The 57,671-nt window shown below is 41.9% G+C and carries 68 protein-coding genes and 1 other annotated feature (2 of these 69 only partly in view); of the genes, 60 read left to right on the top strand and 8 right to left on the bottom strand.

Annotated features, from left to right (window positions below; translation table 11 throughout):
- The 5 genes from FC83_RS01710 to FC83_RS01690 form a co-directional block, all read left to right on the top strand.
- Positions 1–84, top strand: partial view of an acetylornithine transaminase gene (locus tag FC83_RS01710; RefSeq protein WP_057002303.1) — the end only. The gene continues 1,077 nt to the left of window position 1, outside the view; 84 of the gene's 1,161 nt are visible here — the last part of the coding sequence; its start codon lies beyond the left edge, outside the window; it ends in the stop codon at positions 82–84.
- The gene (gene argF / locus FC83_RS01705) at positions 65–1,066 is read left to right on the top strand and encodes an ornithine carbamoyltransferase (RefSeq protein ID WP_057002302.1); all 1,002 of its coding nucleotides are present in this window, start codon (positions 65–67) and stop codon (positions 1,064–1,066) included. Before FC83_RS01710 ends, argF begins: the two co-directional genes overlap by 20 nt.
- 129 nt (positions 1,067–1,195) lie before the next feature.
- Positions 1,196–1,774: an LOG family protein gene (locus FC83_RS01700; protein ID WP_035455467.1), complete on the top strand. Its 579-nt coding sequence runs from the start codon at positions 1,196–1,198 to the stop codon at positions 1,772–1,774.
- Between the two features lie 112 nt (positions 1,775–1,886).
- Entirely contained in the window at positions 1,887–2,762 is an 876-nt protein-coding gene (locus FC83_RS01695; RefSeq protein WP_035455469.1) for a VOC family protein, read from the top strand.
- A 10-nt stretch (positions 2,763–2,772) separates the two neighbouring features.
- The gene (locus tag FC83_RS01690) at positions 2,773–3,786 is read left to right on the top strand and encodes a serine hydrolase domain-containing protein (RefSeq protein ID WP_236700801.1); all 1,014 of its coding nucleotides are present in this window, start codon (positions 2,773–2,775) and stop codon (positions 3,784–3,786) included.
- Positions 3,787–4,183: 397 nt separating this feature from the next.
- On the opposite strand, the gene FC83_RS01685 is transcribed toward FC83_RS01690, so the two are convergent.
- Positions 4,184–4,501, bottom strand: coding sequence for a helix-turn-helix domain-containing protein (locus tag FC83_RS01685; protein WP_052005013.1), 318 nt, complete (start codon positions 4,499–4,501; stop codon positions 4,184–4,186).
- 144 nt (positions 4,502–4,645) lie between these two features.
- Between FC83_RS01685 and FC83_RS01680 the strand changes: the two genes are divergently transcribed.
- The 14 genes from FC83_RS01680 (at position 4,646) to FC83_RS01615 (ending at position 13,973) form a co-directional block, all read left to right on the top strand.
- The gene (locus FC83_RS01680) at positions 4,646–4,891 is read left to right on the top strand and encodes a helix-turn-helix domain-containing protein (protein WP_035455470.1); all 246 of its coding nucleotides are present in this window, start codon (positions 4,646–4,648) and stop codon (positions 4,889–4,891) included.
- An 85-nt stretch (positions 4,892–4,976) separates the two neighbouring features.
- Positions 4,977–5,306 (top strand): hypothetical protein, encoded by a 330-nt coding sequence (locus tag FC83_RS01675; protein WP_152537794.1) that lies wholly within the window; start codon positions 4,977–4,979, stop codon positions 5,304–5,306.
- A 22-nt stretch (positions 5,307–5,328) separates the two neighbouring features.
- Positions 5,329–6,156, top strand: coding sequence for a zinc ribbon domain-containing protein (locus FC83_RS01670; RefSeq protein WP_268744897.1), 828 nt, complete (start codon positions 5,329–5,331; stop codon positions 6,154–6,156).
- A gap of 25 nt (positions 6,157–6,181) precedes the next feature.
- Complete coding sequence (locus FC83_RS01665; RefSeq protein WP_057002301.1) at positions 6,182–7,003, top strand: zinc ribbon domain-containing protein; 822 nt, start codon at positions 6,182–6,184, stop codon at positions 7,001–7,003.
- Between the two features lie 21 nt (positions 7,004–7,024).
- Positions 7,025–7,774 (top strand): zinc ribbon domain-containing protein, encoded by a 750-nt coding sequence (locus FC83_RS01660; protein WP_052005016.1) that lies wholly within the window; start codon positions 7,025–7,027, stop codon positions 7,772–7,774.
- A 48-nt stretch (positions 7,775–7,822) separates the two neighbouring features.
- Positions 7,823–8,446, top strand: coding sequence for a hypothetical protein (locus tag FC83_RS01655; protein WP_035455479.1), 624 nt, complete (start codon positions 7,823–7,825; stop codon positions 8,444–8,446).
- 42 nt (positions 8,447–8,488) lie between these two features.
- Positions 8,489–9,133: a DUF805 domain-containing protein gene (locus tag FC83_RS01650; RefSeq protein WP_035455481.1), complete on the top strand. Its 645-nt coding sequence runs from the start codon at positions 8,489–8,491 to the stop codon at positions 9,131–9,133.
- Between the two features lie 21 nt (positions 9,134–9,154).
- The gene (locus tag FC83_RS01645) at positions 9,155–9,658 is read left to right on the top strand and encodes a zinc-ribbon domain-containing protein (protein ID WP_035455483.1); all 504 of its coding nucleotides are present in this window, start codon (positions 9,155–9,157) and stop codon (positions 9,656–9,658) included.
- Positions 9,659–9,675: 17 nt separating this feature from the next.
- Positions 9,676–10,638, top strand: a complete 963-nt coding sequence (locus tag FC83_RS01640) for a hypothetical protein (protein WP_052005018.1) — start codon at positions 9,676–9,678, stop codon at positions 10,636–10,638.
- 17 nt (positions 10,639–10,655) lie between these two features.
- The gene (locus tag FC83_RS01635; RefSeq protein ID WP_052005020.1) at positions 10,656–11,636 is read left to right on the top strand and encodes a hypothetical protein; all 981 of its coding nucleotides are present in this window, start codon (positions 10,656–10,658) and stop codon (positions 11,634–11,636) included.
- Positions 11,637–11,713: 77 nt separating this feature from the next.
- Positions 11,714–12,607, top strand: a complete 894-nt coding sequence (locus tag FC83_RS01630) for a hypothetical protein (RefSeq protein WP_035455486.1) — start codon at positions 11,714–11,716, stop codon at positions 12,605–12,607.
- Positions 12,608–12,719: 112 nt separating this feature from the next.
- A complete protein-coding gene (locus tag FC83_RS01625) occupies positions 12,720–13,175 on the top strand; it encodes a MarR family winged helix-turn-helix transcriptional regulator (protein ID WP_035455489.1) in 456 nt (151 codons plus the stop codon).
- On the top strand, positions 13,168–13,749 hold the full coding sequence (locus tag FC83_RS01620; RefSeq protein WP_057002300.1) for a hypothetical protein: 582 nt from the start codon (positions 13,168–13,170) through the stop codon (positions 13,747–13,749). Before FC83_RS01625 ends, FC83_RS01620 begins: the two co-directional genes overlap by 8 nt.
- A 14-nt stretch (positions 13,750–13,763) precedes the next feature.
- A complete protein-coding gene (locus tag FC83_RS01615; RefSeq protein ID WP_035455491.1) occupies positions 13,764–13,973 on the top strand; it encodes a hypothetical protein in 210 nt (69 codons plus the stop codon).
- A gap of 171 nt (positions 13,974–14,144) precedes the next feature.
- On the opposite strand, the gene nagB is transcribed toward FC83_RS01615, so the two are convergent.
- Positions 14,145–14,882, bottom strand: a complete 738-nt coding sequence (gene nagB, locus FC83_RS01610) for a glucosamine-6-phosphate deaminase (RefSeq protein WP_057002299.1) — start codon at positions 14,880–14,882, stop codon at positions 14,145–14,147.
- A 219-nt stretch (positions 14,883–15,101) separates the two neighbouring features.
- On the opposite strand from nagB, the gene FC83_RS01605 reads away from it, so the two are divergent.
- From FC83_RS01605 to FC83_RS01590, 4 genes are read left to right on the top strand one after another with little or no spacing between them, the layout of a single operon-like run.
- Positions 15,102–16,910: a PTS mannitol transporter subunit IIBC gene (locus FC83_RS01605; protein WP_057002298.1), complete on the top strand. Its 1,809-nt coding sequence runs from the start codon at positions 15,102–15,104 to the stop codon at positions 16,908–16,910.
- Positions 16,911–16,934: 24 nt separating this feature from the next.
- Positions 16,935–19,001: a BglG family transcription antiterminator gene (locus tag FC83_RS01600; RefSeq protein ID WP_052004766.1), complete on the top strand. Its 2,067-nt coding sequence runs from the start codon at positions 16,935–16,937 to the stop codon at positions 18,999–19,001.
- Between the two features lie 11 nt (positions 19,002–19,012).
- On the top strand, positions 19,013–19,456 hold the full coding sequence (locus FC83_RS01595) for a PTS mannitol transporter subunit IIA (RefSeq protein WP_035453655.1): 444 nt from the start codon (positions 19,013–19,015) through the stop codon (positions 19,454–19,456).
- 1 nt (position 19,457) lies between these two features.
- Positions 19,458–20,615, top strand: a complete 1,158-nt coding sequence (locus FC83_RS01590; protein WP_035453656.1) for a mannitol-1-phosphate 5-dehydrogenase — start codon at positions 19,458–19,460, stop codon at positions 20,613–20,615.
- Positions 20,616–20,690: 75 nt separating this feature from the next.
- Here FC83_RS01590 and FC83_RS01585 read toward each other — a convergent pair whose 3' ends face one another.
- On the bottom strand, positions 20,691–22,037 hold the full coding sequence (locus FC83_RS01585; RefSeq protein WP_057002297.1) for a Mur ligase family protein: 1,347 nt from the start codon (positions 22,035–22,037) through the stop codon (positions 20,691–20,693).
- 155 nt (positions 22,038–22,192) lie between these two features.
- Here FC83_RS01585 and FC83_RS01580 point away from each other — a divergent pair, with 155 nt between their 5' ends.
- The 32 genes from FC83_RS01580 (at position 22,193) to FC83_RS01425 (ending at position 48,746) form a co-directional block, all read left to right on the top strand.
- On the top strand, positions 22,193–22,786 hold the full coding sequence (locus tag FC83_RS01580) for a thymidine kinase (protein ID WP_035453660.1): 594 nt from the start codon (positions 22,193–22,195) through the stop codon (positions 22,784–22,786).
- Between the two features lie 29 nt (positions 22,787–22,815).
- A complete protein-coding gene (gene prfA, locus FC83_RS01575; protein WP_035453663.1) occupies positions 22,816–23,913 on the top strand; it encodes a peptide chain release factor 1 in 1,098 nt (365 codons plus the stop codon).
- Positions 23,891–24,751 carry a peptide chain release factor N(5)-glutamine methyltransferase gene (gene prmC, locus FC83_RS01570; protein ID WP_057002296.1) on the top strand — a complete coding sequence of 287 codons (861 nt, stop codon included), beginning with the start codon at positions 23,891–23,893 and terminating at the stop codon, positions 24,749–24,751. The genes prfA and prmC overlap by 23 nt, the downstream gene beginning before the upstream one ends.
- A 1-nt stretch (position 24,752) precedes the next feature.
- Positions 24,753–25,769 (top strand): L-threonylcarbamoyladenylate synthase, encoded by a 1,017-nt coding sequence (locus FC83_RS01565; protein ID WP_081763111.1) that lies wholly within the window; start codon positions 24,753–24,755, stop codon positions 25,767–25,769.
- Positions 25,770–25,891: 122 nt separating this feature from the next.
- The gene (locus FC83_RS01560) at positions 25,892–26,395 is read left to right on the top strand and encodes a DoxX family membrane protein (RefSeq protein WP_035453669.1); all 504 of its coding nucleotides are present in this window, start codon (positions 25,892–25,894) and stop codon (positions 26,393–26,395) included.
- A gap of 45 nt (positions 26,396–26,440) precedes the next feature.
- On the top strand, positions 26,441–27,151 hold the full coding sequence (locus FC83_RS01555; RefSeq protein WP_035453672.1) for a demethylmenaquinone methyltransferase: 711 nt from the start codon (positions 26,441–26,443) through the stop codon (positions 27,149–27,151).
- A gap of 162 nt (positions 27,152–27,313) precedes the next feature.
- Positions 27,314–28,552 (top strand): serine hydroxymethyltransferase, encoded by a 1,239-nt coding sequence (gene glyA / locus FC83_RS01550; RefSeq protein ID WP_035453677.1) that lies wholly within the window; start codon positions 27,314–27,316, stop codon positions 28,550–28,552.
- 75 nt (positions 28,553–28,627) lie between these two features.
- A complete protein-coding gene (gene upp, locus FC83_RS01545; RefSeq protein ID WP_035453678.1) occupies positions 28,628–29,257 on the top strand; it encodes a uracil phosphoribosyltransferase in 630 nt (209 codons plus the stop codon).
- 325 nt (positions 29,258–29,582) lie between these two features.
- Positions 29,583–30,293, top strand: coding sequence for a F0F1 ATP synthase subunit A (gene atpB / locus FC83_RS01540; protein ID WP_035453680.1), 711 nt, complete (start codon positions 29,583–29,585; stop codon positions 30,291–30,293).
- A 40-nt stretch (positions 30,294–30,333) separates the two neighbouring features.
- A complete protein-coding gene (atpE, locus tag FC83_RS01535) occupies positions 30,334–30,549 on the top strand; it encodes a F0F1 ATP synthase subunit C (protein WP_035453684.1) in 216 nt (71 codons plus the stop codon).
- Positions 30,550–30,596: 47 nt separating this feature from the next.
- Positions 30,597–31,112 (top strand): F0F1 ATP synthase subunit B, encoded by a 516-nt coding sequence (atpF, locus tag FC83_RS01530; RefSeq protein ID WP_035453691.1) that lies wholly within the window; start codon positions 30,597–30,599, stop codon positions 31,110–31,112.
- Complete coding sequence (gene atpH / locus FC83_RS01525) at positions 31,099–31,644, top strand: ATP synthase F1 subunit delta (protein ID WP_035453692.1); 546 nt, start codon at positions 31,099–31,101, stop codon at positions 31,642–31,644. Before atpF ends, atpH begins: the two co-directional genes overlap by 14 nt.
- A gap of 22 nt (positions 31,645–31,666) precedes the next feature.
- Positions 31,667–33,229 (top strand): F0F1 ATP synthase subunit alpha, encoded by a 1,563-nt coding sequence (atpA, locus tag FC83_RS01520; RefSeq protein WP_052004771.1) that lies wholly within the window; start codon positions 31,667–31,669, stop codon positions 33,227–33,229.
- 27 nt (positions 33,230–33,256) lie between these two features.
- Positions 33,257–34,171, top strand: coding sequence for a F0F1 ATP synthase subunit gamma (locus FC83_RS01515; protein WP_035453693.1), 915 nt, complete (start codon positions 33,257–33,259; stop codon positions 34,169–34,171).
- A 23-nt stretch (positions 34,172–34,194) separates the two neighbouring features.
- Complete coding sequence (gene atpD / locus FC83_RS01510) at positions 34,195–35,658, top strand: F0F1 ATP synthase subunit beta (protein WP_035453696.1); 1,464 nt, start codon at positions 34,195–34,197, stop codon at positions 35,656–35,658.
- Positions 35,659–35,672: 14 nt separating this feature from the next.
- On the top strand, positions 35,673–36,113 hold the full coding sequence (locus FC83_RS01505; RefSeq protein WP_035453699.1) for a F0F1 ATP synthase subunit epsilon: 441 nt from the start codon (positions 35,673–35,675) through the stop codon (positions 36,111–36,113).
- 111 nt (positions 36,114–36,224) lie between these two features.
- Entirely contained in the window at positions 36,225–36,449 is a 225-nt protein-coding gene (locus FC83_RS01500; protein ID WP_152537756.1) for a DUF1146 family protein, read from the top strand.
- A 135-nt stretch (positions 36,450–36,584) separates the two neighbouring features.
- Positions 36,585–37,577, top strand: coding sequence for a rod shape-determining protein (gene mreB, locus FC83_RS01495; protein WP_035453705.1), 993 nt, complete (start codon positions 36,585–36,587; stop codon positions 37,575–37,577).
- A 14-nt stretch (positions 37,578–37,591) separates the two neighbouring features.
- A complete protein-coding gene (locus tag FC83_RS01490; protein ID WP_052004773.1) occupies positions 37,592–37,813 on the top strand; it encodes a DNA-directed RNA polymerase subunit beta in 222 nt (73 codons plus the stop codon).
- Between the two features lie 18 nt (positions 37,814–37,831).
- A complete protein-coding gene (gene yidD / locus FC83_RS01485; RefSeq protein ID WP_035453707.1) occupies positions 37,832–38,122 on the top strand; it encodes a membrane protein insertion efficiency factor YidD in 291 nt (96 codons plus the stop codon).
- 9 nt (positions 38,123–38,131) lie between these two features.
- Positions 38,132–38,356, top strand: a complete 225-nt coding sequence (locus FC83_RS01480) for a DUF2969 domain-containing protein (protein WP_035453709.1) — start codon at positions 38,132–38,134, stop codon at positions 38,354–38,356.
- A 20-nt stretch (positions 38,357–38,376) separates the two neighbouring features.
- Positions 38,377–39,567: an FtsW/RodA/SpoVE family cell cycle protein gene (locus FC83_RS01475; RefSeq protein ID WP_035453712.1), complete on the top strand. Its 1,191-nt coding sequence runs from the start codon at positions 38,377–38,379 to the stop codon at positions 39,565–39,567.
- Positions 39,568–39,579: 12 nt separating this feature from the next.
- On the top strand, positions 39,580–39,885 hold the full coding sequence (locus FC83_RS01470; protein WP_035453715.1) for a glycine cleavage system H family protein: 306 nt from the start codon (positions 39,580–39,582) through the stop codon (positions 39,883–39,885).
- Positions 39,886–39,940: 55 nt separating this feature from the next.
- Positions 39,941–40,168: a binding site (T-box leader), on the top strand.
- 46 nt (positions 40,169–40,214) lie between these two features.
- Positions 40,215–41,249 (top strand): methionine ABC transporter ATP-binding protein, encoded by a 1,035-nt coding sequence (locus tag FC83_RS01465; RefSeq protein ID WP_035453719.1) that lies wholly within the window; start codon positions 40,215–40,217, stop codon positions 41,247–41,249.
- A complete protein-coding gene (locus FC83_RS01460) occupies positions 41,242–41,940 on the top strand; it encodes a methionine ABC transporter permease (RefSeq protein WP_035453721.1) in 699 nt (232 codons plus the stop codon). Before FC83_RS01465 ends, FC83_RS01460 begins: the two co-directional genes overlap by 8 nt.
- Before the next feature lie 29 nt (positions 41,941–41,969).
- The gene (locus FC83_RS01455) at positions 41,970–42,791 is read left to right on the top strand and encodes a MetQ/NlpA family ABC transporter substrate-binding protein (protein ID WP_035453724.1); all 822 of its coding nucleotides are present in this window, start codon (positions 41,970–41,972) and stop codon (positions 42,789–42,791) included.
- Positions 42,792–42,973: 182 nt separating this feature from the next.
- Complete coding sequence (gene sufC / locus FC83_RS01450) at positions 42,974–43,792, top strand: Fe-S cluster assembly ATPase SufC (RefSeq protein WP_035453726.1); 819 nt, start codon at positions 42,974–42,976, stop codon at positions 43,790–43,792.
- A gap of 2 nt (positions 43,793–43,794) precedes the next feature.
- A complete protein-coding gene (gene sufD, locus FC83_RS01445; protein ID WP_035453731.1) occupies positions 43,795–45,108 on the top strand; it encodes a Fe-S cluster assembly protein SufD in 1,314 nt (437 codons plus the stop codon).
- Entirely contained in the window at positions 45,083–46,321 is a 1,239-nt protein-coding gene (locus FC83_RS01440; RefSeq protein WP_057002295.1) for a cysteine desulfurase, read from the top strand. The genes sufD and FC83_RS01440 overlap by 26 nt, the downstream gene beginning before the upstream one ends.
- Positions 46,308–46,811, top strand: coding sequence for a Fe-S cluster assembly sulfur transfer protein SufU (sufU, locus tag FC83_RS01435; RefSeq protein ID WP_035453734.1), 504 nt, complete (start codon positions 46,308–46,310; stop codon positions 46,809–46,811). Before FC83_RS01440 ends, sufU begins: the two co-directional genes overlap by 14 nt.
- Positions 46,798–48,231, top strand: coding sequence for a Fe-S cluster assembly protein SufB (gene sufB / locus FC83_RS01430; RefSeq protein WP_035453737.1), 1,434 nt, complete (start codon positions 46,798–46,800; stop codon positions 48,229–48,231). The genes sufU and sufB overlap by 14 nt, the downstream gene beginning before the upstream one ends.
- A gap of 104 nt (positions 48,232–48,335) precedes the next feature.
- Positions 48,336–48,746 (top strand): HIRAN domain-containing protein, encoded by a 411-nt coding sequence (locus tag FC83_RS01425; RefSeq protein ID WP_035453740.1) that lies wholly within the window; start codon positions 48,336–48,338, stop codon positions 48,744–48,746.
- 15 nt (positions 48,747–48,761) lie between these two features.
- Here FC83_RS01425 and FC83_RS17540 read toward each other — a convergent pair whose 3' ends face one another.
- Both FC83_RS17540 and FC83_RS17535 read right to left on the bottom strand, forming a co-directional pair.
- Positions 48,762–49,214: an HAD-IIB family hydrolase gene (locus tag FC83_RS17540; protein ID WP_081763113.1), complete on the bottom strand. Its 453-nt coding sequence runs from the start codon at positions 49,212–49,214 to the stop codon at positions 48,762–48,764.
- On the bottom strand, positions 49,154–49,600 hold the full coding sequence (locus FC83_RS17535; protein ID WP_052004776.1) for an HAD family hydrolase: 447 nt from the start codon (positions 49,598–49,600) through the stop codon (positions 49,154–49,156). The genes FC83_RS17540 and FC83_RS17535 overlap by 61 nt, the downstream gene beginning before the upstream one ends.
- 109 nt (positions 49,601–49,709) lie before the next feature.
- Here FC83_RS17535 and FC83_RS01410 point away from each other — a divergent pair, with 109 nt between their 5' ends.
- The 3 genes from FC83_RS01410 (at position 49,710) to FC83_RS01400 (ending at position 52,464) form a co-directional block, all read left to right on the top strand.
- Positions 49,710–50,150 (top strand): flavodoxin, encoded by a 441-nt coding sequence (locus FC83_RS01410; RefSeq protein ID WP_035453743.1) that lies wholly within the window; start codon positions 49,710–49,712, stop codon positions 50,148–50,150.
- Between the two features lie 25 nt (positions 50,151–50,175).
- Entirely contained in the window at positions 50,176–51,156 is a 981-nt protein-coding gene (locus FC83_RS01405; RefSeq protein WP_057002294.1) for a DUF2785 domain-containing protein, read from the top strand.
- A gap of 465 nt (positions 51,157–51,621) precedes the next feature.
- Positions 51,622–52,464 carry a helix-turn-helix domain-containing protein gene (locus tag FC83_RS01400; RefSeq protein ID WP_035453746.1) on the top strand — a complete coding sequence of 281 codons (843 nt, stop codon included), beginning with the start codon at positions 51,622–51,624 and terminating at the stop codon, positions 52,462–52,464.
- A 60-nt stretch (positions 52,465–52,524) separates the two neighbouring features.
- Here the strand turns inward: FC83_RS01400 and FC83_RS01395 are convergent, their stop codons facing one another.
- The 3 genes from FC83_RS01395 to FC83_RS01385 form a co-directional block, all read right to left on the bottom strand.
- Entirely contained in the window at positions 52,525–53,031 is a 507-nt protein-coding gene (locus tag FC83_RS01395; protein WP_035453749.1) for a universal stress protein, read from the bottom strand.
- 76 nt (positions 53,032–53,107) lie between these two features.
- On the bottom strand, positions 53,108–53,389 hold the full coding sequence (locus tag FC83_RS01390; RefSeq protein WP_035453752.1) for a hypothetical protein: 282 nt from the start codon (positions 53,387–53,389) through the stop codon (positions 53,108–53,110).
- A gap of 360 nt (positions 53,390–53,749) precedes the next feature.
- Positions 53,750–55,030 (bottom strand): replication-associated recombination protein A, encoded by a 1,281-nt coding sequence (locus FC83_RS01385; protein WP_035453755.1) that lies wholly within the window; start codon positions 55,028–55,030, stop codon positions 53,750–53,752.
- 64 nt (positions 55,031–55,094) lie between these two features.
- Between FC83_RS01385 and FC83_RS01380 the strand changes: the two genes are divergently transcribed.
- Entirely contained in the window at positions 55,095–57,302 is a 2,208-nt protein-coding gene (locus FC83_RS01380) for a hypothetical protein (protein WP_057002293.1), read from the top strand.
- On the top strand, positions 57,295–57,671 hold the 5' portion of the coding sequence (locus FC83_RS01375; protein ID WP_057002292.1) for a DUF1054 family protein. It continues 226 nt past the right edge of the window; the window shows 377 of its 603 coding nt (coding positions 1–377); its start codon is at positions 57,295–57,297; its stop codon lies beyond the right edge, outside the window. The genes FC83_RS01380 and FC83_RS01375 overlap by 8 nt, the downstream gene beginning before the upstream one ends.

Below are 57,671 nucleotides of genomic sequence, written 5' to 3'. Positions count from 1 at the left end.
ACTACAACAGCAGCATTGCACCAAGGTATTAGCCTAATTAAACAAGTTTTGCAGGAGGTCCCATATGAATCCATTTCAAGGTAAAAGTTTTTTAAAAGAGTTAGACTTCACTGGAGAACAATTAGAGTTTTTGATTGATTTTGCCAGTCACTTAGATGATCTCAAAGCCAATCATATTCCCCATGAATATTTAAAGGGTCAAAATATCGCGTTGCTGTTCGAGAAGACTTCAACCCGGACCCGCTCAGCGTTTACAGTTGCTGCTAATGACTTGGGGGCCCACCCAGAATTTCTAGGGGTCAACGATATCCAATTGGGCAATAAGGAGTCCGTGGCCGATACCGCCAAAGTATTAGGTGGCATGTACGATGGCATCGAGTACCGGGGCTTTGCCCAAGAGACAGTGGAGACTTTGGCCAAAGAAAGTGGCGTGCCCGTTTGGAATGGTTTGACCGATGAATGGCATCCTACCCAGATGATTGCGGACTTCATGACCTTAAAGGCTCACTTTAAAACCTTGAAACAGCTCACCTTGACTTATTTAGGGGATGCCAAAAATAACGTGGCCCATTCTTTGTTGATCACCGGCGCTTTATTAGGGGTGAACATACATATTGGGGCCCCTAAGTCACGGCAACCGGAAGAAGAAATTGTCCAAAAAGCTCAAGCCATCGCTAAAACTACTGGCAGTCAATTGTTGATCACCGATGACGCCAAGGCCGCCGTGGCCGGGGCAGATGCCTTGTATACTGATGTGTGGGTATCCATGGGTGAAGATGTGGATTATGGTGAACGGATCAAATTGCTGTTGCCTTATCAGATCAATGCTGATTTGGTGGCGGCTACCGGCAAAAAAGAAACAATCATCATGCACTGTTTGCCGGCTTTCCATGATTTGAAGACCACCACTGGGAAGAAATTTGGCGAAAAATATCATTTGGATGCTTTAGAAATTACCGATGAGGTATTCTTGTCACCAGCGTCTGTGGTCTTTGAAGAAGCCCATAACCGGATGCCAGCCATTAAAGCGATCATGGCAGCTACCAGTGGTCATTTATTCTTTTAATATTTAAAGTGAACCTGTCAGCACACTTGCCGGCAGGTTTTTTAGACCCAAGAGAACTTTAATTGGCATACCCGCGTATTTCGGGGTAAAATAAAATCCAATAACTATATTTAAGTCAGGTGAACGTATATGAAGAAAATTGCAGTATATTGCGGGGCTGCTAGTGGTGATAGTCCTATTTATGAACAAAGTGCCCAAACATTAGGCAACTGGCTGGTACGGCATCAATTAGACCTGGTTTATGGCGGGGGCCGCTTTGGCTTAATGGGTGTCTTGGCCAATACCGTCTTGCAACAAGGGGGAACAGTTTATGGCGTGATTCCCCAAGAATTATTGGATCGCCAGGCGGCTTTAAAGCAAGTCACCCATTTAGAAGTTGTGGCCAATATGTCCATTCGTAAGGAACGCATGCTGGCTTTATCTGATGGCTGTATTGCGCTGCCCGGTGGGGTGGGTACTTTAGAAGAAATTATCGAAGCTATTTCTTGGGCCCGCTTAGGGGATAACGAAAACCCTTGTGTTTTTTACAACGTGCACGGGTATTATGATCCATTGCAAACCATGCTAGATCAAATGACCCAAAAAGCTTTTTTGTCCTCTGAAGACCGGGAGAAGATCCTATTTTCGGATGACTTAGACCATATCATGACGTTTATGGCCAACTATGAACCCCCAAAGATTCGGACATATAAAAAGAACGTGGGCTAGTCTTGATTCCAAACACCATCAGACACTGTAATTTTGATTAGTGGTAAGATAGAGATAGTAATGTAGTCGGTTACAAAGCTACGCTAATTCAAAATTTAAGGATGATGTTTAAATGAAAGACTTTCATATTGCACCGGAAACCCGCATTGGGTTCATTGCGTTAAAAGTTGCCGATTTGCAATCTATGAGTGATTTTTATACCAAGATAGTTGGTTTTGATATTTTGAAACAAACAGAAGACACCACTTATTTGGGCGTGCGGATCAACCAACAGGTGTTATTAACACTGCGGCATGTTCCGGCCAAGGCCACGGATACGCTTAAAACTGGTTTGGAGCACTTTGCAATTTTGCTTCCCCACAGTAGTCAATTGGGGTTGATGTTAGAGCATGTACAAAGTAATGATATTAAATTGACCGGTCTGTACGAAAATGGGTATAGCCAGGCTTTTGATATTATTGATCCAGAAGGTAATGGCGTGGAATTTGCTGTGGATAAATCCATTGAATTGTGGCAATCCATGGATAAATTTGATTGGGAAAACGAAGTCACCCGGACCATTAAAGCAGCGGATATTTTGCAACATAAATCTGGGCACCTGTCTGGCTTACCTAGTGGGACGACCATTGGCCATGTACAGTTGCGGGTCAAAAATATGGCGGCCACCGCTGATTTTTACACCAAGAGCCTGGGCTTTAATTTGAAGAAAACTGGGGATACTAAGGAACGCTTTTTATCCGCCGGTGATTATCATCATCACATTGGGGTCAATTTAGCCGGTGAAGATCGTGATCAATTGCAATTGATTGGCGATAATGATTTAGGCTTAGATTTTGTGAATATCGTGCTCCCAGGTGTGAGTGAAATGGATTTATTATTACAAAACTTAGAAGACAATGGCGTCAAAGGCTACGATTATTCGGCAGCTAATCACTATTTGATGTTGCAAGATCCAAACAATATTCGCCTTTGGTTCTCCATTGCTTAGGAGCCTTATTTTGACCAATTTTTCAAAAACACAAACTTTAATCGAACAGATGGTAAGCCAACATGTTGTACCGGGGGTCAGTTTTGCATTTATCACCGATTCTCAGGCCCAACTGCATTATCAAGGGCAAAGCCAATGGGTCCCCACAGAAAAACCGTTAAAGCCAGACCAATACTATGACATGGCCTCCTTAACCAAAGTGATGACCACCACGTTAATGATTTTAAAACTGATTAACGCAAAACAGCTAAGTTTACAGACGCCCATTCAGCAATTTTTACCTGAGTTTCAAGATGATCGGGTGACCGTCCAGCATTTATTGACCCATACCTCAGGCATTGCCGGTTATATTCCCCATCGCAATGAACTGCCAGCACCCCAATTAAAGGCGGCTTTATTGCAATTGCCAGTGGGGCCGGGGTTTGAGCGAGAGGTGAAGTATACAGATATTGGCTTGATTTTTTTAGGGTTTATCATCGAGGCCATCTATCAACAACCTGTCCAACAAGTGTTGACCGACCAGGTTTTGAAGCCTTTAGGTTTGGCTCAAAGTACCTTTACGCCAGACAAGGCCCAGACGATCCCCACGGTTTATGATCCGAAAACGGGATTGCTCCAAGGCGTTGTCCATGATCCTAAGGCGCGTATTTTAGGGATACACTGCGCTTCGGCGGGTTTGTTTAGCACCTTGCCGGATACGGTGAAGTTTGCCCGGTATATGTTAGGCCAATACGTGCCCGAAACAGCGCCAGTTGACCAGCATGTTTTAGCCGATTTGTATCAAAACTACTCGAACTTGCCAGACCAACCGCGATCCTTGGGCTGGGATCTACGCCAGGGGTTTGGGGACCAACATTGGTTGTTGTACCACACGGGCTACACGGGGACTTTTATGGCCTTAGATCGGCAAAATCAAAATGCCATGATCGTGTTGACCAATCGGATTCATCCCACCGGGCACAACGAAACTTTCTTGCAGCGGCGTGATGAGATTGTGGCGGCTTTTGCCCAGGAATCGATTTAAACTTCACTAGCATTTAGAATATAATAAAAAGACTAGCTGGTCAGTATTGGCAAGAGATTGCCAAGCTGGGGGCTAGTCTTTTTTAGGGCATACTAAATAAAGTGTTTGACAGAAAATAACAACAAGGGGTATATTTAATGCGTACTTAAAAAAGATTACACATCAGGAGACTAAATAAGATTAATCATTAACTACTCATTTGATGCCTAATCTTAGCGTATTGAGACGGGGTTATGTTCGATCAGCAGATGGCTTGTTTTGGCGACAATACCTTAAGGACATTGTACCAGTTTAACTTTATGGTTGCTTTTGAAAGAAGAATATGGAGATTGGGTAAATCGGATCGTTAAAAAAGCCATCCAAGTTAGTTGGATGGCTACGCCGTTCTAAACGAGGATCAAGGCTGTTTTTCTTGGCCTTTTAGTTTCTTGCTGGCATATTTAAAAACAGCTTGCTGATTTTCCTTCGTTAATTGCTTGAAGATTTCTAAGATATCCGCTTGGCGTTCTCTAGGGACATTCAGGCCCATGAGCCAACTTTCGCTGACACCAAGTTCCCGGGCAATTAAATAAAGATTATCCTGCTTGGGTTTGTATTTGGCGGTCACATAATCGTGGATTGAATTGCGGCCGATTCCGGTGGCGTTGGCCAAATCGGATTGGGTATAGTTGCGCAGTTTAAGCGCTTCTCTGAGTCGTTCACTGAAACTAGTCATTTCAGCACCTCCAATATTGTTATTATACTTGATTCAAAACTTTGAATAAACGGCAAGATAGCGATTGACGGAAGGTTAGAAAACCATTAAAATTATATCGTACAGTTACATGTACAACTACATGTAACGGATTGGGGGCAGATTATGGCCAAATTTGTGGGCAATTTTAACTATACTAAGCTGAAGCAACGCATGGCGGATACCCACTTAAGCTTTGCAGAAATTGCACAAGAATCTGAAATTGACGTCAATATTTTACAACGCATCTTGGACAATGAAGCTGAGTTTGACCAAGGTCAAATTATCAGATTGGCCCACCTATTGGGAATCGAGGATGGGGCAATATCACAGTACTTTTTCGACCTGAAAGTTCGGAAAAATGAACAATAATTTTTTACAATAAATGCACATAAATTATTATCTTTTGAATTTTTGGGATAATCTTGATGTGCAATTTAAGAGTGGGGCTGGGGAAATGGATCATTACGAAGATAATACACAACACACGTCAACACAAGATGCGCAGCAACAAGCGCAGGTTGGAGAACAAGAAAGGGGTCAGGTTGATGCTGAAGCGCAAGAACGCGCCCAGACTGTGGCAGCTAAGCAAGATAAGGACGCTAAAACATATTGGATAGTTGTGACCGGTATTAATCTGTATTTATATTATTTAGGATTAAATCAAGTAGTGTTCTGTATACTCAGCGGGCTATTAGCGGACCATTTACATTTATTTAAATGGCGATATATTTTTCTTTCGCTCTTTTTTCAATTTATCGTGTTAACTTTTTGGAACGTCTTTTAAAACGTCATAAATCACATTTCTTTTGGAGGAGGAAGGTGTCATAACAATTCAAAAAACAATCCAAGTCTGTCCCATTTGTGGGGGCACTAATCCAATGCAGGCCAAGTTTTGTAGTCGCTGTGGCCATGCATTTCGCCATAATGCTACAACGCCACCGGCACAAGGCATAACAGCTGCACAACTAGAAGTAGTTTGTCCTCACTGTGGCACACCAAGAACAGCTAAGGCTAAGTTCTGCCATAAATGTGGTTATCAGTTTCAAAAACCTTTGTCAAAAGCCAAACAGCAACGGTTAGATCGTGCCAAGGCTAACACAGCGCAGTTAAATATCATGAGCACCAGAGGTATGAAGTTAATGTTGCTCAATGTTGGGGTGATCATCGGCATTGTTTTACTGGTTATTGGCGTCGCCCATCACTATCAAAAATCAGCCAGCACCAGTGTGGCAAATCCACAAAGTACTACTGAGACCAGCAGTTATAGTCGCTTTTCAAGAAACGATTCAAAAAATGCGGATGCAGTTATTGCTGATATTGATGCCGATCGTAGTTTAGCTGCTGCTTTGGGGGATACAGATAGTAAGGATACATATAATTACCATGTCACTTATGGGGATGAGGGGTTAATGATTAGATTTGGGGCGAATTCTGATCTAATGTCTGAAATTATTGACTCGGATTATGGCGCCCATTGGGATAAGCTGGTCCGTATTTTAAAACAGGATTCTGCCGCCATTCGGGAAGTTGGGGGACATTCAGTCATCAAGGTTGAAAATCCCAGAAATAGCGACAAGATATTGCTAGAAGTTAACGACGGATCAGTCAGCTATAATGTCGCAACAGATAACTGAAGTATGTTGAAATTGGGAGGAAAAAATGGCAAATAGTGATGGAACTACCAAAATCTGTCCCAAATGTGGCAGTGTGAATCAAGTCAGTGCTAAATTCTGTGGAAAGTGTGGTTATGCTTTTAGCAAAGCTTCCTTAACACCAACGAAGGCGACACCACAATCGGAAACCATTTGCCCTAAATGCGGGACTAAACGCATAGCCGGTTCTAAGTTTTGTCAAAAATGCGGTTATCAATTTAAAGACCCGCTGCCGGCTCAACCACCGCGCAAGCAACAGCAAGTCGACCACAATCAGGGGCCAAAGACCAAAGCAGACGACGTGAATACTACGGGGATTAAAATCGTATTCGGTATTATTGGGGTAATTGTTGTACTGCTATTTATCGTAGCTGGGGTTTACCATAACCAGCAAAGTCAGGCAACAGACACGACGACAACTCAAAATAGCACGAACGATGACAGTAGCAGTGACAGTGATAATCGTTTCTATAAAAGTGCTAAGAAAAATGCCGACGTGGTGATTGACGATATTGATGATGTTGATGGTTTAGCTGATGCGATGGCTGATCCGGATAGTAGTGATACCCATGCTTATCATGTTATTTATGATGACGAGGGACTAACTGTTAAATTCAGCGGTGAGTCAGATATGTTTTCGGAAGTCGTCGGTAGAAATTATGAAGACCACTGGAATGAATTAGTGGATATTTTAAAACAGGATTCAGCTGAGATTGAAGACGCTGGTGGAGCTTCACATATCTTGATAAAAAACCCTAATAATTCTGATAGACGTCTTCTAGAAATAAATGCGGGCAAAATTGAATATAATGTTGCCACAGATAATTAATTAAGTTGGGTCGGGAAGTAAATGGGAGATACAGCAGCAACAAAAGTCTGTCCGATTTGTGGCAGTGTCAGTCAAATCAGTGCGAAATTTTGTACCAAATGTGGTTATGCCTTTAGCCAAGCGTCATTAAAACCGCAGCCAAATGTTGCAACACCTAAACCAGAAACAGTTTGCCCTAAGTGTGGGACGATTCGGCCAGCAGGGGCAAAGTTTTGTGTCACCTGTGGTTACCAATTTAAACAGCCATTACCGGCTGCCAATCAACAAGGGACACCAACCACGAATAGTAATGTTCAAGGCGCCACGCAAGCACCGCCGCAACCGATCATGTCCAAAGCTGAAGATATGAAGGATATTAAGCGGTTGTTTATTTTGATTGGCGCGATAATAGCTATATTTATTGTAGTCGTTGTTGGGACAAACGCTCAAGATAATGAAGGGCTGCATACGGCGGATGAAGTAATGCATTATATCAATGGATCAGAAAAGGCCAAGTCTGAAATGACGCGATTAGCCACAGATGATTTGGATGATGATGATCCGGAGAACATATTTGTGGTTAAGAATAAAAAGACTGGTAATTATGTATTTGAATATGAGGGTCGTAAGGTGTATCTAGTTCAGATTGTTACAAAATTCTATGACGATACTTACCGCTATGTTAATTTGGCAGTGGGTATTGATAAAGATAATGGCAACTATTATGTCGTAGAACCGTCAGATTCTTATGATGATAGGGATGCAGAAGTTGCTGGAAAATATGTTATTTAGAAGGCGGAGAATAGCAATAATGAAAAATATTATTTTGGAGGGGTTACTGTGAAACATAAACGACTAGCACTTTTTTTAACAGGATTAGTATTAACTGGGGCTGTTGGACTTAACACATCTGATGTTGCTGAAGCAAAATTAACAACAGAAGAAACATTATACTCCCAGAACAACCATATTGATAACCCAGACTTAGAGACCGAGAATCCTGGCATTGTCCGGGCATGGGAATTTCCGCAAGTAGATACATATTATGCGTTAGCTTCAAATGTAACAGTCACCGGACCCTTTGGCGGTAATTTATTCAATGGTAATGACAATAACAAAACTTATAATCGGGTCCTACCAAAGGGCTCTGTGTGGCAGGCTTTTGGGGTCACGCATCGGGGGGATGGCTATTACTACGATCTTGGTGGGAATCAGTGGCTAGAAGCTAAGCAAGCTAAACTAGCTGTTGTGACTTTAAATGATGCTTATTTGAACGTTATCATTTCTCAAAATCTTGCCAATGCCCATGTTCATTTATTAGCGTTAAATGGGGGGTGGATTTGGAATGGTTATTGGGGCAACCAGTATGTTGAAATTGGACAATATCATACGTATGGATTTGGCATCCGGGAGACTTTTTACGTGGTCTATCCAGATGGCAGTACGTATAACATCGGTCAATAAGTAATTAATCAATAAAAATAAGTTATTTTGGGAGATCATAAAATGAAATTTTGTCAAAATTGTGGGAAACAAGTGTTGGATATGGCCAAATTCTGTCCTTATTGTGGGGCTAAAATTGCTGAGGCGACTTCTAACGCTAACATGTCAAACCGGGTGTCACCAGATTCTCGAATTTCTGGTAATAATATTAGCCAGCAAAATTCGACAACAAATCAAGCTGATTATAACAGACAACAACAAAATTTTTCACAGCAGGATACAAGTCGTGAAGCTAATCAAGGTATGTATTCCAATACTTATATGCAACCAGAGATGCGAATAACTGATCCAAATCAGCCACAACTTGGTTTTTTGAAAAGTGTCGGCTATGTTTTTAAACACACTTTTGAATTTGGAAACGGACCTGCAGAAAGTCGGAAATCTATTTATTGGTGGTTCACATTAGCTGTCTCGCTTATTCAATTTTTTAGTTTTCTAGTCTACTGCGTGGACGAAATAACTGGTGGTATATTTTTTTTGTTACTGGCCGTTGTCGTCTTTTTACCTAATATAAGTGCAATGATGAGACGATTAAAATTTTTAGGGCACAGTCCATACTTGGCTTGGCTAGCTATTATACCTGTTGGTAATATTGTTATGTTAATATTTATGTTGCAGAGTAATCCTCGCCCTATTAGGTATAATTAATACGTGTGAGGAGATATCAAAATGAATTTTTGTCAGAATTGCGGTAAACAAATCGTTGCAACTGCCACATATTGTCCTTATTGTGGTGTTAAGATTAAAACAGCATTGCTAGAAGACTCTGATCAAGAACCAATACAAGGGCGAGCGTCAAATGAGACGAATGTAAGAAACGAACCACAAGTTCTTGGCAATCAGAATGTACAACCGCAGTTGAATATTTATAACAGTCTAGTTTATGTATTCAAACACACCTTTGAATTTGCCGATGGGCCAGCAGAAAGCAGACGATCTGTTTATTGGTGGTTTGTGCTAGCTGTTTCAATTCTCTTTAAAATTTGCTACCGAATTTCACCTGTTTTGGGAGGAGCATTGGGTTTGATCGTATTCCTGCCAAATGTAAGTGCCATTATGCGGCGATTAAAATATTTAAATATTGAGCCATATTTGGCTTGGTTGACTTATGTTCCAATTATTAATTTAATTGTTTTGGTTTGGATGATCCGAACTAAACCTGAAGTGGCTTAATAAATTAGGAGGATAGGATGAAAAAATATTGGGGGTTACTTGCTGTTAGTTTAGCATTGTCGCTGACGGCTTGTGGCAATAAGAATAATAGTTCTAGCACCACTGCATCTAGTAAATCTACTGTTTCTAGTACCATCAAAACGGTGGCTTATTCAGACCTATCCAAGAAGCAACAAGAGAAAATTTTCTTTCAATTTAAAGCTTTGCAGGATATTGCTAGCGGCGACGGCAACCATAACATGCCAGCACCTTTCATGGTGGACATGACGGTAAAAAATAACAGTAAGCAAAGCGTGACCTTTGATCAATCTAAGTTTTTGATGTTTGATGAAAATGGGGATGCACCCACGGTTAAATCTTCAAAGTCGGGGATGTTGACCTTAAAGCCGGGGGCACAGCAAAAAATACATTCAATTTTTAAAAATGTTCAAAGCCAGACGTTGGTCGGTCGCGGGGCATTCTACTACATAAATACTGATTTCAAATTGGCGTATTATCTAAATGCCAATAAGGGTGTAGATTCTAATAATCTGAAATCCGGAGAAGCTAAGGATTTAAATGATACACCAGCACATCCCCAACAAAGTGTTGCTAGTTCTAGTGAAGCTTCCCAAGCAGAAGCACAGGACAATACCAAAGTCGCTCAAAATGGTTCGAATGATTATGATGAAGACACAAATGATGACGGTAATTCTGATGGATCTATTTCGCCTACTTTAAAAGTTACACCTGGGGCACAATACAGTTCCTTTAGCATCAAAAATATGACGGATAAACCAATTACACTTCAAGGTGATATGTGGATGCCAATGGCAGACTATCATTTTATTGATCTGCCAGCAACAATTGCTGGGGAATCTGTCACGATTCAACCGGGACAAGTTCATGTTTACCCAAATTTTTTTGAGGGGCATACAAATGCGGAACATTTTACATTGTCTTATGGTAATGGTGGCAACATGCTGTGGACCTCAAAATAAAACTATGGGAGAGTAAAATGAAAAAACTAGTCAGCTTTCTGGTTGTTTGCTTAGTTTTACCTTTAACAGCGTGCCAACAAAACAATAAATCTAACCCGGCCAGTTCAACAGCAACCAGTAAATCAATGCGTACCAGTTCGGCAGCAACTATGGCCTATTCAGATTTATCAGCAGCACAACGGGATAAAGTTTCCTTCACATTTAAGCCGATTTATGATATTGCCAGTGGGGATGGCTCCGGTAATACACCGGCGCCATTTATCATTGACGTGACCATTAAAAATAATGCCAAGCAGATTGTTACGTTTGATAAGGCCAAGTTTTTGATGTTTGATGAGCTTGGGAAAAATCCGACGGTTAAATCTGCACAATCGGGTCTGCTTAAATTAAAACCTGGTGAAACTAAAAAGATTCATTCCCTTTATCAGAATGTTGGGAGCCAAGTATTTTTGGGTACCGGTGCATTTTATTATTTGAATACAGACTACAAGTTGGCCTATTTTTATAACGCGCCAAAAGATAAAAAAGGTGTGACCTCAGACAATCTAAAAACTGGAGAAGCTAAAGATTTCAATGAACAACAGGCCAGTAGTGCTAAGCAGGTACAAAGCAGTTCAGCTACACCGGATAACGACCAAGCAACTACTAAATCTTCTGACACCGCAACTGATGATCAGCGGCAAGTAACAGCAGATGGATCAAAAGTTGATGTCAGCAATCTAACCACGCAACAGGTAAAGGACTGGGTATTTCTCCATGTATTACCAAGTTATACGACATTTCATGTAACTGAGTCTGACTTTTTCTTTGAAACATACTTTGATGATGAAGGCCTTTTAAATATCGATGTCCGTGAAAATCACAATAGTCCCACTATGAGAGCTCAAGGTGCTGATCCTAAAGTAACCCCGCGGATGGCTGCTTTTAAAATAACCCAGGATGGTCAGTTATATGACACGATTCGCAATCAAGTAGTGGCTACTTCATACGGCCAATAGACTAGCTAGACTCGAATTTGAGAACTATTAAATCAAGAAAGTGACGGTGTACAGTGAAGAAGCTATTGTGTCTAATAATGATTGGATTAGTGCTACCTTTAACCGCTTGTCAGCAAACTAATAAGGCTAGTAATACACCTACAACCACCAGCAAGTCGGCCACTTCCCAATCGGTCGAACCAGTGGCTTATTCAGATTTAACCAAGGCGCAACAGGCAAAGGTGTTTTTTAAGTTTAAGGCCCTGTCTGATATTGCCAGTGGAGATGGTGATCATAACATGCCAGCTCCCTTAGTGGTGGATATGACTGTGAAAAACAATGGTAAACAGAACGTGAGCTTTAACCTAGCAAAGTTTTTGATGTTTGATGCCAAGGGTAACGCACCAACAGTCAAATCCGCTAAGACTGGGACTTTGAAGTTAAAGCCCGGTGAGACACAAAAAATCCATTCAATTTTTGAGAATGTTTCCAGCCAAGCCTTGTTAGGGACTGGGGCATTTTATTATATGAATGTTGATTTTAAATTGGCCTATTATCTCAACGCTGCCAATGCTAAAGGTGTGGATTCTAATAATCTAAAGTCTGGGAAAGCAAAGAATCTAAACGAAAAAGCCCAGGAGAAAATTGCTAGTACTAGTGAAAGTAGTTCCAGTCGAACAGATAATAATGAAACTGTACAGCAAAACAGTGCATCTTCCCAAGACCAGCCGGAAGTACAAGCAGCACAAACTCAACAAGCGCAAGGAATAACTGCACAAGAAGCAGTTAACATTGTCAGAAGGATTCATCCTATCGATGATACAACTGAAAATATTGGCGTAAATCCCGAGCCGACAACTAGTCATTCTGGCAGACTTGCTTGGTGGGTCACCATACGGCAAAAAGGCGGTATGGCTGCAGGGTTTCATTATACAGTGTACTTAGACGATGGCTCTGTAGCTGAAGGGCAACCATTTCAACCGGGGAATTAATGATTTAAACAACACTCCTTAGGGGTGTTTATTTTTCAAAGTATAAATGCTTGCGCATGCAAATAAATAGCCGTATAATATCCCTGTCATCCAAAAAAGGAAGTGTCTTAATATGTTTGATCCAGCCGAAGTAGACAGCGCCATCGCGAATATCAACACGCTGGCCCATCGTTTACAGCTACAATTAGATGAAATCTTACGGCCTTTAAATTTAAACGCCAGTAACTATTATTTTATCCTAAAGATCGATCAAGCAGGGATGTTGACCCAAGATCAATTGTTTAAGAAAATATTTTTGAATCAAAGCAACGTGACCCGCCGATTGAAGCAATTGATTGACCAGGACTTGGTGGTGAAAGTGCGCTCTAAAACAGATGGACGGGCTTGGGAAATTAAACTTACTGCTAAAGGTCAGGCGTTGGTGGCTAAAGTTACAACCGCGATTCAGGCGGTCAATGATTTGGCTTTCCAGCAAATGAACCCAGCGGAAATACAACATCTGATGGAATTATTGGCAAAAATTGAATTGAATCTCATGACAAAGAATGGGGCTAATATAAATGAGTAAGTATGTTGTGGTGCAAGGTAAACCGATTACTGATCTAGAAATTCCGGATAATTTTGTACAGGTAGCTGATGATTGGCGTCCCCGTAACAAAGAACAGGTTCGCGTCGTGCGCTATGCGTTACCCAAAGATACAGCATTGAACCATCCCCATGTTACCGTAATTTACGGGCAAGATCAGCGGTTGATCAGCTATAATAATTTTGCTGTTGACAGCGCCACACCTGTTCCAAACACAAAAGCAGCCATTGCAATCGCCCAGGAACTGTTTGCCAAATTAGATACGGCTTATACCCGAAATCTCAGCTATATCAGAGTAGATAAACTTAGCCGCCAATTTCTTGCTGGTACGAAAACAGTGGCGACTCCCATCGACTGGGTCAAGTTTGCTCATCGCAATGGTACCTATAATTGGGTATCTGTAGGGCCTGGTGGCCAAGTGATCGAACTGGAGCGGGAATCGCAATGGGATTACTTTGGCAACCGGCGGGCCACGGAAGAGTGGAATTATGACAACTGGGTCCTCGCCCGTCGTGGGGAGGGGCCACAACTTGCAGCTCCGGAAGCGCTAGCTTAAAGGGAGGTAATAATTTGGATGATGCCAAATTTGACCGCTTAATTGTCCGACTGGGACAACTCAATGAACAATTACGTCAGTTAGAAGATGTGGATTATATCACGGCTAGTTACAAGGGCTTTAGTGCCAGTGGAGCGACCTTAGCTGACGTTCAAGCTGATATTGCCACAACCCAGCAAAAAATCATGCTGATTCAAGAACAGTTAGCCCATTATGATAGTTAAGCTTTGACGTAACCACAAAAAAGCGCATCTATGACCCCTGGTAAATGGGGGATAGATACGCTTTTTATATTTATAATTATAATTATCTAAATTTATTTAAATCTTTAATATTATAATAAAATACTAAATATAATGTTATAAATATCTTAGAATTAAATTAATATAGACCAATTATTTGACGTGTTCTGCCTGTTTCAAAGTGGCATCACTTAATTTGCTGGCAGCAGCTTCGTCGATGATAACTGTGACGTCATCTTTATTTTGCAAGACAGAAGCTGGTAAATGATTAGTAACTGGTCCTTCGATCATGCCTTTAACAGCCTCAGCTTTTTCAGCACCAAAGGCCATCAGAATGATTTTTTTGCTCTTCAAGATAGAGCCGATACCCATGGAATAAGCATACTTGGGTACGTCATCTTCATTAGCGAAGAAGCGAGCGTTAGCATCGATCGTGGATTGCGTTAATGGGACCTTGCGGGTTGTGGCATCGAAAGGAGAACCGGGTTCGTTAAAGCCAATATGGCCATTACGACCTAGACCTAAGACTTGCAAGTCAATGGGATTATCAGCAATAACTTGATCATAGCGTTTGGTTTCAGCTTCAGAATCTTTGGCTAAACCATCAGGCACAAAAGTCTTGGCAAAAGGCTTCTTATCAAATAAGTGTTTTTGCATGAAGTAACGGTAGCTTTGATCGTTGTCTGGTGCCATCCCCACGTATTCGTCTAAGTTCACAGAGGTCATTTTAGAAAAGTCCACATCACTATTGACCATGGCCTCATACATTTTAACGGGAGTGCTCCCAGTGGCTAAGCCCAATACCTTAGCCCCGTTGTTCATCGCGTCCTTTATGAGTTCAAAAGCTTTTTGACCAGCTTCAGTGTCGTTTTTTGTAACAATAACTTTCATTTTATAGTTACTCCTTTCAAATTTGCCAATTTGTCGTTCATTTGGTATAGCCCAATTATAATTTATTGCGTTGAATTTTGTCAAGTATATTAGGCGGAAATATTTTCCAATAGCTTTGGCAAACTTTTGACACAACATTTTGTGCCAAAGTCTGTGTTGAGCTAAAAACGGAAAGCGCATACAATGAATCATGTAAACAAGTGAAAGGAGAATTAAATCATGGAAGCAAGTGCAAACAACGCGAAAGAAAAGACTTCGATCAAAACGAAGGTACAGCGCTTAGGCAGTAAGTTATCCGGTATGGTCATGCCCAATATCGGTGCTTTCATTGCTTGGGGGTTAATCACCGCCCTATTTATGAAAACAGGCTGGCTACCAAATGCGGAACTAGCCAAAATGATTACACCAATGGTGACCTATCTATTACCATTATTAATTGGGTTCACCGGCGGGAGTATGGTTTATGAGCATCGTGGTGGGGTCGTAGGGGCCATTGCCACGATGGGGGTCATTGTCGGGACCAATATTCCAATGTTTATTGGTGCAATGATGATGGGCCCACTAGGTGGTTGGTGTATCAAGAAATTTGATGCTTGGGCACAACCTAGAACTAAACAAGGCTTTGAAATGTTGGTTAACAACTTCTCAGCCGGCATCTTGGGTATGATTTTAGCTATTATTGGATTCTTTGGGATTGGCCCGGTTGTATCTGGTTTGAGTGGTGCTTTAGCAGTCGGTGTTGATTGGATCATTGCCAGAGGCTTGATTCCTTTGGCCAACGTCTTCATCGAACCGGCCAAAATTTTGTTCTTAAATAACGCCATTAACCAAGGTATTTTAACACCTCTTGGGATTCAGGCTTCAGCTTCAGCTGGTAAATCCATTCTCTTCTTATTGGAACCAGATCCTGGTCCAGGTCTTGGGGTATTGCTAGCCTTTATGTTCTTTGGTAAGGGCACTGCTAAAAGTAGTGCTCCTGGGGCTGCTATCATTCATTTCTTCGGTGGGATTCATGAAATCTATTTCCCATACGTTTTAATGAAACCAGCCTTGTTCTTATCTGTTATCTGTGGTGGGGTTTCTGGGACCTTTATGTTCAATCTTTTCGGTTCTGGTTTGAAAGCTTCTCCTTCACCTGGTTCAATTATCTCTATCCTACTCATGACACCAAAAGGCATCATGAACTATGTCGGGGTCATCAGTGGGGTCGCCGTTGCCACGGCAGTTTCCTTCTTAGTCTCAATGGTCATTTTGAAACGGGACAAGAGTGAAGAAATTGACGACATTGGCGCTAGTCAAGCTAAATTGGCGGATATGAAAGATAACGCCAAAGGCACAGCAGCTGATAATCAAGATGCCAAAGCTATCTTGTCTACTGCTGAAAATGTTAACCATATTATCTTCGCCTGCGATGCCGGCATGGGTTCCAGTGCCATGGGTGCATCCATCTTAAGAGATAAAGTTAAAAAGGCTGGTTTGGATCTTTCCGTTACCAATACCGCCATTAATAAATTAACTGACGAACCTGGTTTGTTGGTTGTCACACAAGAAGAATTAGCTAAACGGGCTTTGTCCAAGACGCCATCTGCTGTCCATGTTTCCGTAGAGAACTTCTTGAACTCCCCTAAATATGATGAAATTGTCACTGGTTTGAAGACTAAAGAAGTTTCTGCGGATACACCGGCTGAAACGCCAAGTGAAAAGGCTGAAGCCAAAGCAGATGCTGTTACCAATTTAGACGCAGCCAAAATTAAACGGGTTGATTTCATTCACCATGATCAAAATATTGGTTCTGCGACAATGGCCCGTTCAATGTTCAAGGATACGTTGAAGAAAGCTGACAAGACAGATATTGATGTTCGTAATGTTGCCGTTGGGGAAGTGGAAGACACAGACACTACCTTGGTAATTGCTAGTAAAGAAACTGCTAAGCGCATCAAACTATCATTTAAGAATGTGCAAGTTTTAGTTGTTAACGACATCGTGAATGCACCTGAGTATGATAAACTTATCTCTGAACTGAAATAACAGTAAGGAAGTAAGGGATAAGTCATGGACCTGTCTAATCGTGAAGCTGAGATTACGCTGTTGCTCCTACGTAATCCCCAAGGGTTAAGCATTGCCGACTTGATGAAAGGCGTTAGTGTTAGTCGCCGGACGATTTACCGTGAACTATCGAGTCTGGAGACCTCCCTGGCACATTTAGCCATCCAATTGGCTAAAGAAGATGGGGCATACCATTTAGTTGCAGATGATGCTAGTATTGCCAAACTAAAAAAACAGTTGATCAATACGACGAAATCGAGTTTCTCCTCAGTCATGACCCGTCAAAGTGCGTTAGTCTGTCGCTTATTGATGAGTGATCAGATTTTAACGACGAAGGCTTTAGCCACTGAGTTTGAAGTCAGTGGGGCCACCATCACTCAGGATTTAAATGCCATTGAACCAATCTTCAAAGACTATAATTTAGTTTTAGAGCGGATTCCGGCGAAAGGCATTCGTGTTTATGGTCAAGAAAATAATATCCGACGGGTGATCAGTGGTGTTTTGTCCAGCGAAATTAATGAATATGAATTTTTCGAAGTTTTAAATGCCGCTGGTCAGATTCAATTACCTGATAGTGATTCGCGCTATTTCATTCAACTGCTGCCAGCCAAATTGTTGCATGTTGCCAATCAGGCCATGCGTAGCAAAATCGATAGTGATTTCTCATCATTCTCGGATAGTCAAATCAAGCAGTTAACGATCATTTTGACCGTTTCTGCCCAGCGAATCAGCAAGAAGAAGTTCATTAAATCATTAGATCACGTGGATAAGAATGTGTTGTTCAAATATCAGCGCTTAGCGATTAGTTTGTACCAACATTTTGACCATGACATTGCGGACCATATCTCCATGGTGGAAATCGAGTTTTTAGCGCAACAAATTCATGGCATGAGTTTTAAATTGCAAAATAATTTGCTACTGGATAATTACGATCTACGCTTGTCTTATCAAGTGCGCAGTTTGATTCAAGATGTCTCTAAGAATTTTAAATACGATTTTAGAAATGACAACACGTTGTTTGAAGACTTGTTTGCCCACATTTCCGCCACGCTGCGGCGCCAGACGTCGCAGTTGCCGGAAGTCAATAATCCAGTCTTAGAAAATGTGGTTGGCAACTATCCTAAACTTTATAAACATGTTCGCCGGGCCTTGCATCAAGTTTTTGACCAACAACATGTTTCCGATAGTGAAGCAGCCTATATTCTATTGCACTTTGCCTCTGCTTTTGAACAACAGCGGCAAGGCAAACCGATTCGGGCACTGGTGATTTGTGCCAATGGGGTGGGGACGGCTAAAGTATTGGAACATCGGTTGAAGAAAATGGTACCAGAGATCAGTGATTATCGGGTTTCCCGAGTTGCTGAGTTAAACAAAATAAAAGTTGCTGATTACGATTTAATTCTCTCAACGATTTTCTTGCCGGGGTTTAATTATCCTTATAAAGTCATCTCGCCTTTATTGCTCAGCGATGAGGTTAAAGATATTAAAAATGACTTGGTGGCCCACTTTGGGGTTCGCCTGCCAGCAAAAGCAACACCGACTGTGCTACAAACCGACACCTTGCAACAATTTGATAGCTTGGTGGCGGCAGTTGCGGCAGCTAAGGCAATTTTGGACATGGTGGTGGTTCAAGCCGTTGATAACCGCCAGTTGGATTTAGAACAGACGTTATTGCTACTTTGCAAACGGCTGCGACCTAAGTTATTGACCAATGCTCAAGTGGTCAGCGATGCTTTATACCAACGCATGGCCGCGGCCCCAGTTGGGATCCCTGGTACGGGGATGGCCTTGGTGCATACCACCCATCAAGAAGTTAAAGCACCATTTTTCGCGATTTATAATTTAAGCCACCCTTTGGTGACCCAAGGGATGGACTATCAAGATGTGACATTTTCCAGAGCATTATTCATGATTGCCCCCAAAGAGCTGCCAACGTTTCAAGCTGATTTATTGGGAGATATCTCCGGGTCGATCGTATATAATGATTTAAATTTGTCGATTTACCAACAAGGCGATACTACCACTGTTAAACAGCTGATCAGCCGCCTGTTCTTAAATCGAATTAAGGGATAAGGGGTGACATGATGAAGGCACTAGATGCGAATTTAATTCAACTTCATCAAGAAGCAAAGACAAAAGAAGAAGCCATCCGCCAGGCTGGCCAGCTATTAGTTGATAATGGCAATGTTGAACCTGGTTACATCGATTCGATGATTGATCGGAATAAAGATGTATCCGTTTATATGGGGAACTTTATTGCTATTCCCCATGGCACTGAAGATGGCAAGAAGTTTATTAAGAAGACAGGGATTTCTATTGTACAATATCCTTGGGGCGTTGATTTTAGCGATGATCCTGCTGATGAAAAATTAGTAACTGTCGTTTTTGGCATCGCCGGTTTGAACGGGGAACATTTACAATTGTTATCAGCCATTGCGTTATATTGTAGTGATATTAACAATGTGGAAAAATTAGCTGATGCGCAAACACCGGATGAAATTATTAATCTATTGAAGGAAGTTGATTAGAGTGCAAGCAGTACATTTTGGCGCAGGTAATATTGGTAGAGGTTTTATTGGTGAAACTTTAGCTTCAAACGGTTTTGAAATTCATTTTGTTGATGTCAATTCAACAATCATTGACGCGTTAGATCAGCGTCATGAATATGATATTGAATTAGCCGCAGAAGGTCATAAAAAGATTCATGTGGCCAATGTTGACGGTATTAACAACAAAGACAACCCTGACAAAGTCGTTGCCGCCATTGAAAATACAGACATGGTCACGACAGCCATCGGCCCCAAGATTTTACCATTTATCGCTGATTTGATTGCCAAGGGTATCAGCGCACGTCTTGCAAACAACAATACCCAACCTTTAGATGTCATCGCCTGTGAAAACATGATTGGTGGCAGCCAATTTCTAAAGGGCGAAGTTTATAAACACTTAAATGACGCTGACAAGCAGTTTGCCGATGAATATATTGGTTTTCCAAATGCCGCTGTTGACCGGATCGTGCCAATTCAACACCATGAAGATCCACTGGCTGTTTCAGTGGAACCTTTCAAGGAATGGGTCATTGATGAATCCCAGATGAAACGGCATGACATCAAGTTGGACTCCGTGGTTTATGTACCTGATTTGGAACCTTATATTGAGCGGAAATTGTTCTCCGTTAATTCCGGTCATGCGACAGTTGCTTATACAGGTGAATATTTGGGTTATAAGACCATTGGGGATGCCATTAAAGATGAAAAAGTCTTGAAACAATTAAAGGGTGCTTTGTCTGAAACTGGTGATCTGCTTATTCATAAATGGCACTTTAAACCAGATGAATTGAAAGCTTATCAAGAAAAAATCATCAGCCGTTTCCAAAACCCATATATCTCCGATGATATTTTACGGGTAGGGCGGACACCAATTCGCAAACTTGGCTACGATGAACGTTTTATTCGGCCAATTCGGGAATTGAAGGATCGCAACTTAGATTACAGTGTGCTGTTGGATACCGTTGGCATGATTTTCACCTTTGATGAACCTAAAGATTCTGAAAGTGTTGAATTGCAAAAGCTATTAAAAGAAAAACCATTAGTTGACGTTGTTAAGCAAGTCACTGGTTTGAAAGATCAAGGTTTGATCGATGAAGTCGTCGCTTCGGTTGAAAATAAGATTAAAACGCAAGCCTAATTAAACAGTATTCAAAAAATCCGTTAACCACAATTGGCTAACGGATTTTTTGGAACTACCTATCTGATAATTAATTTAAAAGCCGGTTTTGATCAATTTTTCATTGGCCATGGCTTTGCGTAATTGCAACATGGCAGTATAAGTTGCCAGTACGTAGATCTGTTGGGTGGGCATTTTCTTCAATTCACCTAAGACCGGTTCCATCCCCTGGACGTGCACTAACTTAGCCTCAGGCACGTTGGCGACTTTTAAACGGAAGTCAATATCATCAGAGCGCTCACCGCCGGCTAGATAGGCTTTGATCTTGTCCTTGGGCAGGCCTTCAAAATCCCCGTCCCAGATCCAGCTGGTATCAATGCCATCGGCATAGTTGGCGTTTAATAAGACCCCTAGGGAAAAATCATGTTTTTCTGTTTTTAACAAATCTAAAACTTGGTTTAAACCCACGGGGTTTTTCACAAGAATCAGGGTGATTTTTTTATCGCCCATGGTGATCACTTCTTGACGACCAAAGACTTTCTCGTCATAAGCAAAGCCCTGGCGAATTTTATCAGGGGCTAAATGATAGAAGTTACCCACTGTATAAGCAGCTAAGGCATTGTAAATGTTATACATGCCACCAATATTAATGGTGATGGGTTGATCGGCAATGGTGAAAGTGGAGCTGGTGGGTGTCATATCATTTACTTTGGTAATGATCTGATCTAATTTTGGTCGATGGAAACCACAGTTGGGACAGAAGTAATCGCCCAAGTTTGCATAGGTCAGTTCATGGTAATGCAAAATGTGATTGCAACGCGGACATAAGACACCGTCCGTATTGACCCGGGCTTTTAGATCCCGGGTACCCGGCGTGGTTTGAAAACCATAGTAAATTTTGGGGTTGGGGATGTCTTGAGATGCAAAAATAGGGGCATCCCCATTCATGATCACTGTAGCTTCAGGCGCTAATTTGATGCCATCTAGAATTTTTTGATAAGTGGTATAGATTTCACCATAACGATCCATTTGATCCCGGAAGATATTGGTCAGGACAAAGGCCTTCGGTTTGATATAGCGACAGATGGGCGCAACATTTGCCTCGTCAACTTCTAAGATAGCTAGTTTTTTAGGTTGACGCATACTTCTGTGGGCTAAAAAGGCCGTGACGATACCTTGGGTCATATTGGAACCAGTGGGGTTGGTTAATATGTTATCGTATTGTTGGGATAAGACCTTAACAATTAAAGAAGTGGTCAAGGTTTTGCCGTTGGTGCCAGTGACGATAATGACCTCATAACCAGCCGCTAAGTGTTTTAAAACAGCCGGATCAATTTTCTCAGCGATTTTACCTGGGAAAGAACTGCCACCTTTTAATACATTGTGCAAAAACCAGTAACTTGATTTACCGGTTAGGGTTGCTACAGCTGACTTGATACTCATGATAGCCGCCTTTCTGCTTTTAACGATTTAAACTTAACCTATCATAGCAAAAACTTAGGGCCTTGAGTAGTATTAATGTTCAATAACTAATGAATTTTAATAACTGAGGGCGTATACTAAAAGGTTGTGAGTCAAACGAAAGGGAGGGCTATTGCGTGGCACAATTATTTTTCCGTTATGGTGCGATGAACAGTGGTAAAACCATTGAGATTTTGAAGGTCGCCCACAATTATGAGGAACAGCAAAAACCTGTTATTATTATGACTAGTGGTATGGATACCCGTCAAGGCGTCGGCATGGTTTCCAGCCGAATCGGCTTGGAGCGTGAAGCAGTAGCTATTTTTGACGAAACGAATTTGTATGAAATGGTCCAAAAATTAAATCCAAACGCGGCTTGCATTTTAATTGATGAATCACAATTTTTAAAAAAACATCATATTATTGAAGCAGCCCAAATCGTGGATACTTTAAATATTCCGGTGATGGCTTTTGGGTTGAAAAATGATTTCAGAAATGAGCTCTTCGAAGGCTCAAAGTATTTATTGCTATACGCAGATAAAATTGAAGAAATGAAAACAATTTGTTGGTTTTGTAAAAAGAAGGCTATTATGAATTTACGGGTCCATGGTGGTCAACCAGTTTATGAAGGCCAGCAAGTTGAAATCGGGGGCAATGAAATGTATTACCCTGTTTGCAGAAAACATTATTTCAATCCGGATTTGCCGGGGATCGATACTAAAGGCAACTAAAACAATTTTATAAAGGAGTTATCTAATTAATGGATAAAATATTCGAACAACTTGACGGCTTATTGGACCGTTACAGTGAGCTGCAAGAATTAATGTCTGATCCAGAAGTGATCAACGATACCAAACGTTATATGGAGCTTTCTAAAGAAGAGGGCAATATGCGTGAGGTCGTGGCTAAGTACAAACGACTTAAAGAAGTTCAATCTGATATTTCTGAAAGTGAAGAAGTCCTAAGAGAATCTAACGACCCCGAAATGGAAGCTTTAGCAAAAGACGACTTGAATGATTTAAAAACCGAAAAAGAACAACTTGAAGGCGAAATCAAAATTTTGATGCTGCCAACTGATCCCAATGATGACAAAAACATCATCATGGAAATTCGGGGTGCCGCTGGTGGAGATGAAGCCAGTCTATTTGCCGGGGACTTATTGAGCATGTATCAGAAATATGCTGAACGGCAAAATTGGCATTTTGAAATTATTGATGAAAACCGCACCGAAGTAGGTGGTTTCAAAGAGGTCTCCATTTTAATCACGGGGGACAAAGTTTATTCTAAATTAAAGTATGAAAATGGCGCCCACCGGGTACAACGTGTTCCACAAACTGAATCCCAAGGCCGGGTCCACACGTCGACCGCAACGGTTGCCGTCATGCCAGAATATGATGAAGTTGAGTTGGATATTGATCCCAAAGACATCAGAGTCGATGTGTATCGTTCTTCTGGTGCTGGGGGTCAGCATATCAACAAGACGTCTTCTGCCGTTCGGATGACCCATTTACCAACTGGTATTGTGGTTGCCATGCAAGACCAACGTTCTCAACAGCAAAACCGGGAAAAAGCCATGCAAATTTTACGTTCTCGGGTTTATGACTATTATGAAAGCCAAAATCAAAGTGAATATGATGCTAACCGGAAGTCCGCAGTGGGTTCAGGGGATCGGTCCGAACGTATTCGGACCTATAATTACCCGCAAAATCGGGTGACCGATCACCGGATCGGATTAACACTAAATAAGTTAGATCGTATTATGAACGGGGATTTAGGTGAGGTCATCGATGCCTTAATTGTTTATGATCAAACTAAGAAGCTAGAACAAATTCAAGATGGCACAAGAGACTTACTATAAAGTCCTGGCCCAGGCAAAACAGACATTAGATCAACAAGGCATCGCCTTTGATGATTTAATGTATGTTTTTTTGCAGCGTCAAAATTGGACTCAAACAGATTACCTAGTTCAGCAGCAACAAATTATGCCAGCGGCCGTTCAACAGCAGTTAGAACAAGATATTGCGGCTTTAGCAAAGCACGTGCCACCCCAATATATCGTGCACCAAGCTTGGTTTTATGGCCGACCATTTTATGTGGATGACCGGGTATTGATCCCCCAATATGACACAGAGAATTTAGTGGCTTGGGTACTGGCGGATTTTCCCGAAAATAAGGCTTTGCGTGTCTTAGATATTGGCACTGGCAGTGGGGTGTTAGCCGTTACTTTAAAGTTGGCACGCCCTAACTGGCAAGTCATGGCCACCGATATTTCGTCAGCGGCACTAACGGTGGCCGAAAGGAATGCCAAGGCATTGGGCGCACAGGTGGCCTTTCGCCAAGGGGACCTCTTAGCACCAGTTGTTGGACAACGGTTTGATATTATTGTTTCAAATCCGCCTTACATCAGTCGCCGTGAAAAAGCCGTCATGGACGCCAGCGTGCTCGAATATGAACCGCATTTGGCGTTATTTGCTGAAAATAATGGTCTAAGTTTTTATCAACGTTTTTTTAAAACCGTCGCACCTTATTTGACATTTGCCGGGACTTTTTATTTGGAATTCGGTTTTCAGCAAAAAGCTGCATTAAAAAAACTGACCACGCAGCTTTTGCCCAGGGCTGAGATAGCTTTTAGACAAGATTTAGCTGGTCAGGATCGTTTATTGCGCGGCAAAATTATTTCAGAAGAAAGCAGGTAGCATTTTGACAGTTCGTTTAACGAATACACAGATTCAACAGGCAGCAGCATTGATCAAAGCTGGGGAATTAGTGGCTTTCCCTACAGAAACCGTTTATGGGTTGGGCGCAGATGCCACCAATCCGGTTGCTGTAAAACAAGTCTATCAAGCTAAAGGTCGACCCAGTGACAATCCTCTGATCGTTCATGTGCACAATTTTGATCAGGTGAAGGCCTTGGCCATTATTCCCACACCAACTGTTGCTGCCTTGGTGCAGGCTTTTTGGCCTGGCCCATTGACATTGATTTTACCCATCAAAAATAATGCTCTAGACGCCAGTGTCACTGGGGGGTTAAAGACAGCCGCGTTTAGAATGCCTAATAATGCTGCCACTTTAAAATTAATTGAATTAGCGGGGGTACCTTTAGTTGGGCCTTCAGCCAATACTTCTGGTAAACCCAGCCCCACAACGGCTGACCATGTCTTACATGATTTAGACGGCAAAATTGCCGCCGTCTTAGATGATGGACCTACAAAAGTGGGCGTGGAATCGACGGTCCTAGATATGTCCGTGGTTCCCCCAGTCATTTTGCGGCCTGGGGCGGTCACACGGGAAAAGTTGTTAACGATTTTGCCCAAAGTATTAGACAATAAACATCACGTAGCCACTAACGAAGTTCCCAAAGCGCCAGGTATGAAGTACCGCCATTATGCCCCCGAAGCCAGCGTGATCATTGTTAAAGATGCCCAAGATTTTAATGCAGCAATCGATTGGGCTTTGAAGCAAAGTGTACAAGTTGGCTTATTAGCCACGGACCAAATTTTAGCGAGCCAGGATAAAATTCGTTTCAAAGAACAATTTTCACTAGGGGATTCAGTGGTTTCAGCGAGTCATAAGTTGTTTGATGGCTTGCGCTATTTTGACTTATATCCAGAAGTTAAGATCATCTTAGCACAAGGCTTTGAACCAAAAGGCTTAGGAACTGCATATATGAATCGCTTAGAAAAAGCCTCGGGGACGCATTATTTTGAAAAATAATTAAAGAAAAGTTAAGATGTGGAAGCGCTTGAGCAAAATTGAACAAGATTCCACTTACTTATGGTAAGATAGCGTTGGCATAATATAATGTCGTACTAAGCCATATTTAGGAGGAATATATCATGGTTAATTGGTTACGTCATAACAAGGTAGCAATGTGGCTACTGACAATTGTACGGGTGTACTTTGGCTTCTTGTGGGCCATCGATGGTTGGGGCAAAGTTTCCAAGGGCTTTGACGCCAAGGGCTTTATTGCCCACGCGGTGTCTCAACCGGTACTGACACCTGAAAAGGCCGTTGCTTATCCGCACTATACCAGCTTCTTGAAATCATTTGTGCAACCCAACATTAATTTCTTTAATTTCGCTGTTTCCTGGGGCGAATTACTTGTTGGTTTAGGTCTTATTCTGGGTGCTTTCACAACTTTAGCAGTATTCTTTGGCATGTTGATGAACTTTGCCTACTTGTTTGCAGGCACTGTATCTGTCAATCCGCTGTATCTTGCTTGCGAAATCTTCATTTTGATTGCCGGTGTAAATGCTGGTAAGATCGGTTTAGATCGTTGGATCATTCCTTATTGCCGCAAGAAATTGCCATTTTTAAAGGGTAATCCCAACTTGGAATAAGGTTTAGCAATGTGAGCATTAAAATGAATTGGTGGTCGACGTATCGTGGGATTAACGAATCAAACACCTAGTCAAACGGTTCAGCATATTTTTGATAATATTGCGGGCAACTATGATGTCATGAATAATGTCATCAGTCTAGGTTTTCATAAACGCTGGCGCAAGGTGGTCAATGCTAAATTGGCGCTTCAACCCGGTGATCATATTTTAGACGTGTGCTGTGGTACAGGAATTTGGACCTTTTCGCTAGGGCAGGCTGTAGGAAACACTGGCCAAGTGACCGGCTTAGATTTCAGCGCTGGCATGCTGGCGATCGCCCAAGACCATTTAAAGGACTATCAAGGTGCCAATATCAACTTTATTCAAGGGGATGCCCAAAAGCTCCCTTTTGCCGATAATAGTTTTGATCGGGTAGTTATTGGTTTTGGTCTGCGAAATGTGCCAGATGCTAATAAGGTTTTAGCTGAAATGTATCGCGTACTTAAGCCTGGTGGCCAAGCAGCCTGTCTGGAAACGTCTCAACCCACTAACCCCATCATGCATGCTGGGTGGGAATTGTACTTTGGCAAAGTCTTACCTTTGCTGGGGGGCGCTATCCATCATTATCATGAATATGATTACTTGCAAAAATCAACGCATCATTTTGTGTCTGCTGAAGTTTTAAAGAGCTTGTTTTTACGAGCTGGCTTCCAAGATGTTTCGTATGATCAGTTTGTGGCCGGCTCAGCAGCAGTTCATTACGGGACGAAGGGTTAATTTGATCAGGTGTTTTAGCGCATTCAAAGCGGGTCATGTAACCGTTTTGAATGCGCTTTTTGCTGTGGTGTGCGCTTATTTCCTGTGAAAAATTTAATCTACCTTTCATTTTCTTCAAATTGCCGGTATAATCTACAGTATTAACTTGTAGGAGGTCCTTATATGAGCAACTTTGAACAACAAGATCCTGAATTATTCACCGCAATTCATAACGAAGAACAGCGCCAAGCCGATACAATTGAACTGATCGCTTCGGAAAACATTGTGTCACCAGCTGTGCGTGCGGCCCAAGGTAGTGTATTAACGAACAAATACGCCGAAGGGTATCCAGGTCATCGTTATTATGGGGGTTGTGAATTTATTGATGTCGCCGAAAACTTAGCCATTGACCGGGCCAAACAACTTTTTGGGGCAGAATATGCCAACGTACAACCTCACTCAGGATCTTCTGCAAACATGGCAGCTTATCGGGCTTTCTTAAAAGATGGCGATAAGGTGATGGGCTGGAGTTTGCAAGATGGGGGACACTTGACCCATGGGGCAAAAGTCAGTTTCAGTGGTCAGGAATATAACTTTACTGAGTATGGCATTAACCCAGAGACAGAACGTCTGGATTATGATGCAATTTTAAAATTAGCTCAAGAAGTTAAACCTAAAATGATCGTCACTGGGGCTTCAGCTTACAGTCGGCCCATTGATTTCGCCAAATTCAGAGAAATTTGTGATCAAGTTGGGGCTTACTTGATGGTAGATATGGCGCACATTGCTGGCCTTGTGGCTGCAGGCGTCCATCAAAGCCCAGTGCCTTATGCAGATGTGGTTACCACGACAACGCATAAAACTTTACGAGGACCTCGTGGTGGCTTGATCTTAGCTAAGGCTGAGTATGGCAAAGCCATTAATTCCGCTGTCTTTCCGGGTATCCAAGGTGGGCCATTGGAACATGTGATCGCCGCCAAAGCAGTGTGTTTGAAAGAAGCCATGGATCCAAGCTTTAAGACTTACGCCCAACAAATCGTTAAAAATGCACAAGCTATGGCTGCTGTTTTTAATGACAGCGATGATGTCCGGGTTATTTCCGAAGGGACAGATAACCATCTAATGATGTTAGATGTGACCAAGCTAGGTCTTTACGGCCGTGATGTACAGGACTTATTGGATGAAGTTCATATTACTTTAAACAAGAACACTATTCCAAATGAACAAAATGGGCCTTTTAAGACCAGTGGCGTTCGCATCGGGACACCAGCCATCACCACTAGAGGCTTTAAAGAAGCCGACTGTCAAGAGGTCGCACGCTTGATTTTAAAGGCTTGCAAGGGCAAAGATGATCCGACAGTTTTGAAAGAAGTTTCTGATAAGGTCGCTGAATTAACACAACGTTTTCCAATTCCAGAATAAATTATAGTTTGCTATTGGTTTTTTCATCTCGATAGGCTAGAATAGTATGAGATTAAAACGAAGGTGGCTCTTAAAGTGGGAAAGTTTACAGTATTAAATCATCCATTGATTCAGCACAAATTGACAATTATTCGCAATAAAAACACTGGTACGAAGGTGTTTAGAGAGGTTGCCAATGAAATAGCCGAATTGATGGTCTATGAAATTACCCGGGATTTACCGTTAGAAGACGTTGTCGTGAATACCCCAATGGGGAAAACCACTCAAAAGACGCTTTCTGGTAAGAAGTTAGCAGTCATTCCAATTCTACGGGCTGGGCTAGGCATGGTCGATGGTGTGTTGGAATTGATCCCAGCTGCAAAAGTTGGACATATCGGTATGTACCGTGATGAAAAAACTTTGAAACCCCACGAATATTTCGTGAAAATGCCAACAGACATTGACCAACGTAACTTGTTTATCGTTGATCCAATGCTTGCGACTGGTGGCTCAGCAATCATGGCCATTGACGCCTTAAAGAAGCGTGGTGCTTCTAACATGCGTTTGGTGGTCTTGGTGGCAGCCCCTGAAGGCGTTCGCGCTGTTCAAGAAGCACATCCTGACGTGGATATTTATGCTGCGGCCTTGGATGAAAAACTCAATGAAGATGGCTATATTATTCCTGGTTTAGGGGATGCTGGCGATCGCTTATTCGGAACTAAATAATTGATAATTTAGGATTAGATGAAGCTGACGGCTTTATTTGGTCCTTTATTTTGTAGCTTACTTTTTTAGTGTATAAAATGTCCTGATAAATTGTGATTTTTTAAGGATTTATTGAAATCTGTTGTCAATTTTCATGACATTATGAATAAATTTACTGAAACAATGCTTTGTCTTTTCCTTATTTTGGTGGTATTATTTCACTTGTATTTTGACTTAACTCAGTTCGTCAAAATGCGGACTAGGTTCTGCTAGGTTTTGTTGATCACTTCTGCCAGATAAAGGGATCTACATAAGCATATCCAAGATAGAAAGGAGGAAGAAAGCGTTGAATGAAAAGTCTCCAGTTGTAAGTTTTATGGGATTGAATTTTGATCTCAGCAACGATATTTCTGGAATTATTGCTGCCTTGATGGTATTAGCATTTGTGTTCTATCTATCCAGACGTCCATCGTTACGACCGAGTAAAAAGCAAAATGTTATTGAATGGGCAATTGATTTTGTCAATGGTATCGTTAAAAGTGCCATTCCTGGAGAAGAAGGTCGCAAGTTTTATGGCTTGGCCTTCGTGATGTTTCTTTTCATCTTCATGGCCAACCAATTAGGTTTATTCCTACAGGTTACCGTGGGTAATACCAATTGGGTTAAATCCCCAACGTCAAACCCAATCGTAACCATGTCCTTAGCGGCCATTGTGTTGCTGCTGTCCCATTATTATGGGGTTAAAAAGTGGGGCTTTGGACAATACCTCAAGAACTATGCCCGGCCAGTGGCATTCTTGACACCAATTAACATACTTGAAGAGTTTACAAACTTTTTGACGTTATCTTTACGGCTTTACGGTAACATTTATGCCGGTGAAATTCTTCTGAAATTGCTTGCGCAATTTATGCACAGTTTCGGTGTGGTTTCTTTTATTCCTGGCGCACTACTAGAGATGGTCTGGCAAGCATTTTCAGTATTTATTGGAAGTATCCAGGCTTATATTTTCGTAACACTAGCTATGGTTTACATCTCGGGGAAACTCGAGCAAGAGTAACAAACTAAATTTTTAGGATTATCTAGGAGGTAATTTTTTTATGAAGACAATCGGTGCTGGTATTGCTGCAGGCTTAGCTGCCTTAGCTGCATCTTATGGTAACGGACACGTTATTGCAAAAACAATCGAAAGTATGGCACGTCAACCTGAATTATCAGGCCAATTGCGTGGGACAATGTTCCTTGGTGTAGGTTTGATCGAAGCGGTTCCAATTATTTCCATTGTCATTTCATTCTTGATTTTATTCTTGTTCTAAAACAGACTAATGAGAATAAATTCGTTTAGGAAGGAAGTGCAATAAAGATGGACAAACTTGTTTTGGGTGCTGCACTTCAAGTTGGCGATATGCTAATTTACTTGATTTTATTTGTACTCATGTTTGTTATTGTCATGAAATACGCCTATGGGCCTGTTTCAAAGATGATGGCTAAGCGTGAAGATAAAATCAATGGTGATTTAGATTACGCTGAAGATACCCGTAAAAAAGCGGACGAATTGGCAGCTCAACGTGAAGGTGAATTAAAAAATACCCGTAGCGAAGCCACGCAGATCGTTCAAAACGCTCAAAAGAGTGGGGAAACACAACGTGACCAAATCATCACACAAGCCCAAAGTGAAGCACAACAGTTAAAGACTAACGCCCAAAAAGATGCTGAACAAGCTCGTGCGGACGCTTTAGCCAGTGCAAGAGATGATGTTGCACAATTATCAATTGAAATAGCATCCAAATTAATTAATAAGGAACTCAGTGCCAGTGATCAGCAAGCATTGATTGATTCTTATATTGAAGGGTTAGGCGATACCAATGGCACTAGATAAATTTACTATTGGTAGACGTTATGCGAATGCATTATTTGAACTAGCCGAGTCAAAACAAGCACTAGATGACACTTATCAAGAATTATTGGGTATTCGCCAAATTTTTACCGAAAATAAAGATTTAGGGAATGTCTTAACAGATATGCGTTTGAGTTTAGCTGAGAAAAAGCCGATCATCGACAGTTTGAAACAACAATTCAGCCCGTTGATGCAGACCTTCTTACAAATGGTGTTTGACTACAAACGAATGAATGACATTTTATTCATGGTAGATTACTTTGAAGCAATGTACGATAAGCAAAATAAAATTATTCGTGCTGAAGTAACTACTGCAGTTGCTTTAAATGCGGCACAACAAGAAAAGCTGAGCGCACAAATTGCGCAACGTTTTGGTGCCAGTCACGTCCAGATCACCAGTACAGTTGATCCAGACATCATTGGTGGGGTCATTGTTCATGCCAGCGATAAAGTTATTGATGGCAGCATTAAGACCCGTTTAACCCGTATTAAAGCATTATTACTGAATAGATGATCAAAAATGAGAGGTGAATTAGATGAGCATCAAAGCTGAAGAGATTAGCGCTTTGATTAAACAACAGCTTGAACACTATGATGATCAACTTGTCGTTGACGAAGTCGGTACTGTTACATATGTCGGTGATGGTATTGCCCGTGCTCATGGATTGGACAACGTTATGTCAAACGAATTGTTAGAATTTTCTAACGGTTCTTACGGGGTTGCCCAGAACTTGGAGTCAAACGATGTTGGTATTATCATTTTTGGTCGCTTTGATGATATTCGAGAAGGCGATCAGGTCAAAAGAACTGGTCGTATCCTGGAAGTCCCTGTTGGTGAAGAACTTATTGGCCGGGTCGTCAATCCATTAGGCCAACCTATTGATGGTTTAGGTGAAATTAAAACCACAAAAACACGTCCCATCGAATTTAAAGCACCAGGTGTCATGCAACGCCAATCCGTCTTCGAACCATTACAAACCGGATTAAAGGCCGTTGATGCCTTGGTTCCAATTGGTCGGGGCCAGCGTGAATTGGTCATTGGGGATCGTAAGACTGGTAAGACATCAATTGCCATTGATACGATCATCAACCAAAAAGGCCAAAACATGATCTGTGTTTATGTGGCCATTGGTCAAAAGGAATCTACTGTTAAAAATCAAATTGAAACCCTACGCAAATATGGCGCTATGGATTATACAATTGTCTTAACAGCCGGTCCTTCTGAACCAGCACCAATGTTATATATCGCGCCTTATGCTGGGAGCGCCATGGGTGAAGAATTCATGTATAACGGCAAGCATGTTTTGATTGTCTTTGATGATTTATCAAAACAAGCAGCTGCTTATCGTGAAATTTCCTTACTGTTACGGCGGCCACCAGGTCGTGAAGCTTATCCTGGGGATGTGTTCTACTTACATTCACGCCTGCTAGAACGTTCGGCCAAGTTAAGTGATAAATTAGGCGGCGGGTCGATGACAGCCTTGCCATTTATTGAAACCCAAGCCGGGGACATCTCCGCATATATCCCAACTAACGTTATTTCCATCACTGATGGTCAGATTTTCTTGGAAAGTGATTTATTCTATTCCGGGACACGGCCAGCTATTGATGCCGGGGCTTCAGTGTCTCGGGTTGGTGGGGCCGCTCAAATCAAAGCGATGAAGAAAGTTGCCGGGACCTTGCGGGTGGACTTAGCGTCTTACCGTGAATTGGAATCATTTGCGCAATTTGGTTCTGATTTGGATGCCGCAACGCAGGCCAAGTTAAATCGTGGTCGTCGGACCGTGGAAGTTTTGAAACAACCATTGCACCGGCCATTACCTGTTGAAAAACAAGTCTTGATTTTATACGCTTTGACCCATGGCTTTCTTGACGCCGTACCTGTTGATGATATTGGCAGATTCCAATCTGAGTTGTTCGCATTCTTTGATTCCAATCATAAGGATCTCTTGGATACAATTCATAATACTGGTAATTTACCAGATGAAAAAGATATGGATGCAGCCATTAACTCATTCATGTCTGGTTTCTCAGCTACTGGCCAAGATCATGCAGAAGCAGATGACCAAGCTGATGATGCTAAAAGTGGGACAAACTGATCATAGACAATAAGGTGGTGTGACAAGTTGGCTGAATCTTTAATCGATATTAAACGTCGAATTGGTTCTACAAAGAGTACACAACAAATCACAAAGGCAATGCAGATGGTATCAGCCTCCAAGTTGTCACAAACAGAACAAAGAGCAAAGAATTATCAAATTTATGCTCAAAAAGTTCGCGATATTGTTGTGCACCTTGCCGCTTCTCAAGTCCTGAACGGTGTTTCACTAGGTAGTTCTTCTAAATCTGAAAATCCAGATAATATTTCCACCAGCAGTTTGTTGGTTAAACGGCCAGTTCAAAAACGCGCTTACTTGGTAATTACCAGTGATCGTGGTTTAGTGGGCAGTTACAACAGCACAATTTTAAAGAATATTATGTCGGTCATCGCAGATAGCGAAGATCCTGATAAGTATTGTTTGATTGCGATTGGTGGGATGGGGGCCGATTTCTTTAAGACAAGAAACATGAATGTTTCTTACGAATACCGTGGGGTCAGTGATATCCCTACTTTTAAAGAAGTTGCTGAAATCGTGAAGATGATCGTCTCCATGTATGATGCTGGTGTGTTTGATGAACTTTATGTTTGTTATAACCACTTCATCAACTCATTAAGTTCTGCTTTTCGGGTTGAAAAGATGTTACCAATCACTGATTTAGACACTTCAGAAGTTGATGAAAAAATCGATTATATCGCTGATCCTTCACCTGAAGAGGCGCTGACTGCTATTTTGCCACAGTATGCGGAAAGTCTGATTTATGGGGCCATTATTGACGCCAAAACCAGTGAGCATGCCAGTTCCACAACAGCAATGAAGAGCGCTTCTGATAATGCAGATGATTTGATCAGCAAATTATCAATTCGATATAACCGTGCACGTCAATCTAAGATTACTACTGAAATCACCGAAATTGTCGGTGGTGCAGCAGCACTCGAATAAATAATAGAAAGGAGAGTGACCATATGAGTTCTCAAGGCGAAATTGTTCAAGTAATTGGACCAGTTGTCGATGTGCAATTCCCATTAGATGGTAATTTGCCTGATATCAACAACGCCTTAAAAGTAAAAAACTTTAATGGCAATGAAATTGTCCTTGAAGTTGCCCTTGAAATGGGTGATGGTATTTTGAGAACAATTGCCATGGATTCAACCGACGGCCTGCAACGGGGTACTGCTGTAGAAAACACTGGTGCTTCAATTTCAGTGCCTGTCGGCAAGGAAACCCTAGGTCGAGTATTTAACGTCTTAGGTGAAACAATCGATGGTGGTGAAGAGTTCCCAGCTGATTTCCGGCGGGATAATATTCATAGGGAAGCTCCTAAATTTGAAGATTTAAACCCAAGTTCTGAAGTTTTGGAAACTGGGATCAAAGTTATTGACTTACTGGAACCTTATTTACGAGGTGGGAAAGTCGGATTATTCGGTGGTGCCGGTGTTGGTAAGACCGTTTTAATTCAGGAATTAATTCATAATATCGCCCAAGAACATGGTGGTATTTCCGTATTTACCGGTGTTGGTGAACGGACCCGTGAAGGGAACGACTTGTACTTTGAAATGAAGGCTTCTGGGGTCTTGGAAAAGACCGCCATGGTGTTTGGTCAGATGAATGAACCGCCTGGTGCCCGGATGCGGGTAGCCTTGACTGGGTTAACGATTGCGGAATACTTCCGTGATGTGGAGGGCCAAGATGTGCTGTTATTCATTGACAACATCTTCCGGTTCACCCAGGCCGGCTCTGAAGTATCTGCCTTACTAGGCCGGATGCCTTCAGCCGTTGGTTATCAGCCAACCTTAGCTACTGAAATGGGTCAATTACAAGAACGGATCACATCGACTAAAAAGGGTTCTGTAACGTCTATTCAAGCTGTTTATGTTCCTGCCGATGATTATACCGATCCAGCCCCTGCCACAACTTTCGCCCATTTGGATGCAACAACCAACTTGGAACGTAGTTTGACAGAACAAGGGATTTACCCAGCCGTTGATCCGCTGGAGTCCTCTTCTAGCGCCTTGGATCCAGAAATTGTGGGTGATGAACATTATCGCGTTGCCACTGAAGTGCAACACGTATTGCAACGTTACCGTGAATTGCAAGATATCATTTCTATCTTAGGGATGGATGAATTATCTGATGAAGAAAAGGTGATCGTTTCCCGGGCTCGGAAGATTCAATTCTTCTTGTCACAAAACTTTAGTGTTGCCGAACAATTTACCGGTCAACCAGGTTCTTATGTGTCTGTTGGTGATACGGTCAAGGGTTTTGCTGAAATTTTAGATGGGAAATACGATGACTTACCAGAAGATGCTTTCCGGTCTGTTGGTAAAGTTGAAGAAGTCGTGGAGAAAGCTAAGAAAATGGGCTTTGGCGGCGATTCTGATACTGAAACTGCTGATGATAGTGCAGACGCTAAAGCTGCTAATGCCTAAGGGGGTTAGCTGATATGGCGGATAATGATCAAAGTCAAGTTTTAACCGTAAATATTGTGACCCCCGATGGCGTGGTTTATTCACACCATGCCCATCTATTAGTCGTCAAGGCCATTGATGGTGATTTGGGGATTATGGCCAATCATGAAGCCATTATTGCACCTTTAAAGATTTCTGAAGTCCGAGTCCATCGGGTTGATGAGAACCATATGGATTCCATCGCAGTCAATGGCGGTTTCTTAGAAGTGAGCAATAATCAAGCTTCTATTACCGCTGACTCCGCTGAACGGGCGAAGGATATTGACTTACGCCGGGCACAACGGGCGAAAGCGCGGGCTGAAGAGAAAATTAAAACGGCGCAAAGTCATAATGATTCAGATGAAATGCTGCGGGCGCAGGTTGCTTTACGCCGAGCTGTCAACCGTATTTCAGTTTCTGGCCATCAATCACAATAATTTCATACGTGTATGATATATTAGGTCGAAGACGATAGTTTTGTCTTCGACCTTTTTATGTGCCAGAATATAAATAAATGTAGCAAATGGAGGCAATTAATTTTGAAGTTCATGGGAATACAGGCACTCTATACCGTTTTAAGCCATATGTTTTTTATTGTCCTGACTTTTTGGGGTATTCGGGCTTTGAGATTTGATCAGATCATTAAAAGAGAACATGTGCCCCAGGCACAATTGATCTTGGTTTTCGTGGCCATTGCCATTGGCTATAATGTCAGTCAATTCTTCTTGAATTTAGTGGATCAAGCCCATAGTTTCATTTATATTTTCAGTTAGCGAATTCTCGTCCCTTTTTAAAGGGGAATAGAGTATAATAAAAGCTTAGGGCTTATTGACCGCATTTTAAAGTGAGCGGGAATATGCTATAATCAACCAACGTGAACGTATTCGAACGACGAGAGGGGAACAAGCATGGCTAAGGGTATCGGCATTGATTTAGGTACAGCAAATGTTTTGATCAATGTTCAAGGAAAAGGTATCGTTTTAAACGAGCCGTCTGTTGTAGCCATCAATATGTCTGATGGCAAAGTATTGGCAGTCGGTTCTGATGCTTACCGCATGGTAGGCCGGACACCCGGTAATATTCGGGCAATTCGTCCGCTCAAAGACGGTGTGATTGCTGACTTTGATGTGACTGAAGAAATGTTATCTTATTTTATTAACAAATTAAACGTAAAAGGCATCTTATCAAAACCTGATATTTTGATTTGTGCACCTACAAATACAACATCTATCGAACAAAAAGCGATCATTGAAGCCGCTGAAGCATCAGGCGGTCGCAATGTTTATTTGGAATTTGAACCAAAAGTTGCCGCTGTTGGGGCGGGTTTAGATATTTTTAAACCCCAAGGCAATATGGTCATTGATATTGGTGGCGGGACCAGTGATATTGCGGTTTTATCCATGGGTGAAGTAGTGACGAGTCAATCGCTGCGTCTAGCTGGGGATAAGATGGATCAAAATGTCTCTAATTATGTCAAACAAAATCATGGCTTATTAATTGGGGATCATACCGCTGAAATGATCAAAAAAGAAATTGGTTTTGCCTTTGAACCTGACCCTGAAGCTAAATTATCTGTCCGAGGTCGCGACATGGTTTCTGGCTTGCCTAAAGAAGTTGAAGTAACTGCTGAAGAAGTTGAAGGGGCATTGCATGACACACTGGAAGCGATTATTGCCGCTGCTAAAAATGTGTTGGAACAAACACCCCCTGAATTATCTGCCGACATCATTGATCACGGCATTATGATCACCGGTGGTGGGGCATTATTGAAAGGAATCGACCGCTTATTTGCTGAAAACTTACAAGTGCCCGTTTTACTAGCGGATGAACCGTTGGACTCTGTGGCCCTAGGCACGGGCATTTTATTGACCCATATGGCTAAGACTAAGAAGACACGCTGATAGGATGTGATGAAATGGCTGAAAAGCGATCCGGTCAACAACATGTTTTAAATGAAGTGGATGAAGAGCATAAACAGTATGTCCGTTGGGTTTTAAAACGGATTTTATTGCTGGTTCTAGTGGCCTTTATTCTGTTGATTATCGGGGCGATGATTGGCTTTAAGCTCGGTGGTGGCAATCCATTGCGGGTCTTTTTGCCTAGTACTTGGCTGCATATTTTCAGTTTCTTCCGTTAAATGGGAGGTGGCATCAAAATGAAACAAATTCTGATTTATTTGGTGCACTTTTATCAGCGCTTTATTTCACCGCTATTTCCGCCAAGCTGCCGTTATTACCCAACTTGTTCTAACTACATGTTAACGGCTTTGAAAAAACATGGGGTTATTAAGGGCAGTATCATGGGGATTGCGCGCATTTTCCGGTGTAATCCTTTTGTCCACGGCGGCGTAGATCCAGTACCTGATTTCTTTACTTTGCGGCGCAACCCGCATCCTGAGAATTATGTGGATGAAATCATCGCCAACAAGTTTTACAAACATAATTAAGGAGATTTTATGCGTAAGAAAGAACAAAATGTCAAAGTTTCTGTTAATGAAACCAAAATTGGTGATAAAGACGGTTATGAAGTTGTGATCGGCACACAAACCATTGGGACGATCACTGAAGAGAATACCCAACGATTTATCACTCAATTTCAGGATTTACCTGAAAAACATTTCAAAACTTTAGATGATGCCATTAACGAATTGTTGATGACCTATAATTTATATCATAGATAGGCACAAGGAGTGTTGATACAATGAGAGAAGACACTGATGGCTCATCTAGAATCGATTATGGTATTATCTTAACGGTAATGCTGCTGTCGTTAATTGGGCTGGTATCTTTATATGTGGCGATCAGCCATGATTCATCTGCCGGCAGTCCCATGCGCCAAGTTGTGATTCAAGCATTATGGTATGCGCTTGGGGCGATTGCGGTCATTATTATTATGCAGTTTGATACGGAACAACTCTGGCGCGTGGCCCCTTATGCTTATGGTTTGGGACTATTCTTGCTGATTGCCGTTTTATTCTTGTATAGCCGCTCTTATTTCGCCCAAACTGGGGCCAAGAGCTGGTTTGCTTTAGGGCCACTGACTTTTCAGCCCTCAGAAGTGATGAAGCCAGCATTTATTTTAATGCTGGCCCGAACTGTCAACCGCCACAATAGCCAATATAACCAACACACCCCCAGATATGACTGGCTGTTGATTGGTAAAATGGTCTGTGTGTTATTGCCTGTAGCTGTGTTATTGAAGTTGCAAAATGACTTTGGGACCATGTTGGTCTTTTTCGCAATTTTTGGCGGGGTGCTATTGGTTTCTGGGGTAACTTGGAAGATTTTGTTGCCGTTTATCTCGGCATTTGTCGTGATCGGCGCAGCTTTGATCACGTTAGTCCGAACCACTTGGGGACGAGTCTTGTTAGGCAAAGTCGGTTTTCATGCTTATCAATTTGATCGAATTGACAGCTGGCTGAATCCATCACAAAACACCACCAATCAAGGCTACCAATTATGGCAAAGTATGAAGGCCATTGGGTCTGGTCAATTGGCTGGTAAAGGTTTTAATCATTCTACAGTTTATGTCCCAGTTCGAGAATCAGATATGATTTTTTCCGTCATCGGGGAAAACTTTGGGTTTGTGGGTGGCTGCTTATTAGTCCTTTTATATTTTCTACTAATTTATCAAATGATTCGGGTTATTGTAGACACTAAAAATGAATTTTATGCCTATATTTCCACCGGGGTCATTATGATGATTTTATTCCATGTTTTTGAAAATATCGGCATGTGTATTGGACTGTTACCCCTGACCGGGATTCCATTGCCATTTATTTCCCAAGGGGGTTCTGCACTGTTGGGGAATATGATTGGGGTAGGCTTGATTATGTCAATGCGTTATCACTCCAAGAGTTACATGTTTAGTACTAATGAAAACTTTAGATAGAGGTGTTTGGCTGTGGCCTTTAAAGAAACGAAATATTTTTGGCAAGAGCAACTCGATCCTAAAAGCATTCGCTTAGGTTTAACACCGGAAGCTCAAGATGAACTGGGCCGCGTCAAGTTTGTGGAACTGCCAATGGTTGGTGAATTAGCTTTAGGGGACACTTTGGTGGCTGTGGAAGCTGAAAAAGCTGTCTTAGATTTACCCACGCCGGTTGCTGGTAAAGTGACCGCGGTGCATACTGAAATTTCTGATGATCCTGAGCTCATGAATAGCCAAAAACATCAGGATAATTGGATTGCCGATTTGTTGGTGGACTAAATTAGTTGACAGCAAACGTAACATTGGCTATCATCTTAGTTATGAGATTTTGAATACAAATACAATGAACAGATGAGTAGGTTATGGATTTTTGCTTAGAGAGTTTCCGTTTGGTGTAAGGAAACCAAAAAGCCACACTGAAGATGGTCTGGGAGTATCAATGAGCGAGTTGAGATGAGCTCATTGCGGTGCCGCCGTTATCGGAGAACTCTTTAGAGTTCTTGAGGTTGAATTTGTAAAAATTCAACAAAACAAGGTGGTACCACGTGAAAACGTCCTTATACTGAGGGCGTTTTTTATTTTATTCTATTTTTTAAGGAAGTGAGCACTTGATCGAGTTCAAAGATGTCAGCAAGATTTATCATACCCGGCAGAATACCATCAATGCCGTAGATCACGTGTCCTTGAAGATTCAAGATAGCGAGATTTTTGGGATCGTGGGTTATTCTGGTGCTGGTAAAAGTACGCTAGTACGTCTCATCAATAATTTGGAACGGCCAACTTCAGGATCAGTATATATTGATGATGTTGATATGACGACGCTTAATGGTAAGGCATTACGGACCATGCGGCAAAACATTGGTATGATCTTCCAGCATTTCAATTTATTATGGTCCCGCACTGTTCGCGACAACATTGAACTACCCTTAGAGTTGAAGGGGTTAAATAAAGCTCAGCGGCAGCAAAAAGCTGATGAGCTGATTGACTTAGTTGGGTTAAAGGGCAGAGAAACGGCTTATCCTTCAGAATTGTCTGGGGGCCAAAAACAACGGGTAGGGATCGCCCGGGCACTAGCCAATGACCCGAAGATCTTGCTTTGTGATGAGGCCACCAGTGCTTTGGATCCGGCAACCACTGAAGAAGTGTTGGAGTTGTTGTTAAAAATCAACCAACAACTGCACATCACCATGGTGGTGATCACCCATGAAATGCATGTCGTTCGTAAAATCTGCCAAAATATGGCAGTGATGGATACGGGCAAGATTGTCGAACAAGGCGCGGTATTAGATATTTTCCGGCATCCCCAAGCTGACCTCACCAAAGAGTTTGTCCAAGAAGAGGTCAATCCAGAAAAAGACGATACGAAAGTTATTGTCAGTCAGCTTTTAGAACAAGTTCCCGATGGCTTGATTTTGAAGTTGACTTTCCATGGTGAGCAGGCTAAATTGCCAATCATTTCAGAAATGCTTAAACGATTCCCAGGCATCGAGTTGAATATTATCGAAGGTAATATTCACCAAACCCAAGGTGGCGCCTTAGGTAACTTATACTTGCAGCTGGTGGGGGAGCAGACATTATTAACGCAAGGTGTGGCCTTTTTGAACACCATGCGGGTGGATACGGAGGTGATTCGTAATGCGTGATCCTAATAGTTTTGCATCCTACTTTAATTTTGCTCAAGTTAATTGGAACAACCTCTGGAGTGCCACGGTGGAAACCGTCTGGATGACCTTGTTATCCCTGGTATTTGTGTTTATTTTTGGCATTATTTTAGGCTTGTTGCTCTTTGAAACCACCGGCAAACATACTGCTGGGGCCGTGATTCTCAATAAGCTGACCGCAATTTTTGTCAATATTTTTCGGTCCATCCCATTTATTATTTTAATTGTGCTATTAATTCCACTCACCAAGAAGATGACGGGGACCATTATTGGGCCTAGAGCAGCGATTCCATCTTTGATCATTTCCGCCGCCCCATTTTATGCCCGGATGGTGGAAATTGGTTTTCATGAAATTGATGCTGGAGTTATTGAGGCGGCTGAAGCCATGGGCGCTAGCCGCTTGCAAATTATGTGGAAAGTCTTGATTCCAGAAAGCTTGCCGGCTATTGTTTCTGGGATTACCGTCACCGGGATCTCTTTAATTGGTTATACGGCCATGGCTGGGGTCATTGGTGCCGGCGGTTTAGGGAATTTGGCTTACCAAGATGGGTTTCAAGCCAATCAAAACGCGGTGACCCTAACGGCCACCGTGGTTATCTTGATCGTGGTGTTTATTTTCCAAGCCATTGGTGATTTTGCCGTACGTAAAATTGATAAAAGGGCGATTGCCTGATTATAAATATTTTTTGGAGGTTATCTATAATGAAGAATTTTAAGAAGTCTGTTGGCTTTACATTAGCTGCTTTGGGTGCAGCGGTGCTATTAGCAGTTGGGGGTCAAAAAGCGCAAGCTGCCACGACCTTGACCGTCGGGGCTTCCCCAGTGCCCCATGCGCAAATTTTGGAACATGTGAAACCTCAGCTTAAAAAAGAGGGCATCAATTTGGTAGTTAAGAAATTTACCGATTATGTCATGCCCAACCGGGCTTTGACCGCTAAAGAATTGGATGCGAACTATTTCCAACACGTGCCATTTTTAAATGACTACAATAAAAAGAACAATACCGACATCGTCAGTGCGGGCACTGTTCATATTGAACCAATTGGGATTTATTCCAAACAAGTTAAAAAATTATCCCAAGTTAAAACCGGTTCAACTGTCTTAGTTAGTAACAACAAACCAGATTATGGTCGGATTTTAACGATCTTAAAAGATGCTAAGTTAATCACCTTGAAAAAAGGTGTGAAGATCACTTCAGCAACCTTTAATGATATTGCCAAAAATCCTAAGAAGTTAAAATTCAAGTATTCTTATGAACCTAAATTAATGCCTGAATTGCTTAAGAACAACGAAGGAACGTTAATTGCCATCAATGCCAACTACGCCGTTGGGGCTGATTTGAACCCAACTAAAGATGCCATTGCCCTTGAAAAGAGCTCTTCACCTTACGCTAACATTATTGCTGTTCGTAAAGGTGATCAAAATAAACCAGCCATTAAGAAGTTAATGAAAGCCTTAACTTCCAAGAGTACGCAAAACTGGATCAAAGAAAAGTATAATGGCGCGGTTTTACCAGTTAAATAAGGTTTTTCTTTCAGAAAACAGCTTGCGATTTCGTGAAGAAATCTGCAAACTGTTTTTTTGGTATCCTAATTTTTCTTTAGAGTGCCAAGAATCATTCTAAAGTGATTGAAAATCGTTCTCATTTAGCATAGAATGAAGTTATCATTTTGTTTTTAAATTACCTATTGGAGGTTTGCATAAATATGTCTACACTAGAAGTCAAAAATCTTCACGTCGCTATCGACACTCAAGAAGAAGGTCATCAAGAAATCCTTAAAGGCGTCAACTTAACAATGTCCACTGGTGAAATCCATGCCATCATGGGTCCTAACGGAACTGGTAAGTCTACTTTGTCCGAAACAATCATGGGCAATCCCACTTATCATGTCACAGATGGGGATATTTTATTAGATGGTAAAAGCATTTTAAACATGCCTGTTGATGAACGGGCCCGGGCTGGTTTATTTTTAGCAATGCAATATCCTGCTGAAATTGCTGGGGTCACCAATGCCGAATTCTTGCGGGCAGCTATCAATGCTCGGCGGGATGACGATCATCAGATCTCGGTTATGGAGTTTTTGAAGTTCTTAGATAAAAATATGAAAATTTTAGATATGGATGAAGACATGGCTGAACGTTATTTAAACCAAGGCTTCTCCGGTGGTGAAAAGAAACGTAACGAAATTTTACAATTAATGATGATTCAACCATCATTTGCTATTTTAGATGAAATTGATTCCGGCTTGGATATTGATGCCATGAAAGTTGTTGCTAAAGGCGTTAATTCCATGCGCGGCGATAACTTTGGCGCTTTAATCATCACCCATTACCAACGGCTGTTAAACTATATTGTGCCAGATGTGGTTCATGTTATTATGGATGGCCGGGTTGTGAAGACTGGCGGCGCTGACTTAGCCCAAAAACTGGAAGACGAAGGGTACGCTGGTTTGCGTGATGAATTAGGCATCGATGTCCCATTGGTGGATGATCATCTTAGTACTAGTACGACAAAGGAGGGATAGCCATGAAGTTAGCTACCACATTGCCGATCGATCCTGAGCAGGTAACGGCTTTTTCCAAAGCCCATGGTGAACCCGCTTGGATGACGCAAATTCGTCAAACTGCTTTGAGCCGTTTTGATGAGTTGGAATTCCCTCAATTTGAACGGATGAATTACCGTAATTGGCCATTAACGAATACGCAAGAATTAACAGGGGTCGATTCCGATCCTAAATTACTAGAAAATATTGAAATGTTCCATGACGATGCTGCCGGGGTTTTGATTCAGTTTGGTAAAAACACCACCAAAACGCAATTAGACCCTGAATTAGCGCAAAAAGGTGTCATCTTCACCGATATTTTCACAGCTGAGCAAAAATATCCGGAATTAATTAAACAATACTATATGCAATTAGCGATTACCGCTGATGCCAATAAATTAACGGCTTTCCATGCTGCCTTGATGAACAATGGCGCTTTTGTCTATGTGCCTAAAAACGTGGTCATTAAAAAACCGTTGCAAGGCTTTTATTTCCAAGATAGCACGCAAAAACAAGATTTTGTCCATCATTTGTTGTTAATTGCTGATGAAGGCAGTGAAGTCACTTACTTGGAGAACTATCAAACCGTTGGGGATACACCCAATGTGGCCAATATCTTAGCTGAAGTAATTGCTAAAGACAATAGCCATGTCCATTTCTCAGCCGTTGATGAACTCAGTGCCACCAGCACCACTTATTTAAATCGCCGGGGTTACTTGATGAATGATGCCCAAATCGATTGGGCCATTGGTGCCATGAATAATGGCAATATTATCAGTGACTTCGATTCTGAGTTAAAGGGTAGAGGGTCTCATGCTGAAGTTAACGTTGTCGCCATTGCCACGGGCAGACAAGTTCAAGGCATTGAAACACGCGTGACGAATTATGGTAAAAAGACGATTGGGAACATTTTACAACATGGGGTTATCCTGGAAAGAGCAACATTGACTTTTAATGGTGTCGGCCATATTGTCAAGGGGGCTAGAGGGTCTGATGCCCAACAAGAAAGTCGGGTATTGATGCTATCTAACCGCGCCATTGGGGATGCTAATCCAATCTTATTGATCGATGAAAATGATGTCATGGCAGGCCATGCGGCTTCTGTAGGTCGGGTGGACGAGCAACAAATGTATTACCTCATGAGTCGTGGGATTGATAAAGCGACGGCTGAGCGTCTCGTGATTCGCGGCTTCTTGGGGTCTGTGTTAATGGCAATCCCGGTTAAAGCTGCCCGCGAGCAATTAACCGCTACAATTGAGAGGAAGTTACGTGATGGTCAAACAACTGAAAACGATTAAAGCAGATTTTCCAATCTTAGATCAAAAGGTTAACGATGAACAATTAGTTTATTTAGATAATGCTGCCACCACGCAAAAACCAAAAGCAGTTGTGGAAGCTTTAGATCATTATTATTATCATGATAATGCCAACGTCCATCGGGGCGTGCATACTTTAGCTGAACGGGCAACGGAACAATTTGAAGCCGCCCGGCAAAAGGTGGCTGACTTCATCAATGCTGGCGATAAGAAGAATATCTTATTCACCAGAGGCACGACCCAAAGCTTAAATTGGATCGCAGCAAGTTATGGCGAAGCAACGATTCATGAAGGTGACGAAATCGTCATCTCTTATATGGAACACCATAGCAACCTAGTGCCTTGGCAACAATTAGCGCTGCGTAAAAAAGCGGTGTTGAAGTATATCGGCATGAATGAAGACGGGACATTAGATATGGCGGATGCTAAAAAGCAAATTACCGACAAAACTAAGATCGTCTCCATCGCCCATGTTTCCAACGTTTTGGGTGTTGTCAACCCGATTAAGCAGTTAGCTAGCATTGCCCACCAACATGGTGCTATTATGGTGGGGGATGGGGCACAGTCTGTACCCCATATGCCCATCGACGTGCAAGATTTAGATGTTGATTTTTATGCCTTTTCTGGGCATAAAATGTTGGGTCCCACAGGTATTGGTGTATTATATGGTAAAACCAGTCTCTTGGAGGCGATGCCACCCATCGAGTTCGGCGGTGAGATGATCGATTTTGTTGATCTGTACGAAAGTTCTTGGAAGGAATTACCTTGGAAGTTTGAAGCCGGGACACCAGATATTTCTGGTGCGATTGGCTTAGGGGCTGCCATTGATTATTTATCTGAGATCGGGATGGATCAAATCGAAAAGCACGAACAAGATATTGTGAATTATGTTTTACCTAAGTTGTTAGCGATTGATGACTTAGAAATTTATGGTCCTAAAGATCCCAGCAAGCACACTGGGGTCATTGCCTTTAACCTTAAAGGTCTTCATCCGCATGATTTAGCGACAGCGCTAGATATGGAAGGTGTTGCGGTTAGAGCTGGCCATCACTGTGCGCAACCTTTAATGAAATATTTAAACGTGCCGGCAACTGCCCGGGCAAGTTTTTACTTTTATAACGATTCAAATGATGCGGATCGCTTAGTTGACGCGATCTTAGCTGCAAAGGAGTTCTTCAAACATGGCACTGTCTAAACTAGATAATTTATACCGCCAAGTTATTTTGGATCATTCTGAACACCCCCATCATCATGGTCATTTAAGTGATGCCACTAATGATATTGAGTTACGTAACCCCACTTGTGGGGATGTGTTGCAATTACAAATTCAAATGGATGATGATGATCGCATTAAAGATATCGCCTTTTCAGGTTCTGGCTGTACGATTTCTCAAGCGTCAGCCAGTATGATGACAGACGCCGTTTTGGGTAAAAAAGCCCAAGAAGCTGATGATATGGTTGAAGTCTTTTCTGAACTGATTGTTGGGGACAAATCTGTGGATACAGATGTCTTGGGAGACGCCGCTGTTTTAGAAGGGGTCAAACAATTCCCAGCCCGGATCAAATGCGCCATGTTAGCTTGGAAGGCTTTGCATAAAGCCTTAGCTGCCGATGATCATGTCGCCAAAGTTGCAAGTCTACATGCGCGTGACCCTAAGGAGGACAATGTTAATGACAGAGACTAAAAATACGAAAAACAATGAAGAGTTGATGTCTTCAGTCCCAACGATTGATGACTACGACTATGGTTTTAGTGATGATGTCAAACCCGTCTTTTCCACTGGCCGTGGTTTAACGGAAGATATCGTGCGTAAGATTTCAGCCCATAAGAAAGAGCCCAAGTGGATGCTTGATTTTCGCTTGAAGTCTTATGAAATTTATAAAAAGATGCCAATGCCTGATTTCGGACCAGATTTATCTGGTTTGGATTTGGACAACATGTTATATTTCCAAACGGCAACCGATAAACAATATCGGGATTGGGATGATGTCCCTGAAAAAATCAAGGATACCTTTGAACGTTTAGGGGTTCCTGAAGCTGAACGGAAATATTTGGCTGGTTCTTCAGCCCAATATGAATCTGAAGTGGTTTATCACAATATGCGGGATGAATTCTCTAAGTTAGGGATCATCTTTACGGATATGGATACGGCATTAAAAGAATATCCAGATTTGGTTAAGAAGTATTGGGGCAAATTGGTGCCACCTAGTGACAACAAATTCTCCGCTTTAAATTCCGCAGTTTGGTCTGGGGGCACATTTATCTATGTGCCAAAGGGCGTTAAAACAGATACACCAATTCAAGCTTATTTCAGAATCAATGCCGAAAATTCTGGTCAATTTGAACGGACATTGATCGTCGTTGATGAAGGCGGCAGTATCAATTATGTCGAAGGCTGTACCGCACCAAACTATTCTTCAGACAGTTTGCACGCCGCAGTCGTTGAGGTAAACGTCTTAAAAGACGCCTATTGTCGTTATACGACCATTCAAAACTGGTCTAATAACGTTTACAGTCTTGAAACAAAACGGGCTCAGGCGTTAGAAAATGGCACAATGGAGTGGATCGATGGTAACTTAGGTTCTAAGATCACCATGAAATACCCAAGTGTTTATTTGAATGGCAGAGGTGCCCATGGCACGATGTTATCCATTGCCGTTGCCGGTAAGGGTGTCGATCAAGATGCTGGGGCTCGGATGATTCATAACGCCCCAGATACGTCTAGTTCAATTGTTTCTAAGTCCATTGCCAAAGATGGCGGGGCAGTGGATTATCGTGGGACGGTGCGTTTTGGCCGCAAGAGCGATGGTTCTTTTGCCCACGTTGAATGTGACACGATCATTATGGATGAGGAATCTAGTTCAGATACGATTCCATATAACCAAGTCATGAATGGCAATGTCTCCATGGAACACGAAGCCAAAGTGTCCAAGATTTCTGAAGAACAACTCTACTACTTGATGAGCCGGGGGATTTCTGAAGAAAAAGCCACTGAGATGATCATCATGGGCTTCGTTGAACCATTTACCAAGGAATTACCAATGGAATATGCCGTTGAATTAAATCGACTGATCTCCTATGAAATGGAAGGGTCGGTTGGTTAAACAACACCCAAATTTTATTAGCTTTCAAGACGTGCTTGGGCACGTTTTGAAAGCTTTTTTGCTACACCACATGGTACAATATTAACTGGACTGGAGGGAAGAAGATGACCGAATTAAAGCCGGATTCACAGGTATTTGTCACGGTGACGGGCACCAATTATTACTTTGAGTTAAAACCTTTTGAATTAGGCACAAAAGTTAGCTTGACTAAAGATGTGCGCAACCATCATGATAATGAAGCTATTGCGGTAATTTTACCTATCTTAGGAAAAGTTGGCTATGTGGCCAATAGTCCTTACACCGTGATTCGGGGGACTTATAGCGCTGGGCGTATTTACGATCACCTGGCCGAAAGTTGTTTGGGGATCGTCCGCTTTATTACCGATAAAAATGTCATTTTAGAGGTCTATCCTGACAAACGCTTAGATTTAGACATTGATATTGATGTGGTCAATAATGATTCAGCTTATTTCGATACAAAAAAATTGCCCCCCAAAGGTGAGCAATCTTTTTAAAGATGAGTTGAAATCTTAAAAAATACCAAAAGCGAAGCGATTAATGGCATGGGCAACCCCATTTTCATTATTAGTTGTGGTAATATATTGGGCGTGGACTTTCACATCATTAATGGCATTCCCCATGGCAATGCCAGTTCCGGCAAAGTCCAACATTGAAATGTCATTGGCTTGGTCGCCGATGGCCATGAGTTGGGCGGGGGCTAAATCCAGTGTTTGACTCAAGGCTTTTAGACCGGCACCTTTACCCGCTGTTTTATTCATGGCTTCAAAAACCTCAGGGATAGAGTGGACTAAGGTATATTTTTCAAAAAGCGGGGCCGGTATTTTCGGGATAAGGGCAGTGATTTTTTGAACTTGGTCTAAAAACATGATCTTGATAAATTGAGCATTCGCATCAAAATCTGTTAACTGGACTGGCTTGATGGGGAGATGGACTTTTTGACTTTCCGATTTTGTCTCAGGGATCGGCTGGTCAGAAAAGTTATAGGTGAATTAAAGTTATAGGTGAATTGATGGTCTTGGGCCACTAAATTAACGTCATAGCGTTGGGCATATTGGTTGAGTTCCTTTAAGGCACTTAGCGGCAAAGTTTTCTCGCTGAGAATTTTGGCCGTCTTGTTTTCTTGAATAATAGCCCCATTGCTGGCAATACTGTACTGCTGGGTATCCCACAACCCCAATTGGCTTAAAGCCTTGCGGAGGCCACTTAAAGGCCGCCCAGAGGCCAAGACAACTTTGATACCAGCCTGGGTTGCTGCATTTATCGCTGCAATGTTGGCCTGGCTGATTTTACCTTGATCATCTAATAAGGTGCCATCGATATCAATGGCGATTAGTTTAATATTTTCCATAGTTACCTCGGTAGTTGTATTTTGGATTCTTTTTAATATATGATGACGGATGCTTGGTTGACAAGTCAAGTCAGAGTTTGATAAATTCATAATTTAGGAGTGGTTTTTCATGGCAACAGTTAAAATCGTTTGGGCAAGTATGAGTGGCAGAAATGAACAGATTGCTAACTTTTTAAATGAATATTTTATGCAAAAGGGCGCGATCGTGGATATGAGTGAAGTGTCTCAAACCGACGCCGAAGATTTTGCAAATTATGATATTGACGTGGTGGTTTCTTATACTTATCATCAAGGTGAATTACCTGATGAGGCGGCAGATTTTTTTGAAGATTTAAAGACATTAGATTTAACAGGTAAGGTTTATGGCCTGACAGGGTCTAGTTCTTCCAAACATAAATACTTTGGTCGGGCACTAGATTACTATGATGAAGTCTTCCAGCAAATTGGGGCCACTAAGGGTAGTGAAATCCTAAAAATCGACGAAGATCCAAGCGCTGAAGATTTAAAGAAATTACGGCAATTTGCTGATGACTTATTAGCAGCCGTTTAACCCCAAGGAATAGGGAGGTCGTATTTTGGATACAGAACATCAAGTTGTTTTAAAAACGTCAAAGAAGATCCATCAACTGCGCCTGCAATTTGAGGCGGGGAATATCTTTCATAATTTATCCCTTAAAGTCGGACAAGTGTTTGATGAGGTGCCTTATTCTGAAACGGCGACCATCATGGATCTGCCCGTGGATGATAAGGCGGCTTTGGCTAAGATTCAGGCCATCAGTTTAACAGTCAAAGAAGCTGGGGAACCAGTGATTTTAGATTCAGATTTAGATTTCTTGTTAAGTCATTTGGCTGCACCCAATCCCCAGGTTCGGGATAAGGGCGTTTACTTTTTATTTAATGATTTACTCCATGCCCAAGCTTTTACTGAAAAGCAGTTCCATTACATCAAAAATACATTGTTGTCTGAAGACTTTTTGTTTTATCATATTTTAGAGCCAAAAGGGGACGGCATTTTCAAGCGCTCATTTAGTGTTTTAATTTTATCGGCACTGTTATATGCTGACCGGGCGATGTACCACACATTTTCGGAAGAAGATTTAGTGGACATTATTGACCGGATTACCACCTACGTTGTATTAGAACGGGATGGCCGGGGCTTTATTGGTCAAAAGGGCTGGGGACATGTGTATACACATATCGGCAATATTTTTGACGAGTTGATGGCTTCTGATTTGAACCGGGCCAACAAGCTATTTTTATTAACAACGATTTTACAAGGCTATCGGCGGATGAATGATGCATTGGTTTTTGGCGAAGATAACCGCTTGGCAGCTGTTTTTAGTTATTTAGCCAATAAAGATAGTTTCTTTGCGGAATACTTTTTGACCCTGCTTAAGGATTGGCAGGCCGAAGTACTGATGATTCGACCTGCAGAAAGCGAAACTTTTTGGAACCGTTGGTATAATCGCAGCCGGCTGCTACAAGCGATGATTATTCGCGGTGATTTTCCTGAGAATATCCAAGATTATCTCAATGAGATCATGACCACGTACTAATAATAATGAGATCCAGTGCAGGGGGAACCTTGACTGGATCTTTTTTAATGTAATATTAATGTTGACGACACATTGGTCTACATCCAAATAAATATCAATATTTGAATTATTTTTATTAATAATAGGTAACGTATGTTTGGCCGTTGATGGTTTAAGAGGATGATAATGGTATTATACCCAGTATTAAATAACGACTGTTATTTTACTTTCAATAATCGTTTTACTAATCGCTAAAAATGGTTTGCAAAAATTAGAAAAATTATAATATAATATGACAAAATCTTTGCTTTTTGAAAAATGCTATCATATAATAACTTTGTGGATGGGATTCATACCAGTCGTTGATTAGGATTCATCTTTTGGTTACACCTATGATTGAAAATTGATCCAGATATGCAAAGCTGGCAACAATTTTAAGAAAACCGGCTGATGCAAAGACGCTTATTAGAATGGAGTGGTTACCAAATGAAGATAATTGGTGATCGAATCAGGTATTATCGGCGCATTATGGGGTTATCCCAAAAGGATTTGGCAGCAGGGATCTGCACCCAGGCGACCATTAGCTTGATTGAAAAACAAAACAAATTACCCAGTATCCGAATTTTGATGAATCTTTGTGAAAGACTTAATATTCACATTGACGATGTGATCGTTAACTCACGGCAAAGTGAAATTAGAAATCAGCTCAATGAAGTCCGACAGCATATCATCCAAGGAAATTTTGATGCTGCTAAAAACCAGCTTGATCGGATTAAAGCTCGTAAGGTCAGTGATCGATTTTTATTAAAGCAAATTTATGCGTACAATGGTTTAATTTCTTTGTTGTTTAAAATGGATGGTGACAAGGCGATCTTTTATTTCAATCAGGCTTTAAATCAACGGGCCAATGGTATTATCCAACAAGATGTGGTGGCCATTGCCGGCTTGATTTTAGCCTATATTCAAAAGTCAGATTTAGATGCAGCAACAAGTTACGTGCAGCAATTGCAAAGTATGGTCCACTCGCGGCACAGTAAGATATTTATGGATGCTGAAACCAAATTATTTGTGGATTACGCTTTGAGCGTGGCCTTATTTAAGGCGGGCAATGTGGCTGGGGCTAAGTCATATATTGACCAGGGCATCGAGATTGCCAAAGCCAAACAAACAATTTTATTCTTGGCGGTTTTCTACGGGCTAAGTGCATTTTACGGCCAGCCTCAGACTGCTAAGGACCAAGTAATTGCCTTAGCCATGGCTGAAGTGGTGCATACTGATTTGGCTCGGTTGTTATTCAATCATGATATTGCCCTTAAACAATGGTTCTAAAAAAAGCTGTCCTCCAAAAACTTAGGTTTTTGGAGGCAGCTTTTTTGATAATAATTCAAATTATTTTTCTTTAGGGCCCTTAATGGTACTGCGTTTGTTGACAACGTCTAAGGCTGGTTTGTTATCCAAATCAGAACGAACGACTAAGACGTCACAAGTTGATGACCGAGTCACGAATTCGGTCACAGAGCCGATTAATAACCGTTCAACGGCATTTAACCCAGTTGCCCCAATCATGATCAAGTCAATGTTATGTTCCTTTGGAAAGTCACGGCCGATAATGGTCTTGGGCGCACCATATTCAATGCTATAGGAAACATCGTCTAAGCCGGAATCCTTAGCGGTCTTAACATATTCTTCCATGGTGCTCTTTGAAGTTTCAGTCACTTGGTCCACCATGGCGGAATCAAAGCTGGAAACATTTTGGAAAGCCCGGGTATCAATGACGTGGATCAAAAATAAATGGGCACCGTTACGTTTAGCAACTTCAACGGCTTTTCTAAAAGCTAATTCGGCTTCGTAGGAACCATCAACTGCGACTAAAATATTGCTGTACTGTTGCAACATGAAAATCACCTCTTATTTTGTTTACAACTATATTGTACTTTATTCAGCACTAAAATGATATGTAAACCCTTTATTATTACGATAGTTGTGAAATTCTTAAAGCAAAAAAAGCGGTAATAAAGCTTGCCAGCAATAGTGTTATCAGCTGAAGCTTCGGTTGTTGGAAAAATAATAAAATAACACCAAGTACACAAGTGGCAATGAGCAGATAAGCCGTTATTTGCATGCTGGAACGGAGGGTGGGGTTTTCCTGGGGGCTAAAACTCATGAAGGGCCGATCCAAGTGTTTGAGCAAATATACGGCTAACGTTAAAACTAATAACATAAAAAATACCATAATAATCGTTAAAATAAGCACCGAAATAAACTCCTTTAAAGGTAGAATTCAAATTGGATGTAAAAAAGAAAGGCCGCGCACAAAACAAAGTTTTGTGCCGACCTTATAAAGCATAAGCTTTATGTGGCAACTAGTGGTGCCGTTGCATAATTTCCCGATGTGTTGAACCCGCTGATATATAAAGCAGGGTGGGTTTGGTTAGCTGCTTGGCTCATTTCCTAGTGAAAAGGCATACTCACCGTCACAGCATAGCCAACCCAATATAGTATTACTTGATCGGTCAACCATAAGTGGGAAACGTCGTACACCTTAGTAACCACATCCTTAATGTAGCATAATTAATAACAGCATGCAAGAAAGCGATATCTAAAGGGTTATATTTTAATGCGATTTTAACAAACGCTGTAAACGCTCATATTGTTGTTTAAAAGCTTGTTCATATTTACCATTGGTTTTGGGCAGATAATATTGTTTGTGCCGCAAATTATTTGGCAAATATTGTTGGGGGACGAAATCGCCTTTAAAGTCATGGGGGTATTGATAGCCTAGTCCCCGACCTAAAGCCGCCGCCCCCTTATAATGGGCATCTTTTAAATCAGCGGGGATTGCGCCGATTTTACCAGATTGAACATCGCTTAAAGCGCTATCGATTGCCACCATGCCAGAATTTGATTTTGGCGATAAGCACAATTCAATGATGGCATCTGCCAACGGGATCCGAGCTTCGGGTAGGCCTAGTTTTTCAGCTGCTGTGACGGCTTGCACCACCCGGCTGCAAGCGGGTAAATTGGCCATGCCAATATCTTCATAGGCAATGACTAATAAGCGTCGGTTGAGACTTTTTAAATCCCCAGCTTCGATCAAGCGGGCAGCGTAGTGCAGGGCTGCATTTGTATCACTGCCCCGAATCGATTTTTGAAAAGCCGAGATCACGTCATAGTGGGCATCGCCATCACCGTCTTGGGAAAAAGCCTTTTTTTGCAGGGTTTCTTCGGCAATCGGTAGGGTGATTTCGATTTGTTTTGTGGTAGGATCAGGTGGTGTGGATAAGACCGCCAGTTCCAGGCCATTGAGGGCACTGCGCAAATCGCCATTGGTGGCGCTGGCAAAGTGCGCCATGGCCTCAGGTAAAAGCGTGACAGGATATTGACCCAACCCCTTGGTTGTATCGGCTAAGGCCCGCTGGAGTGCTTTTTTGATGTCAAGCGCGGTCAATGGTTTTAATTCAAAGATTTGGGTACGACTGCGAATAGCTGGTGAAATATTGATATAAGGATTTTCAGTGGTGGCGCCGATTAAAATAATCCGGCCACTTTCCAAATGCGGCAATAAAAAATCTTGTTTGGTTTTGTCCAGACGATGGATTTCATCTAACATTAAAATAACAGTGCCGCTCATTTTAGCCTCTTCAGCGACAATTTGGAGATCTTTTTTAGTGTTTACCGCCGCGTTTAACATACGAAAAGCATATTTGGTACTACCAGCAATTGCACTGGCGATACTGGTTTTGCCAATACCCGGTGGACCATAAAGGATCATTGAAGATAACATATTGGCTTGGACCATGCGGTAAATGATTTTACCAGGGCCCACTAAGTGCTGCTGACCAACGACTTCACTAATGTCTGTTGGCCGCATCCGGTAAGCTAATGGCTTTTGCAAGAGTAACGCCTTCCAATCTAGCCTCAAAACACATGTACATCCATTTCGAGGCAAGTTATAATATATGGATATGAAAAAATATGAAGTAGGTGAGAGTATTTTGTTTGATATTGGCCAGAAGATCCTTGAAGCCCATTGGCAAGATTTGTTAGCAAACACAAGTCTGCGTTTTGAAAAAGTGCTTGATGTGGTGACTGTGCACCAGCAGAAACAAGGGATTCAAAATGTGCGCCCCAAAAATCTAGCACCAAAAGCCCAACAGGCCTATTTTCAAACAGGTGCTGGCCAGACACAACACTTGATCACGGATTTTTTTACAGATAGCACTAAAATCTATCAACAATTAAAAGCATTAGATTCAATCTTAGTCCGTAACTTAGGGCCAGAGCAAATAATATGGCCCTTTAGCAATCGGCCCCAGGACTTGTTAGCTGATGAACCTAGTGTGCCGCCCAATGAAGCCGCCCAGTTAGGCGTGCGTTTGGTACTATCAGATGAGTTGTTAACACAATTATTTACCACAGAAACTGCCAAACAGTATCCTAGTTTTGCGGCATTTAAAAATGCAATTTATCTGCATTTGGCACAAAATATCATTAGTAATTTAGATATTTTGGTTTATTTCTTTGGTGCAGCCCCCATAGCCATGCCAGAAGCCAGTGGGGTCAAACGTTCTGCCATTCAAGCCAAACGTTTTCTTAATTGTAACATGTTTCAAGACTTTGATTCATATCTGCTAAGCCTCAGAAAAGCGGCCAGTGAGCCTCAACCCAAGTTGTTGCAAGCACCACTATTTTTAAGACCACAAAAAGGGGATTTGGACTACCGCCAAGGTGTCCAGTATTTGGACCTGCAAGTCCTGGATATTCAACCCAATGTGGCTGACGGCGTTTTCGATTACCAGGTCCAGTTTTTGAAGCTATTTTTATTATTTAATGTGGTCCATACAACCGATCCTGAAAAATTGACGACGGCGGCTCAGCGCTTCTACCAAGTGGCTAATGAAGACCCAACGCAACCTAGTCAGGCCCGGCCCCGGGTCACTGCTTATTTACAAGAAATGCGAGAATTTGCCACCAAATTCTTTCCAAAGACGGACTATCAAACAGCTTTGGATAAAATGACCCAGGTAGTAGCTAATGAAACCCAGGCACCGACTGCACAATTGGCGTTAGAATTTGCCCAAAGTGGGCTGTTTCAATTTGGCCAGCAATTAGCTGCTAAGAATCAGCGGATATTAACCGGGGAGCCCTACCAACTGCGGGGTTATACAGATAAAAGCTTAGAGATTCAGCAATTTATTGGCAGTGCCATTGAATTGGGGTTAAATTATCGCTTTTTGGATGGGACCGGTGAATTTTTGCAATTACGCAGTCAGCAACAAAGTGCCATTATCAATGCCCGAATCACGGCTAAGAACCCCTTGATACTCCAGGCGATTTTAGCAGATCAACAGGCCATGAATAATTTGTTGGGGTTCGCGCAAGTTGCGGTGCCCAAGGGGTTTGTGGCCACCGACTTAACGGTTGCTAAATCTTTATTTCATGCAGAATTTGAAAAGAGCGGCGTGGTGATTGCGCCGCAAAATGGTCCGAAGACAGCTCAACAAGTATTTACGACGCCCATTGATGAACACACTTTTACCACCAGTTTTTTAGAGGCCCTAGATTATGATGATACCGTGGTGGTCAAGGCCTTTATTCCCGGCTCCGTCTATGATTTCTATATCTTAGATCAACGCATATTGGCCATATTAGAACAAGTACCTGTCAATGTGGTTGGGGATGGGCAAAGTGACATTGAAAGCTTGATCGACCAAAAAAATGATGATGACCGCCGGGGGCGTTTGGGACAACGACCCTTGGTCACAATTCCGAAGACGGCCGCTACAGCTGCATTTTTAGCCCAACACCAACAGAATTACCAAACCATTCCAGATCGGGGGGAACAAGTCTTTTTAAGTGCCATTGCCGATTTGGCGGCCGGGGGAGATAGTTTTGATGTTTATGAAGAAGTGGACCAATCTTACCAGAAATTAGTTTTACGAATCGCCCAAACTTTAAATATGCAGCAAGGTCACGTGGCCATGATTATTCCTAATATTTATGCTCCCTATCAACCACAGCCCAATTCCGCAATAGTGACCGATGTTGCCGCAGCGGTTAGCATTATTCCCTATAGCTTTCCTTTTGCAGGGAATCAGCGTAAACTGAGCCAAGTTATAATCCAAAGCCTATTTTCTAATTCAGCAAAGGAGAGGGCAGATGATTGATCAACAGGATTTTGATGTTTTTAAAGACCCCACGCTAGCCGGGCGCCTGGTACTGATCCGCAGTCAAGTGGATCCCAAGTTTGAACAAATCGGCGCCCGCTATGCGACCCAATTTACCCAACAAAGTCAGTTTCAATTTTATGTGCATATCGCCAAGCACTTGCGGCGCCACAAAAATCCACCACCAGATACGTGGTTGGCTATTGGTGAAGGGAAGCGGGGTTATAAAATGTTGCCCCACTTTGAAATTGGTTTGTGGCCAAATGCCTTATTTATTTGGCTGGCTTATCTGGCTGAAGTGGATCAAAAACCCGTTTACGCCGCCAAACTGGCAACGCTGCCGAACCTGTATCCTGATCTGACCACCAG

The sequence above is a fragment of the Agrilactobacillus composti DSM 18527 = JCM 14202 genome, assembly GCF_001436375.1.
Classification (GTDB): Bacteria; Bacillota; Bacilli; order Lactobacillales; family Lactobacillaceae; genus Agrilactobacillus; species Agrilactobacillus composti.
The sequence above is the reverse complement of the archived record's forward strand: the minus strand, read 5'-3'. Positions and strand labels throughout refer to the sequence as shown.

Excerpts from the sequence above, each read along its gene's own strand:
- FC83_RS01600 (WP_052004766.1), top strand. The coding sequence starts at position 16,935 with ATGGACCTGTCTAATCGTGAAGCTGAGATTACGCTGTTGCTCCTACGT.
- sufB (WP_035453737.1), top strand. The coding sequence starts at position 46,798 with ATGACAGAGACTAAAAATACGAAAAACAATGAAGAGTTGATGTCTTCA.
- FC83_RS01660 (WP_052005016.1), top strand. The coding sequence starts at position 7,025 with ATGGGAGATACAGCAGCAACAAAAGTCTGTCCGATTTGTGGCAGTGTC.
- FC83_RS01475 (WP_035453712.1), top strand. The coding sequence starts at position 38,377 with ATGAGAGAAGACACTGATGGCTCATCTAGAATCGATTATGGTATTATC.
- FC83_RS01635 (WP_052005020.1), top strand. The coding sequence starts at position 10,656 with ATGAAAAAACTAGTCAGCTTTCTGGTTGTTTGCTTAGTTTTACCTTTA.
- sufC (WP_035453726.1), top strand. The coding sequence starts at position 42,974 with ATGTCTACACTAGAAGTCAAAAATCTTCACGTCGCTATCGACACTCAA.
- FC83_RS01680 (WP_035455470.1), top strand. The coding sequence starts at position 4,646 with ATGGCCAAATTTGTGGGCAATTTTAACTATACTAAGCTGAAGCAACGC.
- FC83_RS01700 (WP_035455467.1), top strand. The coding sequence starts at position 1,196 with ATGAAGAAAATTGCAGTATATTGCGGGGCTGCTAGTGGTGATAGTCCT.
- FC83_RS01440 (WP_057002295.1), top strand. The coding sequence starts at position 45,083 with ATGGTCAAACAACTGAAAACGATTAAAGCAGATTTTCCAATCTTAGAT.
- argF (WP_057002302.1), top strand. The coding sequence starts at position 65 with ATGAATCCATTTCAAGGTAAAAGTTTTTTAAAAGAGTTAGACTTCACT.
- FC83_RS01455 (WP_035453724.1), top strand. The coding sequence starts at position 41,970 with ATGAAGAATTTTAAGAAGTCTGTTGGCTTTACATTAGCTGCTTTGGGT.
- FC83_RS01395 (WP_035453749.1), bottom strand. The coding sequence starts at position 53,031 with ATGTTGCAACAGTACAGCAATATTTTAGTCGCAGTTGATGGTTCCTAC.
- nagB (WP_057002299.1), bottom strand. The coding sequence starts at position 14,882 with ATGAAAGTTATTGTTACAAAAAACGACACTGAAGCTGGTCAAAAAGCT.
- FC83_RS17535 (WP_052004776.1), bottom strand. The coding sequence starts at position 49,600 with ATGGAAAATATTAAACTAATCGCCATTGATATCGATGGCACCTTATTA.
- FC83_RS01605 (WP_057002298.1), top strand. The coding sequence starts at position 15,102 with ATGGAAGCAAGTGCAAACAACGCGAAAGAAAAGACTTCGATCAAAACG.
- FC83_RS01675 (WP_152537794.1), top strand. The coding sequence starts at position 4,977 with ATGGATCATTACGAAGATAATACACAACACACGTCAACACAAGATGCG.
- FC83_RS01560 (WP_035453669.1), top strand. The coding sequence starts at position 25,892 with ATGGTTAATTGGTTACGTCATAACAAGGTAGCAATGTGGCTACTGACA.
- FC83_RS01400 (WP_035453746.1), top strand. The coding sequence starts at position 51,622 with ATGAAGATAATTGGTGATCGAATCAGGTATTATCGGCGCATTATGGGG.
- prmC (WP_057002296.1), top strand. The coding sequence starts at position 23,891 with ATGGCACAAGAGACTTACTATAAAGTCCTGGCCCAGGCAAAACAGACA.
- prfA (WP_035453663.1), top strand. The coding sequence starts at position 22,816 with ATGGATAAAATATTCGAACAACTTGACGGCTTATTGGACCGTTACAGT.
- yidD (WP_035453707.1), top strand. The coding sequence starts at position 37,832 with ATGAAACAAATTCTGATTTATTTGGTGCACTTTTATCAGCGCTTTATT.
- FC83_RS01645 (WP_035455483.1), top strand. The coding sequence starts at position 9,155 with ATGAATTTTTGTCAGAATTGCGGTAAACAAATCGTTGCAACTGCCACA.
- FC83_RS01460 (WP_035453721.1), top strand. The coding sequence starts at position 41,242 with ATGCGTGATCCTAATAGTTTTGCATCCTACTTTAATTTTGCTCAAGTT.
- atpF (WP_035453691.1), top strand. The coding sequence starts at position 30,597 with ATGGACAAACTTGTTTTGGGTGCTGCACTTCAAGTTGGCGATATGCTA.
- FC83_RS01695 (WP_035455469.1), top strand. The coding sequence starts at position 1,887 with ATGAAAGACTTTCATATTGCACCGGAAACCCGCATTGGGTTCATTGCG.
- FC83_RS01595 (WP_035453655.1), top strand. The coding sequence starts at position 19,013 with ATGAAGGCACTAGATGCGAATTTAATTCAACTTCATCAAGAAGCAAAG.
- atpD (WP_035453696.1), top strand. The coding sequence starts at position 34,195 with ATGAGTTCTCAAGGCGAAATTGTTCAAGTAATTGGACCAGTTGTCGAT.
- FC83_RS01490 (WP_052004773.1), top strand. The coding sequence starts at position 37,592 with ATGGCTGAAAAGCGATCCGGTCAACAACATGTTTTAAATGAAGTGGAT.
- atpE (WP_035453684.1), top strand. The coding sequence starts at position 30,334 with ATGAAGACAATCGGTGCTGGTATTGCTGCAGGCTTAGCTGCCTTAGCT.
- FC83_RS01620 (WP_057002300.1), top strand. The coding sequence starts at position 13,168 with ATGAGTAAGTATGTTGTGGTGCAAGGTAAACCGATTACTGATCTAGAA.
- FC83_RS01380 (WP_057002293.1), top strand. The coding sequence starts at position 55,095 with ATGGATATGAAAAAATATGAAGTAGGTGAGAGTATTTTGTTTGATATT.
- sufU (WP_035453734.1), top strand. The coding sequence starts at position 46,308 with ATGGCACTGTCTAAACTAGATAATTTATACCGCCAAGTTATTTTGGAT.
- FC83_RS01480 (WP_035453709.1), top strand. The coding sequence starts at position 38,132 with ATGCGTAAGAAAGAACAAAATGTCAAAGTTTCTGTTAATGAAACCAAA.
- FC83_RS01650 (WP_035455481.1), top strand. The coding sequence starts at position 8,489 with ATGAAATTTTGTCAAAATTGTGGGAAACAAGTGTTGGATATGGCCAAA.
- FC83_RS01625 (WP_035455489.1), top strand. The coding sequence starts at position 12,720 with ATGTTTGATCCAGCCGAAGTAGACAGCGCCATCGCGAATATCAACACG.
- FC83_RS01410 (WP_035453743.1), top strand. The coding sequence starts at position 49,710 with ATGGCAACAGTTAAAATCGTTTGGGCAAGTATGAGTGGCAGAAATGAA.
- FC83_RS01685 (WP_052005013.1), bottom strand. The coding sequence starts at position 4,501 with ATGACTAGTTTCAGTGAACGACTCAGAGAAGCGCTTAAACTGCGCAAC.
- FC83_RS01505 (WP_035453699.1), top strand. The coding sequence starts at position 35,673 with ATGGCGGATAATGATCAAAGTCAAGTTTTAACCGTAAATATTGTGACC.
- FC83_RS01425 (WP_035453740.1), top strand. The coding sequence starts at position 48,336 with ATGACCGAATTAAAGCCGGATTCACAGGTATTTGTCACGGTGACGGGC.
- FC83_RS01630 (WP_035455486.1), top strand. The coding sequence starts at position 11,714 with ATGATTGGATTAGTGCTACCTTTAACCGCTTGTCAGCAAACTAATAAG.
- FC83_RS01640 (WP_052005018.1), top strand. The coding sequence starts at position 9,676 with ATGAAAAAATATTGGGGGTTACTTGCTGTTAGTTTAGCATTGTCGCTG.
- atpA (WP_052004771.1), top strand. The coding sequence starts at position 31,667 with ATGAGCATCAAAGCTGAAGAGATTAGCGCTTTGATTAAACAACAGCTT.
- atpH (WP_035453692.1), top strand. The coding sequence starts at position 31,099 with ATGGCACTAGATAAATTTACTATTGGTAGACGTTATGCGAATGCATTA.
- FC83_RS01585 (WP_057002297.1), bottom strand. The coding sequence starts at position 22,037 with ATGAGTATCAAGTCAGCTGTAGCAACCCTAACCGGTAAATCAAGTTAC.
- FC83_RS01665 (WP_057002301.1), top strand. The coding sequence starts at position 6,182 with ATGGCAAATAGTGATGGAACTACCAAAATCTGTCCCAAATGTGGCAGT.
- glyA (WP_035453677.1), top strand. The coding sequence starts at position 27,314 with ATGAGCAACTTTGAACAACAAGATCCTGAATTATTCACCGCAATTCAT.
- FC83_RS01500 (WP_152537756.1), top strand. The coding sequence starts at position 36,225 with ATGGGAATACAGGCACTCTATACCGTTTTAAGCCATATGTTTTTTATT.
- sufD (WP_035453731.1), top strand. The coding sequence starts at position 43,795 with ATGAAGTTAGCTACCACATTGCCGATCGATCCTGAGCAGGTAACGGCT.
- mreB (WP_035453705.1), top strand. The coding sequence starts at position 36,585 with ATGGCTAAGGGTATCGGCATTGATTTAGGTACAGCAAATGTTTTGATC.